The sequence below is a fragment of the Streptomyces vastus genome (assembly GCF_039532825.1).
In the GTDB taxonomy this organism is placed as follows: domain Bacteria; phylum Actinomycetota; class Actinomycetes; order Streptomycetales; family Streptomycetaceae; genus Streptomyces; species Streptomyces vastus.
On sequence record NZ_BAAASJ010000017.1, the window covers coordinates 115343 to 172624 of the forward strand.

Sequence of the window (57282 nt, forward strand, 5' to 3'; positions counted from 1 at the left end):
ACGAGGTCAGCGGCGAGTGCGGAGCCGTCGGACCGGCCGCGTCCCAGGCGCCGAAGAAGTCGTACGTCATCGGGTTGTACCAGTCGACGTACTGCGCGGCGCCCGCGTAGTCCGCCGCGTCGATCTTGCCCCCGCTGGTGGCGTCGGCCGGGATCGCCGCCGTGACCAGCGAGGAGCCGCCGAACTTCGCGCGCACCGCCGACATCAGCTTCCTGTACGCCTCCCTGCCGCTGGTGTCACAGGTAAGGCCGCACGCATTCGGGTACTCCCAGTCGATGTCGATCCCGTCGAAGACGTCCGCCCACTTGGAGTTCTCGACCAGGTCGTAGCAGGACTGGGCGAAGGCGGCCGGATTCCTGGCTGCCTCGGCGAAGCCGCCGGACCAGGTCCAACCGCCGAAGGACCAGAGGACCTTGAGATTCGGGTGCTTCTTCTTGAGCTCACGCAGCTGGTTGAAGGTGCCGCGCAAGGGCTGGTCCCAGGTGTCGGCGACGCCGTCGACGGACTCTGCCGCTGTGTACGTCCGTTCCGTCGCCGCGTAGGAGTCGCCCATGGCGCACTTGCCGCCGGTGACGTTGCCGAAAGCGTAGTTGATGTGGGTGAGCCTGGCCGCCGAGCCGGACGTCTCGATGTTCTTGACGAGGTACTGGCGCTGGTAGGTGCCCCACTCGGTGAAGTAGCCGACGACCTTCGAGCCGGCGGCGGCTTTCCTTGCCGATTTCCCTGCCGAGTCGGTTGCCTTGGCCTCTTGTGATGCCGTTGCGGGGCCCGCGCCGGCGAGCAGTCCGGCACCGAGGACGGCGCAGCACACGGCGGAGACGAAGGTCCGGAAGCGGGCTGGGGGACGTTGCGGTCTGAGCATCGGGACTCCTCGTGGGGAGGGGAGTGCGGGGGGAGTGGTGCCGGCCCTGCCGGGTGGCGCTCGGGCAGGACAGTACCGCTTGGCATGAACGCGTTCGGTGTTGGGGGAACAGTAGGAGGACTAGACCAGTGCGTCAATGGTTCGGACCAATCCGGATGTGTTCTAATTAACGACCGTTAACCGGTGACGCGCTGACGCGGATCGGGCATACTCACAGCGCACAGCCGCTGGTCAGCTCCTTCCGCGACCCGGGAGGACAGCATCGGCTGGGCACTGTGAGACCCGGTGGACCCACCGCATCCAAGGTCGGCGTCCGCCGAAGTGCCCGACAGGGAGGAGAGCGTCGCCATGCCCGACCGCGCCCCGCAGCCGGTGGACCGGCAACTGCCCACGGACGAGGCCCGGGATCTGATCTCGCTCGTCCGCGACATCGCACAGGGCGAGATCGCCCCGAAGGCGGCCGAGGAGGAAGACGCCGGGCACTTCCCGCGCGACGTCTTCACACTGCTCTCCGAGTCGGGCCTTCTCGGCCTTCCGTACGACTCCGAGTACGGCGGCGGTGACCAGCCGTACGAGGTCTACCTCCAGGTCCTCGAAGAGCTCGCCGCGGCCCGGATGACCGTAGGCCTCGGCGTCAGCGTGCACTCGCTGTCCTGCCACGCCCTCGCCCACTACGGCGCCAAGGAGCAACAGGTCGAGCATCTGCCGGCCATGCTCGGCGGCGGGCTCCTCGGGGCGTACTGCCTCTCCGAGCCGTCGTCGGGCTCCGATGCCGCCAGCATGCGTACGAAGGCCGTACGGGACGGGAACGACTGGGTTCTCACCGGCACCAAGGCCTGGATCACTCATGGTGGGATCGCCGACTTCTACACCGTGTTCGCGCGCAGCGGCGGTGAGGGGACGCGTGGCATCACGGCGTTCCTGGTTCCCGGTGACGCCGAGGGGCTGAGTGCGGCGGCGCCCGAGAAGAAGATGGGCATGAAGGGCTCGCCCACCGCCCAGGTGCACTTCGACGGGGTGCGGATCTCCGACGACCGGCGCCTGGGCGACGAGGGCCAGGGCTTCGCGATCGCCCTGTCCGCGCTCGACTCCGGACGGCTCGGCATCGCGGCCTGCGCGATCGGCGTGGCCCAGGCGGCGCTGGACGAGGCAGTCGCGTACGCCACCGGGCGCGAGCAGTTCGGGCGGCGGATCGCGGATTTCCAGGGCCTGCGCTTCATGCTCGCGGACATGGCGACACAGATCGAGGCGGGCCGGGCGCTCTATCTCGCGGCCGCCCGGCTGCGCGACGCGGGGCGGCCGTTCTCCAAGCAGGCGGCCATGGCGAAGCTGCTGTGCACGGACGCCGCGATGAAGGTCACCACGGACGCCGTCCAGGTGCTCGGCGGGTACGGCTACACCGCGGACTTCCCCGTCGAGCGCTACATGCGCGAGGCCAAGGTGCTGCAGATCGTCGAGGGCACCAATCAGATCCAGCGGATGGTCATCGCCCGTCACCTCGCTGGTCCCGAGTCGCGGTGAACAACCGCCCGTAGCCATATCCGTACATGGCTGAGGGCGCAACGAGCCGGGCCCACTCGGGGTCGTGACGCCCCGGCAGGGTCCGGCCGCGGTTGGCCCAAGTGCGCATCAGGGCGCGGTAGATGGGCGGATCCTGGGACTGCCGCACCGCTTGTGGTTTCTGTGCCTGCGGTGTCTTTGCCGGTGGCGTTTTGGCCTGCGGCGTCTTGGCCTGGGGCTTTTCAGGCTGCTGCTGTGTGCTCTGGGCTGCCGATTCCGCGGGTGCCGGAACGATAATCCTGCGGCGACGGCTCGTCTCTGCATAGGTGGAGGTCATACCGGGGCCAACGCGTCGAGGCCGGACAAGTCACCGGCCGCGGATTCGCCCGTGAGTTCACGCCGGAGCCCGTACGGGGGTCTATCGCGCCCCGTCAGGGGCGCTGGCCTGTGCCAACTGCGACTCCGCCACGCTGGGCTGCGTCAATGTGCGACTCCGTCGCGTGGGGCGCGACCAGCGTCCCTTTAGGGGCGCGGGGCTGTATCGATTTGAGGCTCCGCCGCGCGGGCGCGACCAGCCGCAACGAACCCGCAGCTTGGAAACTGCCTAACCCAGCGGAGCGCTTACGCGGCCTGGCGCCGACGCATCACCGGCACCCGGATGGGCCGTGAGCCGGGGCCGCCGACGTGCGAGAAGGGCTGGGTGCGCCAGTCGAGCCCCTGAGGGAGCGTCAACAGCAGGGCCATTTCCTGCTCCTGAGCCTCCATCGACTCGTCGGCGGGCCGGGCCTCGGCCGCGGCGCGGCCCGTACCGGCACAGACCGTGAGCCCGAACGGGTTCCACGGGGTGGCGCACAGCGCGTGCTCCGGCAGGACCTCCTCGTCCGCGAGGAGCGCGATGGGTTGCGCGCAGTCCGGGCAGATCACCCGGTACATCTCGAAGGTGTCGTACGCGTCGAACTCGTCCTCTGCCGGTTCAACACCCTCCGGCGCGGGCTCGACGACCGGCTGCTGCCGCTTGGGTGCGGTACGACCGGGGCGCTTCAAACTCTGCATAGATTTTCTCCCCCTCGGGTGGGCCGACAAGGCGCTGCGGCCTCGACCACAGCAAGCACTTCCCGTCCGGTCTCGGCGGTAATCACGAGAACATCACGGAACCTGTGACCATACTGTGGCGTTCGTCACATGCCGCCCGCAGGTGCCGGACGCGGTGCATTTGTCCCCGCACGGCTTGCCGGGTCGTCCCCATCAGATCACAAACCGGGTATGACCTGCGCCGCTGAGGTACCGGTGAGGATCAAGGGCCCTGTAGGTTCCTGCCATGGAGGAGCTCGACCGACAGATCGTGCAGCTGCTCGTCGAGGACGGGCGGATGAGCTACACCGACCTGGGCAAGGCCACCGGTCTGTCCACGTCGGCCGTACACCAGCGGGTGCGCCGCCTTGAGCAGCGCGGCGTGATCCGCGGCTATGCGGCGGTCGTCGACCCGGAGGCCGTGGGGCTGCCGCTGACGGCCTTCATCTCGGTGAAACCGTTCGACCCCAGCGCCCCGGACGACATCGCGGAACGCCTGGCCGGCGTCCCCGAGATCGAGGCCTGCCACAGCGTCGCGGGCGACGAGAACTACATCCTCAAGGTCCGCGTCTCGACCCCCCACGAGCTGGAGGAACTGCTCGCGCGCCTCCGCTCGCTGGCCGGAGTGTCGACGCGTACGACGGTGGTCCTCTCGACGCCGTACGAGGCACGGCCGCCCAAGATCTGAGGCCCGGAAGAGCCCCGGACGAGGGGTGCGGGCGTCGAGGGGCGAAACTGTTCTCCATGAGTGAGAGCACCGCCACCCCACGTACCGTGCTGCTGCGCGGCGGGGAAGTCCACAGCCCCGCCGACCCGTTCGCCACCGCGATGGTCGTGGAACGCGGGCAGGTTGCCTGGGTCGGCTCCGAGGGCGCGGCCGACGCGTTCGCGGACGGGGTCGACGAGGTGGTGGACCTCGAAGGCGCCCTGGTCACCCCGGCGTTCACCGACGCCCATGTGCACAGCACGGCCACCGGGCTCGCACTCAGCGGACTCGAACTGTCCGACGCGCCCTCCCTGGCGGCGGCCCTCGATCGCGTACGGGACTTCGCGGCGGCCCGCCCCGGCGACCGGGTCCTTCTCGGCCACGGCTGGGACGCCGCCCGCTGGCCCGAGCGGCGCCCGCCCCGGCGGGACGAGCTCGACGAGGCCACCGGCGGTCGCCCGCTCTACCTCAGCCGGATCGACGTGCACTCCGCCGTCGTGACCACGGCGCTGCTGGATCTGACGCCAGGGGTGCGGGAGAAGGCGGGCTTCGAGGCCGGGCAACCGCTCACCCGGGACGCACACCACGCCGCCCGCGCCGCGGCTCTGGGGGCCGTCACCCCCGCCCAGCGCACCGAGGCCCAGCGCACCGCGCTCGCCCACGCCGCCTCGCTCGGCATCGGCTCCGTCCACGAATGCGCGGGACCGGAGATCTCCTCCGAGGACGACTTCACCGGGCTGCTGCGGCTTGCCGCGGAGGAGACCGGGCCGAGGGTCGTCGGTTACTGGGCCGAGCAGGACGTCACCAAGGCCCGCTCCCTGGGCGCGCTCGGAGCCGCGGGCGACCTCTTCGTAGACGGCGCGCTCGGCTCGCACACGGCCTGCCTGCACCTGCCGTACGCGGACGCCGGCCACACCGGTACCTCCTACCTGGACGCCGCCGAGGTCGCCGCCCATGTAGTGGCCTGTACGGAGGCGGGGCTCCAGGCCGGCTTCCACGCCATCGGGGACGCCGCCGTGACCGCCGTGGTCGAGGGAGCGCGCGCTGCCGCCGAGAAGGTCGGCCGGGCCCGTGTCCGGGCGGCCCGGCACCGCGTCGAGCACGCCGAGATGCTCACTCCGGAGACCGTCGCGGGTTTCGCCGAACTCGGCCTCACCGCCTCCGTCCAGCCCGCCTTCGACGCGCTGTGGGGCGGTGAGGACGGCATGTACGCCGAGCGCCTGGGCGCCGAACGGGCCCGTAAGCTCAACCCGTTCGCGGCCCTTCTGCGTACCGGCGTGCCGCTCGCCTTCGGCTCCGACAGTCCCGTCACGCCGCTCGACCCGTGGGGCACCGTCCGTGCCGCGGCCTTCCATCGCACACCGGAACACCGGATCTCCGTACGCGCCGCCTTCACGGCCCATACGCGGGGCGGCTGGCGGGCGATCGGCCGGGACGAGGCGGGTGTCCTGGTGCCGGGCGCACCCGCCGACTATGCCGTGTGGCAGGCCGATGAACTGGTCGTCCAGGCCCCGGACGACCGGGTCGCCCGCTGGTCGACCGACCCCCGCTCCGGCACCCCCGGACTGCCCGACCTGACGCCCGGGACACCCCTTCCCGTCTGTCTGCGGACCGTCGTGGGCGGGCGCACCGTGTTTGTACGGCCGGAGGGGTGATGTGCCGGGGCGGCCCGGCACCGGTCTTCCACCAGGCACTCTGTCCTGCCACCTGCGTATCCTCCGCGCTGACCAGGCGGTTGAGCGAAAGTCCGCAGCTCGAACGGCTGTTGACAGCAAGCGGCGGGTGGCCGGTAGGTTCGGCCGGGTCCACCACCGGACGTCCGACCGCGGAGGTTCCGAGCAGCCCTCGAAGCGCCGCTGTGTCAGGGGTGGTGTGCCGCACCGGCGCACCACCACTGGGAGCCAGGCCCAGCGCTCGCGCCACGGGGGCGGGGGAACGTTCCGCCGGTCGGCAGGTGTGACCCGGGTGGGGCCCGGCGCTCAGTAGACAACGGCTCTAGGTCGACCCGCAGCCAGCGGGTCCCAGGTCGGCCCGAAGGGCGCCGGGCCCCGATCCGCAGTACCTTGCCCTTCTCAGGTCTCCCGGAGCCGCCACCCCCACCTCCGCGGGAGGGACGCTCGCTAGGGTGGAGCCCTTCGCACGGATGTCTTAAGGGGAAGCTGTGAACGACGGCGGTGGGCGACAGTTCGGTCCGCTCGGCACCACCTTGGTGATCATCCCCACCTACAACGAGGTGGAGAACATCAAGGCGATCGTCGGCCGGGTGCGGGCCGCCGTGCCCGCGGCGCACGTCCTGGTCGCCGACGACAACAGCCCCGACGGCACCGGCAAGCACGCCGACGAGCTGTCCGTCGAGGATGACCACGTCCATGTGCTGCACCGCAAGGGCAAGGAGGGCCTCGGCGCCGCCTACCTCGCGGGCTTCCGGTGGGGCCTTGAGCACGGTTACGGCGTACTGGTCGAGATGGACGCCGACGGTTCGCACCAGCCCGAGGAGCTGCCCCGGCTGCTCACCGCGCTCAAGGGCGCCGACCTGGTCCTCGGCTCCCGCTGGATGCCGGGTGGGCGGGTCGTGAACTGGCCCAAGTCCCGGGAGTTCATCTCCCGCGGCGGCAGCCTCTACTCGCGCGTCCTGCTCGACGTGCCGATCCGTGATGTCACCGGCGGCTATCGCGCGTTCCGCCGGGAGACCCTCGAAGGGATCGGCCTCTCGGACGTCGCCTCCCAGGGCTACTGCTTCCAGGTCGACCTGGCGCGCCGTGCCGTCAAGGCCGGCTACCACGTCGTCGAGGTTCCCATCACCTTCGTCGAACGGGAACTGGGCGACTCGAAGATGAGCCGCGACATCCTCGTGGAGGCACTGTGGCGGGTCACGACGTGGGGTGTGGGGGAGCGGGCAGGGCGGATCCTGGGACGTAAGTCGCCCTGATCCTCGGAGTCGCGGGCGGAGTTGATCGCCCCCTTATCCCGTACTGAGCACTGGCCAGGCACACTGGACGCATGACGACTGGCGCTCCGACTCCGACCTTCCCCGCGCGACCGCGGCGCTCTCGGCTGCGTACGTACCTGCCACTCGGTATCGCCGCATGGCTGGTCCTGGAGATCTGGCTGCTGACCATGGTGGCCGGCGCGGCGGGCGGCTGGGCCGTGTTTCTGCTGCTCGTGGCCGGATTCGTGCTGGGCTCCGTGGTCATCAAGCGAGCCGGACGCCGGGCCTTCCGGGCCCTGAGCGAGGCCCTTCAGCAGCAGCAGAGCGGGGTGCTGCCGCAGGGCGAGCGGGGCAGCGAGGGCAACGGTCTGGTGATGCTGGGCGGCCTGCTCCTGATGCTGCCGGGCCTGATGTCCGACGCGTTCGGCCTGGTCCTGCTGATCCCACCGGTCCAGAAGTCCCTGAGCCGCTACGCAGAGCGCACCTTCGAACACAAGATGCGCGAAGCCACCCCCGGCACCCTGGGCGACGCCTTCCAGCAGGCCCGCATGCACCGCCCCGACGGCAAGGTCGTACCGGGCGAAGTCATCCGCGATGACGAGCGCCGGGGCCCGGAGGGCGAGCCGGGACCGCGCCCGCCGCTGACGGGCTGAGGCCCGGGTTCTTCGCCCCCGCAGCCCCTACCCCGCTCTCGGCTTCGCTCGAGCGGGCGGACCCCATCATCCTTCTGGGGCTCCGCCAGGGGGCTCCGCCCTCTGGACCCCAGTCCTCAAACTCCCCGGCTACCTTCTCCAGCCGGCTCTGGGGGTGCCCCCGGACGGGCTGATCTTCAGCCCATCCGGCATTTGAGGACGAGCCCGCCAGGGCGATGGAGGTCTGGGGCGCAGCCCCAGGGACAGCAATCCACCACTCAGCCGCACCATCAGCACAACAGAACCGCGGGTGCCGTGCACCAAAGCACGGCACCCGCGGTCCCGGGTGCGCTCTCTATGCCGCCCAACCCCCGAAGGGGCTACGCGGACTTGCGGCTGTCCCGCGGATGTACCGCGATGTTCATGGCGCCGGATCGGAGAACGGCCAAGCGCTCCTCGAGGACCTCTTCGAGTTCCTCGCGTGTGCGCCGCTCCATCAGCATGTCCCAATGCGTGCGCGCGGGCTTGGCCTTCTTCTCTTCGGGGCCGTCGCCGTCCACGAGGAGTGCCTGGGCCCCGCAGACCTTGCACTCCCACTCCGGCGGGATCTCCGCCTCCACCGAGAAGGGCATCTCAAAGCGATGACCCTTCTCGCATGCGTACTCCACGGCCTGGCGCGGGGCCAGGTCGATGCCGCGGTCCGTCTCGTAGCTGGTCACCACGAGGCGCGTGCCGCGAAGAGCTCGCTCACTCATGAATCGTGCCTCCCGGGCTTGTCGCCCACAGGACAGGTGTCGCTGTCGTCGTCATCCGGTCAACGTCCGGTCGGCGGTAAAGATTCCCGTTGCGGGTCATGCGTCGCCGTCGTAGCCGCCCCTTGTTGTACCCACCAGCGCCCGGTTTGTCACATCTGAGACCAGATGTCACCCACCGTTTCGGCATCTTTGACGCGCAGTAACGGTACGCCTGGCAGGCCAAACGCGTACACTACCGGCCTTTGGTCCCAGGTGCTAAATCGGTGATGGCGGCAGGCCCTAGATCCGGTCCGGCACCGGGTTGCCCGCATCCCGCACGGCCTCGCGCACCGCGACCCGCGCGAGCAGCAGAAATCCGATGACGAAGAAGGCCACGAGCGAGACGATGGCGTCCCTATAGCTTCCGGTCAGCTGGTATGTGAGACCGAACACAAGCGGGCCCAGCCAGCTCATGCCGCGGTCGCTCATCTCGTACGCCGAGAAGTATTCGGCCTCCTTGCCCGGCGGCACCAGATGCGAGAACAGCGAGCGGGACAGCGCCTGGCTCCCGCCGAGTACGAGTCCGATGCCGGCGGCGAGCACGAAGAACCACGCGGACGAGCCCGCGGGCAGGAACCAACCCGCCCCGATCGTCACCGTCCACGCCACGAGCGAGCCGAGAATCGTGCGCTTCGCACCGTACGCGCACGCGAGCCGGCCCATGCCGAGGGCGCCGGCCACGGCCAGCAGCTGGACGAGCAGTACCGCGACGATGAGGGTCGACTGGCCGAGTCCCAGCTCTTCGGAGCCGTACACGGATGCCTGTGAGATGACCGTCTGGATGCCGTCGTTGTAGACGAGATAAGCCAGCAGAAAGGCGAGTGTCCGGGGCTTGCGCCGCATCTCCCGCACGGTGGCGGCCAGTTGACGCCAACCGTGCGCGGACGTCCCCTTCGGGGTCGTCGCAGGGCGGTCGCGCAGCCGCTTCAGCGGTACGAGTGTGAAAGCGCCCCACCAGATGCCCGCGGAGGCCAGACAGATGCGTACCGCCGTCGCCTCGGAGAGGCCGAAGCTGTCATGGGCCGTGAACAGCACCAGGTTCGCCACCAGGACCAGTGCGCCCGCGGCGTAACCGAAGGCCCAGCCCCTGGACGAGACGGCGTCGCGCTCCTCGGGCGGGGCGATCTGCGGCAGATAGGAGTTGTAGAGCACCATCGAGACGGCCACCGAGGCATTGGCCACGATCAGCAGGAAGCCGCCCAGCAGATAGCGGTCGCCGTCCAGGAAGAACATGCCGGTGGTGGCAGCGGCGCCCACATAGGCGGCGGTCGCGAGCAGCGGCTTCTTGCGGCCGCTACGGTCGGCCGCCGCGCCCGCCAGCGGCATCACGAAGATCGACAGGATCACGGACGCGGACACGGAGTACGCGAAGAAGGAACCCGCGCGGACCGGAATCCCCAGGGGGTGCACAAAGCCGTCCGGGTCCGCCGCCGACTCGGCGACCGACGTCAGGTAGGGGCCGAGGAACACCGTCAGGACACTCGTCGAATAGACGGAGCAGGCCCAGTCGTAGAAGTACCAGCCGTGTTGTTCGCGGCGCCGCCCGGCCGCGTCGTCGGCCGCCTCCGTCCGCACGGTGTCGGTGCCCACCCGTGCCCTCGCTTCCCCGTCACAGTCCCCGTAGGCGGACGTGGCGGGATGCGCCGGGCCCGTCAGACCCAGGTGCCGCGGTCCTTGAGGACCCCGCGCAGCGTCTCGATGTGATCGGTCATGATGCCATCGACTCCGAGGTCCAGGAGACGGTGCATCCGCTCGGGCTCGTTGACGGTCCACACGTGGACGTGCAGACCGCGCGCGTGTGCGGCACGTACGAAGCGGTGGTCGACCACAGGGACCCCCGACTGAGACTCGGGCACCTGCGCGCAGACCGCCGAACGGCGCAGCGCCGCGGGGACGCCCCACGACCGCAGGCGCAGCCCCAGGACACCCCGTGTGCCGTACGAGGTCGCCAGCCGCGGCCCGGCCAGTCGCTGGGCGCGGGACACGCGCGCCTCGGAGAAGGAGCCGACGCAGACGCGGTCCCAGGCGTTGGTTCGGGCGATCAGGTCGAGCAGCGGGTTCAGGGCGGGCTCCGCCTTGATGTCGACGTTCCAGCGGACGTCGGGGAACGTTTCCAGAAGCTCCTCGAAGAGGGGCACCGGCTCGGCACCGGCCACGCGCGCGTGCCGTACGTGATCCCAGGGGAGGTCCGCTATCCGGCCCGCTCCGTCGGTCATCCGGTCCAGCGTCGCGTCGTGGAAGGCGACGAGCCGGCCGTCGGCAGTGGCGTGTACATCGGTTTCGATGTACCGGTAACCCGCCTCGACCGCGCGCCGGAACTGGGCCACGGTGTTCTCCAGTCCGTCCGCCGCCCCGCCCCGGTGGGCGAAGGCGATCGGGCCGGGATGGTCGAGGTAGGGATGGCGTATCCGGGTGGTCACCCGCGCAGTATCGCCCCCTCCGGTTGACCCGCGGCAACGACGGAGCTGCCGTCTGCCGAGGGAACGGCGAACAACCGCAGCAACAGCCGGGCGATGGTGGTAGTGGCCTGACCCATGACACCCTGTGGCTTGGCAGGACATGCCATCCATGGCCAATTCGGGGAAGGTGGACTGAGGATCATGGCGCAGTGGACTTCGGCGGTCGGGGCCGCGCAGCTGGCTCGGCTGCTCAACTCCCAGCAGGAGCGCCCTGCCGGTCCCGGTACGCGGCGCCCGCCCGCCTATCGCGCACTTGCCGACGGCATCCGGCTGCTCGTGCTCGAAGGACGCGTCCCCGTTGCCGCGCGGCTCCCCGCCGAGCGCGAACTGGCCCTCTCCGTGTCCGTCAGCCGCACCACCGTGGCCGCCGCCTATGAGGCGCTGCGCAGCGAGGGGTTCCTGGAGTCCCGCCGGGGAGCGGGGAGTTGGACCGCCGTACCGGCCGGCAATCCGCTGCCCGCACGGGGCCTGGAACCGCTGCCGCCCGATGCGCTCGGCTCCATGATCGACCTCGGCACTGCGTCCCTGCCGGCGCCCGAGCCCTGGCTCACCCGTGCCGTCCAGGGCGCCCTGGAGGAACTGCCGCCGTACGCCCACACGCACGGCGACTATCCGGCGGGGCTGCCCGCGCTGCGCACGACGCTCGCCGAGCGCTACACCGCACGCGGCATTCCCACGATGCCCGAGCAGATCATGGTGACCACCGGCGCCATGGGAGCCATCGACGCCATCTGCCACCTCTTTGCCGGGCGAGGCGAACGCATCGCCGTCGAGTCGCCCAGTTACGCCAACATCCTCCAGCTGATGCGGGAGGCGGGAGCCCGCCTCGTGCCGGTCGCCATGGCCGAGGGGCTCACGGGCTGGGACACGGACCGCTGGCGGCAGGTACTGCGCGACGCGGCGCCCCGGCTCGCGTACGTCGTCGCGGACTTCCACAACCCGACGGGCGCGCTTGCCGACGAGGACCAGCGGCGGCGGCTCGTCGACGCCGCGCGGTCGGCGGGCACCGTGCTGGTCGTGGACGAGACCATGAGCGAGCTGCATCTGGACGACGGGCTCGAACTACCGCGCCCCGTCTGCGGTTTCGACCCGGCCGGGTCGACGGTCATCACGGTCGGCTCGGCCAGCAAGGCCTTCTGGGCCGGTATGCGGATCGGCTGGGTGCGGGCGGCGCCCGAGGTGATCCGCAGCCTGGTCGTGGCACGCGCGTACGCCGATCTGGGCACCCCCGTCCTGGAACAGCTGGCCGTGAACTGGCTGCTGAGCACCGGGGGTTGGGAGCAGGCCGTGGACGTGCGCCGCGGCCAGGCCCGCGAGAACCGCGACGCGCTCGTGGCCGCCGTACGCCGTGAGCTGCCCAGCTGGGAGTTCGAGGTCCCGCACGGCGGGCTCACGCTGTGGGTGCGTACCGGCGGGCTGTCGGGCTCACGTGTGGCCGAGGCCGGTGAGCGGGTGGGCGTACGGGTGCCGTCGGGGCCGCGCTTCGGAGTGGACGGAGCCTTCGAGGGCTATGTGCGGCTGCCGTTCACCGTCGGCGGCGCGGTGGCCGATGAGGCCGCGGCGCGTCTGGCCGCGGCGGCCCGACTGGTGGAGACGGGAGTGAACGGGGCGACGGAGACACCGCGCACCTTCGTGGCGTGACGCTGCGCGTCGGACGTCTCCGTCGTCTGACCCCGAGCGTCCGGGTGTCTCGTGGCGCGGCCCCGCGTGTGCAGTCCTCTCGGGGCGTGACCCCGCGCGTCCAGCTCTCTCGGGGCGCGGATCCGTGCGACCGGACATCCGGGCCGCCGCTGCGGCCGGTCAGCCTTCCGCCGCGACCTTCGCGACCGCGTCGAGGCCCGTTCGGTCTTCCGCCGTGACGTCCGTGACGTCGGCGGGCTCCCCGTCTGCCGGGGCGATGCGCTCCGGCAGAAGGCTCAGGACCGCCTGGCGGTGGGCCTCACTCGTCGCCTCGTCGTACGGGTCCGGGGTCGCCGGGACCTGGAGACGGTGCACCGGACCCGTGCCCAGCCGGGCGTAACCGCGGCCGGCGGGCATGTCCGCGGTCACTGTGGTGGGCGGACGCGTCCCGAGCACAGCTTCGAGCTGTGCGGCAGAAGCCGTGCCGAGTGCGACACGCGCGCGCGTGTGCTGACGTACCGGGTCGCTGAGGCACTCCATGCCGTCGAACTGCTCGGCCACCACCACCGTCACACCGGCCGCGCGCCCGTGCCGCAACGGCACCTGGAGAAGGGACTGCGGGTCCCTGCGCCCGTCGGCCGCCGCCAGCTGCCCGAGCACCGTCGGGCGGTCCAGGAAGAGCCAGAGCGGACGCCGCGTGTCGTCCGGCGGGGGCTGGCCCGCCTGACGGGCCCGGTTCATGGTGATGAGGCGTCGCTCCGTCTCGTGCGCCGCCCACTCCAGACCGGCCAGGGCGCCCGTCAGATCGCACTCGACGGCCAGTACGCCGGCCCGGCCCGCGAGGCACGCGTACTCGCCCGTGCCGCCGCCCTCGACGATCAGCACGTCACTGTGTCGGAGGGTCTGCAGAGCGATCGACCTCAGAAGGGTCGTCGTGCCACTCCCGGGACCGCCGACGGCGAGAAGGTGCGGCTCGGTCGAGCGCAAGCCCGTGCGCCATACGACCGGCGGAACGTCGCGCCTGTCCGTACCGGCCGTGACGGGAAGCGTGCGCTGGACGCCCGCCGGGTCGGTGAAGCCGAGCACGGTCTCGCCCGGAGCCGTGACGAAGTGCTGGGCGGCGATGTCGACGGGAAGCGGCGGCAGAGCCGTGACGGTGAGCTGATTGCCCTCCTCGTCCCACTCGAAGCGGTACTCCCGGCCACGGCCCGACTTGGTGTGCAGCAACTGCTCGATACGCGCGCGGGAGGCCGCCTCCCCGTCCGTGAAGTACGCCGGGTAGCGGATCGTCAGCTGGGAGACGCGGCCGGTGCCGTCGAACGCGTACGAGACGAAGGCCTTCGCCCAGTCCCCGCCGTGGGTGAACAGGGGAGCGGGGTCCTCGGGGACCGAGAAGTAGGGGACGAGCGCCTCGTAGAGCGACTGCAGGCGCTTGGCCTGCGCCTCGTCGGGGCCCGTCGGCCGGGACGCGGTGCGGTCCCGGCCGTGCCAGGCGGCAGCCGCCATGAGGGTGATGGTGGCGAGCAGCGGCCCGAAGGGCAGGAAGGCGACGACCAGCACGATCGAGGCCAGCAGGAACAGCAGCGGCCCTCGCCGGTCCTTGGGGGTGCCGGACCATCTGTGCCGCCCTGCCGCCGCCAGCCGGCCCAGTCCACGGGTGATCGTGATCAGCGGGTGGAGAACGTCGTTGGCATTCTCGGCGGCCGACCGGGCCAGCTCCCGGCCGCGGACGATCCGGTCGTTGCCGTTGCTGAGAATGCGGGGGAGAGGGCGCCGGGCCACTGCTGTCTCCTGACGATGCGCGCGGAGGGGAGGGCGTCAGAACTTGATTCCGCCGAGGAGGCTGGCCAGGCTCTCGCCGCCCGCCTTGATGCTCGGGGCGACGGCCGTGCTCGCCAGATAGAACCCGAACAGCGCGCACACCAGCATGTGCGAGGCCTTGAGGCCGTCCTTGCGGAAGAAGAGAAAGACGATGATGCCGAGCAGGACGACACCTGAGATGGACAGGATCATGATGGTTCTCCTGGTCGATTGGGACGTCGATGGGGACAGTCACCATGAGTACTTCCAGGCTCACAGCATGTATCCATAGGACAAAAGGCGCAACTAGGTGAATTTCCCCTCGTTTCGCCCTGATGGTCCTGGTCAACCGGCCACTCGGGCACCAGCGGTCGCCCGCCTGCTGCGAGGTGATCTTTGCCTCGGTCGGGCCCGGTCATGTGCCCGCCGAAGCCAGTACGCTGGCGATTCACTCGTACGGCCGCACCGCTCGTGGTCGTACGGACCCGAAGTACCCGAGTTCGCGCAGCGAGAGGTGGTCCGGCCGATGAGCGAAGCCCCTGACCCCGAGGTAGTGGAGCTGGCGACCAGGATGTTCGATCTGGCGCGCCGGGGTGAGACCGAGGCGCTCGTCGCGTATGTCGACGCGGGCGTGCCGGCCAACCTCACCAACGACCGCGGCGACTCGCTCGTGATGCTCGCCGCCTATCACGGTCACGCGGAAGCGGTGCGCGCCCTCCTGGAGCGCGGCGCCGAGGCCGACCGCGTCAACGACCGGGGCCAGACACCGCTCGCCGGAGCGGTTTTCAAAGGCGAGGACGCGGTGGTCCGGGTCCTCCTGGACGCCGGCGCAGACCCCTCCGCGGGCACGCCGTCCGCTGTGGACACGGCCCGGATGTTCGGCAAGGCCGAGTTGCTCGGCCTTTTCGGAGTGAACTGAAGCACCCGCCCTGACCAGGCGCAACAACGATTTTGGGGGAGGCGGTACCCAGCCGCCGGAAATGCGGTCGCGGTAGCGAGAACCGCTGGGTCATCATGACGTCGTGATTCACGGACGCGATGGCTGGGCAGGTGTTGCCGCACCGCGCGGGCCGTGATGCGGCCCCTACGGGCACCGACGAGAGGCAGAGGAAGATGGTCTACAGCAAGCAAGAAACGACGGGCGTCCCGACGTGTTGTCACGCGACCAGGTAAAGCACGATCCCCGGTTGCGCCGACGCTTGATGTGAGGCTGTTTCCCATGTTCGATCCGGTCATAGCGCCCAGCGGTACGCTGCTCGGCCTGCTCCAGAGGGGCCGCGGCGACGGCACGCTGCACGCGCTCACCGCACCGCGCCCCGAGGCGCTCGCCGCGCTCAACGCGTGTGTGCTGCACGACCCCCGCCACGACTGGCAGGTGGAGAACCGCTCCCTGTTCTACGCCCGTCTCTATCTCGACCTGAACGGCGAGCTCGACGAGATCGAGGCCCACCTCTTCGACGCCGAGGACATCCTCGACACGGACGAGTCACGCACGGGCCTCGCGCTCGCCGTGCTCGGGCATCTCGCCTCGTACGGCAGGCGGGACGCGCTCGAACTGCTGCGGCGGTACGCCGCCCGCGGCAGTAATTGGGCCTGGGCCCTGGACGAACTGGCACTGCGCGACGACGACGCCGGACTGCGCGCCCTCGCTGCGCCGGTCCTCGCGCGCTTCCCGGCAGACCCCGAGGGCGAGGCCGAACTCGCCGCCGCCGTGCGCGACGCCTTCGAACCCCGGCCCTGGCGGCTGTGGGCCGAGGACTCCCGCACATCCATCGCCACACGCGTGCGTGCCGCCCAAGAAGCAGGCTCCTTCGACCGCTGGCAGCGGCAGATGCAATCCTCCGGGCCCCGTCCGGGGTGGAGTGTTCGGGCCGTCTTCGAATGGGCACAGCAGGGCGTCGAACGCGGAGCAGCGCTCCATGTCCCGGCCGCCCGCTGCCTCACCGCCGTCGCAGGGCCCGACGACCGTCCCGAGATCATCGACGCGGCCCGGCACGGCGACGACGGCGCGCGCTGCACGGCCCTGCGCTATCTCGCCGACAGCCACGATCCCGACGTACTGGACCTGATCGAGGCCGCTCAGACCGCCGGCTCGCGACTCGTCGTGGACGCCGCCGTGGACGCCTTCGAGCGGATGCGCAGCGTCGCCGCCGTGGAGCGGGCGCGACGGTGGGCGCACCGGCCCGACGCGCTCGGTCAGGCTGCGGGACGCGTGCTCGCCTGTCGGGGCGGTGCACAGGACCGCGAGCTGGTGCTGGCCGCCCTGCGCGAGGCCGTACGGGGAGACGGGCCGGACGCGCCGACCTTGTGCACCCTCGTCGACGGCGCCGGACGGCTCGGTATCGCGTGTGCCGCCCCCGTGCTGCGCCATGTCTACCGTGAGACGGCCTCGTCGCATCTGCGCGGGCGCACGGCCCGCGCGCTGGCCGCCACCGATCCGTCCTTTCCCGCCGGGTTCGCCGTCGAGTGCCTCTGGGACTGTGAGGAGACGACCCGGGAAGTCGCCGCCCGGCACGCCGAGACCGGTGACGCCAGGGTGGTCGACCAGCTCCGGCGGCTCGCCGCCGATCCCGCCGAGGAGGCCGAGGTGCAGACAGCGGTCCGAAGCAGAATCGGCCCGGACACGACTGCCGTGTGAAGGCCCGCGCGTCCACAGTGTGAGACCGGGCATCTCCGCGGCGTGGGGCGGGATGCGACCGTGGTGTGAGCGTGTTGTCGCCCGCCCGTAGCCCGTTGGTACGAGCCTGGATGCCGGGGCGTGACCGGGTCGTGATCCGGGGGCGCACGCAGCGCAACGCTCATGGGACGTTCCCTCTCCGGAAAGATCCACGTTGACGCGGCCACGTCCAGCACGACGACAACACGGGTATGCGTGTCGTCATCGTGACCGAGTCCTTTCCCCCCGACGTGAACGGCGTGGCCCACTGCGCGCTCCAGACCGCCCGACACCTCGTCGACCGCGGTCACGACCCCCTCGTCGTCGCCCCGGCCACCGCCGCCGGCAACGGGCCCGACGCCCTCGCGCCGTGCCCCGTCGTCCGAATCCCCTCCCTACCGCTCCCCGGCTACCCCCAGGTCCGTGTCGCCCTCCCCAGCCGACGCGTCGCCGCCGCGATCACCGAACACCGTGCCGACCTCGTCCACCTGGCCAGCCCCTTCGTCCTCGGCGTGCGCGGCATGGCGGCCGCCACCCGGCTCGGCATCCCCGCCGTGGCCATCTACCAGACCGACCTCGCCGGATACGCCCGTACCTATGTGCACGCGGGCGAGGCGGCTGCCTGGCGGCGCATCCGCTCCGTCCACGCCGCCGCCGACCGGACGCTCGCCCCGTCCAGCGCCGCTCTGCACGACCTGGAGGCGCACGGTGTGCCCCGGGTGCGACTGTGGCCGCGCGGCGTGGACACCGTCCGGTTCCGCCCGGAACACCGGGACGACGCACTCCGCCGTGAACTCGCGCCGAACGGCGAGCTGATCGTCGGCTACGTCGGCCGGCTCGCCCCCGAGAAGCAGGTCGAACTCCTCGCCGGGGCCTGCGGCCTGGACGGCGTACGCGTCGTGGTCGTTGGCGACGGCCCGAGCCAGACGAGTCTGACCGGGGCACTTCCCGGAGCCGTTTTCCTGGGCCGTCGCACCGGTGACGAACTCGCCCGGATCTTCGCCTCGTTGGACGTCTTCGTGCACACCGGACCGTTCGAGACCTTCTGCCAGACCGTGCAGGAGGCGATGGCCAGCGGCATCCCCGTGGTCGCCCCCGCCGCGGGCGGACCGCTCGACCTGGTGGCCCACGGGCGCACCGGACTGCTCGTCCCGCCGCGCGACGAGGACGCCGTACGCGACGCCGTGGCGGCGTTCGCCGCCGATCCCGCGCTGCGGGCCGCGTACGGCGCCGAGGCGCGCCGTACCGTCGAGGGCCGCACATGGGTGGCCGTCGGCGACCAGCTCATCGGGCACTACGCCGACGTGCTCACCGGAAGGGCGGTGGTGGCGGCATGAGCGAGTCGCTGCGGATCGTCCGGCTGGCCAACTTCGTCGCCCCCGCCTCTGGCGGCCTGCGGACCGCGCTGCGGGAGCTGGGCGCCGGTTACCGGGACGCCGGGCACGAGCCCGTGCTGATCGTGCCCGGTGAGCGCGCCACGGACCGCGAGACCGAGCAGGGCCGGGTGATCACCCTGCCCGGACCGCTGCTGCCCGGGACCGGCGGCTACCGCGTGCTCACCGACAAGAAGCGTGTGGCCGCCCTCCTGGAGGAGCTCGCGCCCGACCGGCTCGAGGTCTCCGACCGTACGACGCTGCGCTGGACCGGCGTGTGGGCGCGGCGCGCCCGGGTGCCCGCCGTGATGGTGTCCCACGAGACCGCCGACGGCGTCCTGCGCACCTGGGGCCTGTCCGAAGGCATGGCCCGGCGGGCCTCCGACGCCCTCAACATCCGTACCGCGCACCACTATTCACGCGTGGTATGCACCACGGAGTTCGCGGAGCGCGAGTTCGTCCGCATCGGCGCCCGCAATGTCGTACGCGCCCCGCTGGGCGTCGACCTGGAGGGCCGGCACCCCTCGCTGCGGGACCCGGGGCTGCGCGCCCGGCACGCGCGCGTGGACGAGACCTTGCTGGTGATGTGCTCCCGGCTGTCCGTCGAGAAGCGGCCCGGCACCGCGCTGGACGCCCTGGAGGCACTGCTGCGCCGTGGGCAGCGCGCGGTGCTCGTTGTCGCCGGTGAGGGGCCGCTGCGGGCCCGGCTCGAACAGCGGGCGCGCGAGCGGCGGTTGCCGGTCACCTTCCTCGGGCACGTGGGCGACCGCGCGCTCCTGGGCGGTCTGCAGGCCTCCGCCGACGTATGTCTGGCCCCCGGGCCCGCCGAGACCTTCGGGCTCGCGGCCTTGGAGGCGATGGCCTGTGGTACGCCCGTCGTCGCCAGCGCCTCCTCCGCGCTCCCGGAGGTCATCGGCTCCGCCGGAGCCACCGCCGCCGACAACGGAGAGTCGTTCGCGGACAAGGTACGGCTGCTGCTGGACCGTCCCGAGAGCGAGCGCCGGGAGGCGGCACGCGCGCGTGCCGCCTGTTTCGGCTGGCCGGCCGCCGTGGAGGCGTTCCTCACGGCGCACGACGCGGCCGTACGGGTCGACCGGCCGTCGTCAAAGGCGGGCACCTCCTCCGCGCGAAGGGCTCGGGAGGGCGTGGCATGAGACCCCTGCGGTTCGTGGCACTCGGGGACTCCCTCACGGAGGGAGTGGGCGATCCCGTCGGTGAAGGGTGGCGTGGCTGGGCCGCGCTGCTCGCCGACGGGCTCGCCCCTGCCGACGCTCCCGCGCAGTTCGTCAACTTCGCGGTCAGCGGCGCCCAGACGCGTGACGTCCTGGAGCGTCAGACCCCTGCCGCGCTGGCCGTACGGCCGGACGTCGCCTCGGTCGTCATCGGAGTCAACGACACCCTGAGGTGCACCTTCGACATCCACGCGGTGGCCGCGCGGCTCGACGAGGTGTACGCGGCGTTCACGCGGCAGGGGGCGGTGCTGCTCACCGCCTGCCTGCCCGACCCCGGCGCGATGCTCGGGCTGCCCGGGTCGCTGGCCCGGCCGCTCGCACGGCGCCAGCGGGCCGTGAACACGGTGGTGCACGCGCTCTCGGAGCGGTACGGCGCCGTCCATCTGCACGCCGCGGAAGGGGCGTGGCTCACGGACCGCGCCATGTGGAGCGCGGACCGGTTGCATCCGGGCGAGCGGGGGCACCGGCAACTCGCCGTACGCTTCCACGCGCTGCTCGCGGAGGCGGGCATCGCGACGGGGTGTGCGCCTGCTTCGAAGCCCGAGTTCCCCGCGCCCACACGCTCGGCGAGCCTGTGGTGGCTGGCCACCGCCGGCACCGGCTGGGTGGCCCGCCGCTGCACCGACCTCCTGCCCCAACTCCTCACCCTCGCCGCCGACGAGATCCGTCACCGCGCCCGCGGCACGAGCGCTCGGCTCGACCTGAGCGCGTCGCATGCGGTGGCGTCCGCGCTGGCGGCGTTGTCGGTCACGGAGCAGCCCGATGCGGCGTAAGCCCGGTCAACGGCGCCGCACGGCCACGAACCGCACCGGCGTGCCCGGCGCGGCCTGGGCCGCGCCGGGGAGGTCCGTGGCCCGGACGACGGCGATGACCGGGTAGCCGCCGGTGGTCGGGTGATCGGCCAGGAACACCACGGGCCTGCCGTCCGGGGGCACCTGGATCGCGCCGAGGACCATGCCCTCGCTGGGGAGTTCGCCGGGGCGCGCCCGCTCCAGGGCGGGCCCTTCCGTGCGCAGGCCGATGCGGTTGCTCGCCGAGGAGACCCGGTACGTATGCGTCGTAAGGGTGCGTACGGCCGTTGCCGTGAACCAGTCGTCGCTGGGGCCGAGGGTCACTCGGAGCGGGACGCGACCACGCCGGAGTCGGCGAGGCGCACGGAGCGTTCCACAACGGCTCCGGGGTCGGTGATCACGGCGCCGTCCTGACTGCGCGGCACGAGCGTGCCCTCGTCCGTGTAGGCGCGGTCAGCGAACGCCTCGGTGACGACCGGGAGTCCGGCCTTCTCCGCCACTTCGAGGAAGCGCGATCCGGGCAGCCCGAGCACGTGGAGCGTGGCGTCCGCCAGGAGCACCCCGTCGACCACGGCCCGGGCCTGCTCCTCGTCGTGCACGACACGGTTGTAGAACGCGCCGTGCGGTTTGACGTAGGCCACGCGCGCGCCCGCCGCGCGCGTGAAGACCTCCAAGGCGCCGATCTGGTACGCCACTTCGGCCGCCAGCTCGTCGGGCGGCACATCCATCGCGCGCCTCCCGAAGCCCGCCAGGTCGCGGTAGGAGACCTGGGCGCCGATCCGTACGCCGCGCTCGGCCGCCAGCTCGCACACCCGCCGCATGGTGGCCGCGTCCCCGGCGTGGAAGCCGCAGGCCACATTGGCGCTCGTGACGAAGGACAGCAGCTGTTCGTCGTCGGTCAGGCGCCGGCGGCCGAAGCCCTCGCCCAGGTCGGCGTTGAGATCGATCGAGGTCATGGAGATGTCGATTCCTCCTGTCAGGCCACGCGGTACTGCTCGTCGCGGGCGTCGGTGATGAACATCTGTCCCGGTGCGTGGGTGATCGCGAACGGCGGGCGCGAGGCCATCACCGCGGCCTGCGGCGTCACCCCGCAGGCCCAGAACACCGGAATGTCGCCGGGGCCGGCGTCCACAGGATCGCCGAAGTCGGGGCGCGTCAGGTCCTCGATGCCGAGCCCGGCCGGTTCGCCGCAATGGACCGGGCTGCCGTGCACCGCGGGCAGCAGACTGCTCTCCCGGATCGCCGCGGCCAGGTGCTCGGGCGGGACCGGGCGCATCGACACCACCATGGGGCCGTGCAGCCGCCCCGCGGGACGGCACTGACGGCTCGTCACGTACATGGAGACGTTGCGTCCCTGTTCGAGGTGGCGCAGCGGCACACCGGCCTCGGTCAGCGCCCACTCGAAGGTGAAGCTGCACCCGATGAGGAACGACACGAGATCGTCGCGCCAGTGGGCCAGCACGTCCGTGGGTTCGTCGGCCAACTCGCCGTGCTCCCAGACTCGGTAGCGCGGCAGATCGGTGCGCAGGTCGGCGCCCGGGGCGAGGACGGTGGTCCAGGAGCCGGCGTCGGTGACGTCGAGGGCCGGGCAGGGCTTCGGGTTGCGCTGGCAGAACAGCAGCATCTCGTACGCCCAGTCGGCGGGCACCGAGATCAGGTTCGCCTGGGTGTGTCCCGCCGCGCAGCCCGCCGTGGGGCCGGACAGGCCCGAACGGAAGTGGGTGCGCGCCTGGTTGGGGCTCCACGCGAGCGCGTGCTCGTCGAGCACGTTCTGGTGCCGGAGTTGAGTGTGGTTCACAGGATCTCCTTCCCCCGCGTCTCGGGCAGCCCCAACAGGGCCAGCGCCGCGAGACCGTAGCCGATCGCGCCGAAGACCAGCGCACCGCCGACACCCCAGCTGTCGGCCATGTACCCGACGCAGGTCGGGAAGACGGCGCCCACGGCGCGGCCGGTGTTGTACGTGAAGCCCTGCCCCGTGCCGCGCACCGCCGTCGGGTACAGCTCACTCAGGAACGAACCGAAGCCGCTGAAAATCGCCGACATACAGAAGCCGAGCGGGAAACCGAGCACAAGGAGAAGGGTGTTGGCACCGGTGGGGATGTTCGCGTAGACCAGGATGCAGAGCGCCGAGAGCACCGCGAAGAGCCAGATGTTGCGCCTGCGGCCCAGCTTGTCGGTGAGATAACCACCGGTCAGATAGCCGAGGAAGGCTCCGCTGATCAGGAACGCGAGATAGCCGCCGGTGCCGACGACGGACAGTTCGCGCTCCGTCTTCAGGTACGTGGGCACCCAGGTGGCGAGTGTGTAGTAGCCGCCCTGGACACCGGTGGAGAGCAGGACCGCGAAGATCGTCGTCCGGAGCAGTCCGGGTGATTCGGCCGTGCCCGGTTTGAAGATGGCCTTGAACGAGCCCTTCTCGGTGCTCTGCTCACGGCGTTCGGTCGCCTGGGGGGCGTCCTTCACCTGTCGGCGCACCCAGATGACGAGCAGGGCGGGCAGCGCGCCGGTCCAGAACATCACCCGCCAGGCGATGTCGTCGTCCATGAACTCGAAGACCAGCGTGTAGACGATCACGGCGAGTCCCCAGCCGACGGCCCAGGAACTCTGGATCGCGCCGAGCGTGCGCCCCCGGTGCTTCGGGCTCGCGTACTCGGCGACCAGGATCGCGCCGACCGCCCACTCGCCGCCGAAACCGAGCCCCTGAAGGGCACGGAACACCAGCAGGGTCTCGTAGTTGGGTGCGAAGCCGCTGGCCACGGTGAAGACCGCGTACGTGATCACTGTGATCATCAAGGCCTTGACGCGCCCGATCCGGTCCGCAAGCACCCCCGCGATGGCGCCGCCGATCGCGGAGACGACCAGCGTGACGGTCGTGAGGAGCCCGGTCTGGCCGCTGTTGAGGCCGAAGTACGCGGCCAGGACGACCATGCTCAGCGGCAGCGTGAAGTAGTCGTACGAGTCGAGGGCATAGCCGCCGAACGCGCCGCCGAAGGCGCGGCGGCCTCGCGGGCCCAGGGCCCGCAGCCAGGCGAAGGCGCCCTCGTCGGCGGGGGGTTCGCCCGGACCGGTGCCGGCGTCGGCGGGCCGGGCCTGTGGTGGAGGGGTCGTGCTCATGGTGCACCTCGCAGTTGAGGACGGAGGGTGCTTCAGGACTGATGAGCCGTGCCGTGCGGGCATGCCGAGGTACGGAACCGGCGTGCGAAAGCCGTCGGCGCCGGGACGAGCGGTCGGCGCCATTTCCAGCAAGGTAGAGTATTGTTGAACGATCCCTCAATACCTATGTTGTTTCGTTCTTGTATCTACGGTTGAATCCGGATGTGGCCGAACTGAACGGACTGGCGGACGATCGAGCACTACTGGGACGAACCAGCACTGCGGAGCGGGTCTCGGACATCCTCAGGAGCCGGATCGCCGAGGGGTTCTTCCCGCCCGGCACGCGGCTGTCCGAGGACAGCATCGGCGGCGCCCTCGGCGTCTCGCGCAACACGCTGCGCGAGTCGTTCCGGCTGCTCACGCACGAACGGCTGCTGGTGCACGAGCTCAACCGGGGCGTGTTCGTACGGATCCCGACCGTCGAGGACGTCGAGGACATCTACCGCACCCGGAGCCTCGTCGAGTGCGCCGTCGTCCGCGGCCTCGGCAAGCCGCCGTACGCCGTGGACGGTCTTGCCCGAGTCGTCGCCGACGGGCAGCGGGCGACGGTCGAGAAGGACTGGAAAGCCCTGGGCACGTCCAACATCCGCTTCCACCGGGAGCTGGTGGCGCTCGCCGGAAGCGCCCGCACCGACGAGCTGATGCGCAGGGTCTTCGCCGAACTCCGGCTCGCTTTCCACCTGGTGGACGACCCACGACGGCTGCACGAGCCGTACCTCGCCCGCAACGGCCAGATCCTCAAGGCCCTCCAGGACGGCGGCCGGGACGAGGCGGAGCAACTGCTCGCGACCTACCTCGTCGATTCGCGCAGCCGGGTCGTGGAGGTCTATGGGCGACGGGTGGAGGAGAAGAAGCTCGGGTGACGCGGGGGCCCTTCTTGGGCGTTTGGGGCGTTGTCAGACCCAGGACCTAGTCTTTGCATCGTGACTTCGCCTGCAACGACGGACAGCGTTCCGCCCCAGCTCAGCGCGGGGCCGCGCCCCGCACCGGGCCCGGCCGCCGACGAGGGGCTGGCGCGGCGCCTGCGCGCGCTCGCCTGCACCGCACCCCTGCACGACCTCGATGTACGCAAGGCGAACCTCGCGGGTGAGTACTCCGTGTACGGCATGGCCGAGGTGGCCCTCGCCGCCATCGACCTCGTCACACTGAACATGGACTTCGACACGGGCGCCGACCACGACCAGATCGTGGCCAGGCTCATCCCGCGCATCGCCGCTCAGGCCCCGCGCCGCCCCGTCGCCGAACACGAGCGCGTGGCCCGCTGGGTCCTGGAGAACCTGATCAACGTCGGCAGCGTCGACCGCGGCTTCCGGGCCGTATACGGCACGTTCACACCCGACGGCTCCTATGTGCGCCGCGATTACGACTTCAAGCTGATCGAGGAGGTGCCCGGCTACGGCGGAAGCGTGTATCTCCGCACGACGGACGAGGCGGTCAACGTCCTCGTGGGCGCCCTCGACACGGACGTCACCAGCGCGCAGATCGCCGCCGAGGTCAAGCTGGAGGTGCTGATCAGCCGCGGCAGGCTCGCCGACGCACAGCTCGCCGCCGAGCAGGCCCGCTATCGGACCGTGCAGTACTCCGAGACGCTCCGCAGAGCCCTGGACGCGACACGGCGCAACGTCCGCGCGGTGGACTGGCTGCAGGCCGTCCCCGACATGATCGCCGAGGCACTCGACCACGTGGCCGACCGCTATCGCCACGAGAACGCGATCCTCACCAACATCCGCAAGGCGCGCGACGAGTCCGAGGACCCCGAGCACAAGCGCCGTGCCGCCGAGCTCGTCGACATCGTCAAGGACTGCATCCGCCGTCATACGCAGTTGCAGTCCCGGCTCCTGGAGGCCGGCCCGCTGTTCCGCGCCGAGCAGGACCGACAGGCCTTCGCCGCGCCCATGGCGACGTCGGGGATAGATCTGTACGGGCACCTTGTCGCGCCGGTGCTGCCCCTGCCCGTCGAGCAGGCGCTGCGCGTGACGGACGCGTTCTTCGCGCGCGGTACGGGGCTGCGCACTCCCGTGTCCGTACGGGTCGGGGATCTGGTCGACATTCTGCTGACGCCGCCCATGGAGCGGGAGCATCTGGGGGCGGAGATGCCGGAGCCGGATCTGATCGCCACGCCGGATGACAGCCGGTTCAGCGAGGAGCAGTTGGCTGCCGCCATGGAGCTGCTGGATCTGCCTGCGGATGCGCCGCGGCGGCTGTCCGGGATCCTTGACGACGCCCGGCGTCAGGATCCTGAACTGCCTTACCTCGTCGCGCTGTTGGCCGTCCACGCGGCAAGTCCGCCGGTGGGGACCGCCTGTCGCCAGGGTGAGGAGAAGCTGTTGTTCGCCGTGGACGACGGGATGGAGCTGGACGATCCCGAGTTCGGCGGGGCCGATTTGATCGTGGGTACGGCGACGCTCCGCTTGGAGGGCCGATGAACTGCGGGTCGTTCTTTGGCTGCAGGCCGTCGGTGGCTTGTCGCGCCCGCGATGAGGTCCCCCCGGCTCGAGCGAAGCCGAGAGTGGGGGAGGAGCCGCATGATCACGCCCCGCGCCCCTGGAGGGGCGTTCGCCCACACCCCGACAATCAGATCCCCAAGGAGCCTCAGCCGTGACCGAGCACGTCGAGTGGAGTGAGCCGGAAGCCATCGCCGTGCCGGCGTCCGCCGCTGTCACTCCCGCCGACGCCGCCGACGCGGCCCGGCTCGTCGCCTTCGGGCTGCAGCCCAAGCTGCAGCCCGCCCGCGACCAGGAGTACGCCGAGCTGTTGCGGCGGTATCGGGAAGACCCGGCGTTCGCCCGGCTCGCCGATGCCGTTGCCGCGGGGCTCGGGCTGGTCGTGCTGGAGGTGTCGACGCGCGCGGGGATGGCGGTGACCGCGGCCGAGGACTCGGTGTTCGCCGTGCGTATGGGGGACTACGCACGGCGGGCGTCCGCGGACGCAGGGGACAGGTTCCTGCACGGGCTCGCGCATCTCGCCGTCGCCGCGATGGCGTTTCCGCGGCCCGAGGATCTCGCCGACGACGGGTACATCGGGCGGGTTTCGGTCAATGGAGTGGACGCCTTCGTACGGCAGGCCTGCCGCCGCCTGGAGGAGCGGGCCGAGGAACAGGGGGACAACACCGACCCGGCCACCGACGCGCCCGGCCTCGAGGCCGCCTGGCGGATCTGGGCCAGACGCAGCGCGGCCGGGGCGACCAAGGACGCACGCCGCCTTGCAGGTTCGACCACCGGCATCGTCGGCAAGGCCGTCGCGTTCCTCACCGACTCCGGGTTTCTTCAGCGCACCGGGGACGACGGCGGAGGGACATACCGCACGACCGCCCGCTACCAGCTCCAGGTGCGCGACATGGCGGGCAGCGCCGCCATGGCCGAGCTGCTCGAGCTGGGCATCGTGCCGGTCACCGACGGCACCGCGACCCTGCTGCCCGCCGAGGACACCGACGACCTGGAGCTGGCGGCCGACGCGGGGCTGCCGTTCCACTCCTGACCTCGACGATTCCCGACCACGACCACTCCCGGCTCCGATCCCGGCTCCGACCGCCCCCGAACCTGATCCCTCCCGACCGCGACTGAGCCCAACTCCCTTCCGAACACGTCCGACTACGTCCGATTACGAGAGTCCGCCGCCATGTACGAGCTGTCCCGGGTCCGCCTCTACTCCATCGGGCCGGCCGGTGCGCGCTACGCCGACACCGTGCTGGACCTGCGGGGTGTCGGCGAGCCCGTGCCCGACCCCGCGCCCACTCAGGCGGAGTTCTTCGAGGAGGAGCCGACCGGGCCGCCGCGCCGTCCCGCGCCCGCGGGTGTGCTCTTCCTCGAGAACGGCGGCGGCAAGTCCGTACTGCTCAAGCTGATCTTCTCGGTGATGCTGCCGGGGCACCGGAACACGCTGGGCGGGGCCAGTTCGGGTGTGCTGCGGAAGTTTCTGCTCGCCGACGACTGCGGGCATGTGGCGCTGGAGTGGCAGCACACGCTGACCGGTGAGTGCGTCGTGGTCGGCAAGGTGAGCGAGTGGCGCGGGCGTCAAGTGTCCAACGATCCGCGGAAGTTCGCGGAGGCGTGGTACTCGTTCCGGCCCGGGCCGGGGCTGAGCCTCGACAATCTGCCGGTCGCCGAGGCCACCGCCGTACGGCCGCACGTCGAGGGCGTGTCCGGGGCGCAGGGGCGGCGGCGCACGATGAAGGGTTTCCGGGACGCGATCACGGAGGCGGGGAAGGCGTACCCGCATCTGGAGGTGCACTGGGAGGAGATCCACGACCGCTGGAACGAACACCTCGGGGATATCGGTCTGGATCCCGAACTCTTCCGCTACCAGCGGGAGATGAACGCCGACGAGGGTGAGGCAGCCGGCCTCTTCGCGGTCAAGAAGGACTCCGACTTCACCGACCTGCTGCTGCGCGCGGTCACCGACACCCGGGACACCGACGGGCTCGCGGACCTGGTCGGCGGGTTCGGCAACAAGCTGGGGCGTCGCGCCGAGCTGATCGCCGAGCGGGAGTTCACGGCGGGGTCCGTGGAACTGCTCGGGCGGATCGTGGAGGCGGCCGAGACCCGTTCGCGTGCGCGGGACATCCACACGGCCGCCGAGCGGCGTACGCGCACGCTGGCCCGGCGGCTGACCGCGCGCGCCGTGCGGGAGCGGGCACGGGCCGCCGATCTCGCCCAGCGGGTCACCGCCGCCGCGCACACGGTCACCGAAGCCGAGGGGGCTCGCTCCGAGAGCGCGCTGATCGCGGCCGAGCTCGCCTACCGGCACGCCTCCTTGGCGCTCGCCGGCGCCGAGAAGGCAGCGGCGGCGCAGAAGCGCGAGCTCGCCGACGCGCGCACGCTGCACTCCGCCTGGCAGGCCGCCGAGGCGGTGCTGCGCCACCGGGCCGCTGCGGACCGCTCGGCGCGCGTGGCCGCCGCGATCCGCGAGGCCGAGCGGGATGCCGCGCCCGCGCTCGCCGCGCGCGCGAAGGCCGCCGTCGACCTCGTCCGCGCGCTGCACGCCGCGGCCGAAGGAGCCGAAACGGTCGCCAACGAGGAAGAGGAGCGCTCCGCCGCGCTCCAACAGACCGGCGAGGCCGCCCACCGCGACTCCACGGCCGCCGCCACCGAGGCGCAGCGCGCCCGCAGTGAGGCCGGTCACCTGCGGCAGCGGCTCGGCGAGGTCGAGCAGGAGACCGCCGAGGCGGTACGCGCCGGCTGGCTCGACGACACCGCCCCCGACGCCGACCCCGCGCGCGCGGCCCTGGCGGCCAGCGACGCCGAGAAGTCCGCCGTCGCCGCCTGGGACACCGCACGCGAGGCGTCCCGCCGCGCTTCGGAACACGCCCGAGAGTCCGCAGCCACCGAGTCCCGCGCCGAACTCACGGCGGCCCGCGCTTCGGACGCGGCGACGGCCGCCGAGCGTGCGTACGACGCTGAGCGGCGCACCGCCGAAGCCCTGGCGGAGGAGGAACGGCTGGCCGAACTGCTGAGCCTGCCGGGGGCAGCTGTCGCGGGCCCGGGCCGCGGTGGGGTGCCGATGCCCCGAGCGGCGGCGGACGGCTCCGGAGAGCCCGCGCAGGGTGTGGCTTCCGCGCAGGGGCCGGCCGGCGGCGCGGGTGTGCCCGGCGTCAGCCGGGATGCGGGGGCTGCCCACGGCCGGAGTACCGCCGCGCGACAGATGGCCGAAGGCGCCCTCAGTGCCGAGGAATTGGACCGTTACGCCGACGAACTGCGGGAGTTGCTCGACGACGGGGTCGCCTCCGCCGAGCGGCAGCTCTTCGAGTTGCGGACCGCGGCGGCCGATGACGCGCGGATTCTCGGCGCCCTCGGTGACGGCGGGCTGCTCCCACCGGGGCCGGACGTCGTGGCCACCGTGGAGTACCTGGGGGAGCGTGGTATCCCCGCGCTACCCGGCTGGCGCTATCTCGCGCAGGCCGTCGACCCCGTCGACCACGCACGCGTGCTGACCGCCCGGCCCGAGCTGGTGGACGGCGTCATCATCACGGATCCGGAAACCCACGCACGCGCACGCGAAGCCCTCGCCGATGCCGCGCTGCTGCCCCGGTCCGCCGTGGCCGTCGGTACGGCCTCCGCGCTGCTCGCACCGACGCCGGCCCACGAAGCGGGCGACGGCGGCCGTAGCGACGTATTCCTCGTACCGCCGAACCCGGCCATGCACGACGAGCACGCCGCCGACGAGGAACGGCAGGCGTTGCGCACGCGCGCGACCGAACGGGACGAGGAGATCCGGGAGTTGGCGGCCCGGCTGGCCAAGGACCGTGAGCTGGCGGCGCGCCTCGCCTCCTGGCGGGCCGGGTGCCCGGCAGGCCGGCTCGCCGAACTGGCCGCGGCGGCCCGCGATGCGCGAGCATTCGCCGAGGAGGCCGAGGCCGAATTGGCCGAGGCGCGCACGGTGCGGGCCGAGGCCGACGAGGCCGCGTCCGACGCGGCCCGGGTACGGGACGAGCGCCAGGACGCCGCACAGCGGGCCCGACGCGCCGCCGACGCGCTCGCCGGCCTCGCCTTCCGGCTGCGCGAGCGGGCCGGCTGGCAGGCCAGACTGCGCGAACTCGCCGACGAGGCTGCCGAGTCGGAGGCCCGCGCACAGTCCTGCCTGGAGCGGGCCCGAGCCGCCGACGAGGACCGGCGCGCCGCCCAGCGCGCCGCCGACGACGCCCGCCGCACGGCCCGCACCCTGCGCGCCGAACGCGCGGAGATCGCGGGCGTCCCCGACGACGTACAGGAGGACGCGGCGACGGAGGGCGAGGGCGCTCCCCAGGCAGGCGCAGCAGGAGACACACCAGCAGACTCGTCAGGCGACAAGGCCCCCGGTCGCGCCCAACCCAAGCCGTCCCTCCCCGCCCTCCGCGAGGCCTACCGCGCCGCGTCGCAGCTCTACGAGAAGGTCGGCGTCGGTGCCGATCTGCGGGCCGAGCAGGCGCGGGCCGAGAGCGACGAGAGCGCCGCGCTCGCCGAGCTGGACCGGCTCAGCAACAAGGTGCGTACACGCGCGGCCCAGCTTCTGGAGTCCACGGACGGTTCCGACGGGCCGTCCCGGCAGGCCGCTGCCGCCCGGGCCGAGGAACTCGTCCAGCTGCTGGAGACCCGCATGTCGACCGCGAGCGAGCAGCTCGGACGGTTGCGCGGCGAGGCAGAGCGGCACGCGCCCGAGGACGGCGGGGCCCACACCGAGCTGCCTGAGGAGCTTGTCCCGCGAGACGCCGAGCATGCGCAGAGCCTGCTGCGTACCGCCACGTCCGAACTCGCCTCCCGCACCGAGGCGTTGAGCCAGGCGCGCGAGGTCCACGCCGAACTGCTCGACGCCCACCGAGCCGCCGAGGACGCGGCCGGCGGCTTCGACGAGACGGCCGCCCTTCTACGGGACCTCCTGCGCGAGCACACGACGGACGAGGAGCAGGAGGAGCCCGAGCCGTACCCGGGCACCCTCGAAGAGGCCCGGCAGTCCGCCGCCGAGATCCGCCGCTCCCTCCGGGGCTGCGCCGCCGACCTCTCCGCCGCCGAGTCAGCCGTACGCGACGCCAGCGACGTACTCGTACGGCATGCCAACTCGACGCGTTACGAGCAGGTCCGCACCCCCGCCCGGCAGCAGATCCGCGAGCTGCCCGCCGCCGCGCTGCCCGAGCACGCCCAGAAGTGGGCGGACGCCTTCGCACCTCGACTCCGGGTCCTCACCGACGAGCTGGCGCAGCTGGAGCGCAACCGGGACTCGATCGTGGACCGGCTGCGAGGGCTGGTGGAGTCGGCGCTGGCCACACTCCGGTCTGCCCAGCGGCTGTCCCGTCTCCCTGAAGGGCTCGGCGAGTGGTCCGGGCAGGAGTTCCTGCGCATCCGCTTCGAGGAGCCCGACCAGGCCACGCTCACCGAGCGGCTCGGCGAGGTCATCGACGAGGCGACGCGAGCGGCCGTGAAGAAGAACTCCGACCTTCGCCGCGACGGCATGACGCTGCTCCTGCGCGGCGTCGGTGCGGCACTCCAGCCGAGGGGCGTCGCCGTCGAGATCCTCAAGCCGGACGCCGTACTGCGCGCCGAGCGCGTCCCCGTCGGGCAGATGGGCGATGTGTTCTCCGGCGGCCAGCTGCTCACCGCCGCCATCGCCCTGTACTGCACGATGGCCGCCCTCCGCTCGAACGACCGGGGCCGCGACAAGCACCGTCACGCCGGCACGCTGTTCCTCGACAACCCCATCGGCCGCGCCAACGCCACGTACCTGCTGGAGCTGCAGAGGGCGGTCTCGGACGCGCTGGGCGTCCAACTCCTCTACACCACCGGCCTGTTCGACACGACCGCGCTGGCGGAGTTCCCGCTGGTGATCCGGCTGCGGAACGACGCCGACCTCAGGGCGGGCCTGAAGTACATCAGCGTCGAGGAACACCTCCGGCCGGGACTGCCACAGCAGCCTCCGGCCGGCGAGGGGGAGTCGGTACACAGCGAGATCACGGCGACACGGATGTACAAGAGGCCGGCGGCCGGCGCCCCTTAAGGGGCGCGGGGCGGTATTGATTTGCAGCTCGGCCGCGTGGGCGCGATCAACCACAAAGGACCCGCAGCTCGGACGCCCGCTCCTGGCGCCGTGCCTTGCGGCGCTCACGTCGCAGGACACGCGCCGTGCTGCTCGGCGTCCTGTCCGCTCCTTGGCGCGCTGGGTTTGACCGTGATCACGTAATAACGGTGGTCCTGGTCCTCCGCGACCGAGGGCAGCTTCGCGAAGCCCCCGCTGCCGTCGTCGGTGAACCCCCTTGACCCCGTCGCCGGACTCGGCGCCGTGGCCCACGTAGTTCCGGGCGGCGTATCAGCCGGCGAACTCCGGGAGTACATCGGTGAGACCGTGCGCCCCGTGCCCTGCTTCCGGTCCGACCAGTACGGTGCGCGCCGGTTCGCGGGGCGGTGGCTCGCCACTGACACCGTCCGCACCGCGGAGGGCTCGATCATCGGCGGCGCGCCGGACGAAGGCGGCTTCCTCGCGAGGTGCGAGCGCGACGGCCGCACAACGGCGGTGCTCTCCGTGGACCGCCCGCGCCCCTTCATCGGCCAGGCGCGAACTGGCGCGCGGTGGAGGCGGCAGTCGCCTCCCGATGAGCCGGCCTTGAGTTCCGGACCAGCTCACCGGGAGCTCATCAGGAGTGCGACAACTGCCCCGCGCCGCCCCGACGGCGTATCCGCTCCTTGGCGCGCTCGGACGCCCGCTCCTGGCGCCGTGCCTTGCGGCGCTCACGTCGCAGGGCACGCGCCGTGCTGCTCGGCGTCGACACCACGCCGTTCCGCTGCATCCACACCTGTCGGGTCACCCACACGTCCAGCGCGCCCCATGTGGCAACCACCGTGCTCGCCACGCTGCTCAGGACCATGGGGAACGCGAGCCAGGAACCGGCCAGCGTGCACAGGAAGGCCACCATCGCCTGGATCAGCGTGATGGCGATGATGATGACGGCCCGCACCGCGGACGTACGCACCGGATCGGGCAGCCGTAGTCTGCGCGCGGGCTCCTCGACCCACAACGGCCGGTAGTACGCCCGCTCTTCCTCCTGTTGCTCCTCCTGCGCCGGAATGTCGCGATCCGGCGCCTCTGCCTGGGCGTCCCGCTCCGCCACCGCCGTTGCCCCGACGCTCGGATGGGGCGCCTCGTGCCGCTCTGCCGTGCCCATCAACTTGTCACTCCCCACCGCCCAGCAGCCCCTCGCTTCGGTGTCACGAGACATCAACATCCCACGGCTGCCCGGCTTGCGCCGTTTTATGCCACCCGGGTGCGGCATGCGGCGCCTGAGCCGATTCCGTCCCCAACTCCCATACAGACAGACGATCGACGCACGCCGAAGATTCCCAACGAGAGGAAAATTTCAGCCAACTGGCCAAGCCCCCTGAGAGGTTGGCGTTCGGTGTTCTGTGCCGGAATCGGGGAGGCAATCTCCCCCAATGAACGGACAACTGCGGATGTCTTGTTCCTGTCGCGTCGGCGAAACGGAAGGGGTCCGTCCGGACAGGCCTTCGAGTTCCCTGTGTGTCGGTAGTAGGCTCACGCCGTTTGTTGACGCACATGTGTACCCCCATCCGGAGGGGGTCGAGCTGGGGGAGGCCATGCGCTTTCGCGGGAAGTCCATCCGCCGGAAGATCGTGGCGCTGCTCATCGTGCCGCTGGTGTCCTTGACGGCGATCTGGGGCTTCGCCACGGTACTCACCGGGCGCGAGGCAGGCCGACTGCTCGACGCTTCGTCCGTGGTGGAGAAGGTCACCTATCCCACTGAGGACACCGTCCGCGTCCTGCAGCAGGAACGCCGTCAGACCCTCGTCTATCTCGCCGACCCTCGCGCCTCCGACGGTCTCGCCGCACTCCGTCACAGCCGGGCGGCCACCGACGACGCCATCGCCGAGATCCGCAGGAACGCCGAGAACTCCGACGTACGCGACGCGGTGAGCGAGGGCACCGGCGGCCGGCTGACGGCCATGCTGGACTCCCTGGACGACATCGACTCTCTGCGCCGCAGCGTCGAAGAGGGCACACTCACCCGGGCCCGGGCCCTGGAGCGCTACAACAACCTCGTCCAGCCCTGCTATGTCGTGCTCGAAAACCTCCATGTGGTCGACGACGTGGAGATGGACAAGCAGGCCCGCGCCCTCGTCGACATTGCCTTCGCGCGCGAACTGCTGTCCCGAGAGGACGCCCTGCTCGGCTCGGCGTTGGTCGTCGGCACGCTCTCCTCCGACGAGATCCGCGACATCTCCGACCTCGTGGCCCAGCGCGAGCTGATGTACGACAGCAACCTGCCGCTGCTCCCTTCCGGGGAGCGCGAGCGCTACGAGCGCTTCTGGAGGAACACCGCCGCTCCGCTGCGGGTGGCCGAACAGGCCGTCATCTCCTCCGAGTCCGGCAAGCCCCGTGGCGTCACCGCGAAGAGCTGGGACACCGAGGCCGGCCACGTCCTCGACGAGCTGGGCACCCTCAACGACGAGGCGAGCGACCGCTACCAGGACCGCGTCAACCCGATCGCCGTCGACGTCATCGTCAGGGCGGCCATCGCCGGCGTCCTCGGCCTGATCGCCCTGCTGGTCTCGCTCTTCCTGTCCGTACGCATCGGCCGCGGCCTCATCCGCGACCTGCGCGGGCTGCGCCTGGAGGCCCACGAGGCATCCGGAGTGCGGCTGCCCAGCGTGATGCGCCGGCTCTCCGCGGGCGAACAGGTCGACGTGGAGACCGAGGTGCCGCGTCTGGAGTACGACAAGAACGAGATCGGCGAGGTCGGCCAGGCACTCAACACCCTCCAGCGCGCCGCGGTCGAGGCCGCCGTCAAGCAGGCCGAACTGCGCGACGGCGTCTCCGAGGTCTTTGTGAACCTCGCCCGCCGCAGCCAGGTCCTGCTGCACAAGCAGCTCACCCTGCTCGACAGCATGGAGCGCAGGACCGAGGACACCGACGAACTCGCCGATCTCTTCCGCCTCGACCATCTGACCACTCGCATGCGCCGCCACGCCGAAGGCCTGGTGATCCTCTCCGGCGCGGCCCCCTCCCGGCAGTGGCGCAAGCCCATCCAGCTGATGGATGTCGTCCGCGCCGCCGTCGCCGAGGTCGAGGACTACGAACGTATCGAGGTACGCCGACTGCCCCGTATGGCCGTCACCGGTCCCGCGGTCGCCGACCTCACCCACCTCGTGGCCGAACTCCTCGAGAACGCCACGGTGTTCTCGCCCCCGCACACCGCGGTCCAGGTGCTCGGCGAACGCGTCGCCAACGGCTTCACGCTGGAGATCCACGACCGCGGTCTGGGTATGGCCCCGGAAGCGCTCCTCGACGCCAACCTGCGGCTCGCCGAGACCCCGGAGTTCGAGCTGTCGGACACCGACCGACTCGGGCTCTTCGTGGTCAGCCGCCTCGCCCAGCGGCAGAACGTACGCGTCTCCTTGCAGCCGTCCCCGTACGGCGGGACGACCGCCGTGGTGTTCATCCCCGACGCGTTGCTCACGGAGGACGTGCCCGACACCAACGGCGTGGGCTTCCGGCTCGACCGGGCGCTCCAGCCGAAGGAGAGCGACGACAACCGCAAGGCTGCGCTCTCCCAGGTGCCAGTCCAGCTTCCAGGCCTGCCGGCCTCCATTCTGGGCGGTCCCATCGAGCTGGAGTCTCCCGTCGATCTCGACGCCCTCGACGACTTCCCGGGCGGCCTCGATGACGAGGACAGTGAGCGTGGCGGCATCTTCCGCCCGCGCCGCTCCATCGCCGGAGTCCCCGTGGAGCAGCACCAGCAGGCACGCGAGGCCCCGGGCGAGTCGGCTCGCCCCGGCGATGGCGACCACCCCGGCGAACCCGTACCGCTCCCGCGCCGCAGGGCCCCGAAACTCGTCAGCTCCCACGGCCGCCCCGTCACCCAGACGAAGCCATGGCGCGCGGAGCCGTCTGAACGCGCGGACGCCGAGGAGCCGACGCAAGCGGCGGAATCGGCCGAGGAGGCGCCCGGACGACCGGGCGCACTGGAGGAGCTGCCGAAGCGGACGCGCGCCGCCAAAGCCGATCGGCTGCCGCCGCGTCGGGAACCGGCGGATCCGCTTCCCACCCGCCGGGGCGAGCCTGGTGCCCTGCCCGATGCGGGCACCGAGCCGGCGGACGGTGGGGCCGGGCTCGGCCGGACACCGGACCACGGCGCCGAGATCGACAAGATCCCGGACCGTGACACCGAGCCCTCGGGCAGCACCCGGCCGGCCGGCCGCGGCCCTGAACCGGGAGGCCGCCGCCTCGATCCCGGTGAGGCGTCCACCCGCGGACCCGAACGCACCGAAGCCTCGGCCCGAGGCGGTGAGCCCGCCGAAGCCCCGCCCCTCCCCAAGCGGGCGTCGAGTCGCGGCACCGCGACGGGCGGCGGCCGCACCGGCACCCCGCCCTCGGGCGGCGGCACCGGCCCGCTGCCCCGACGCGTACGGCAGGCCAATCTGGCCCCGCAGCTGAAGGACGGACCCGACCGGCGCGCCGAGCGCGATCCGACCCGCGCCGGGAACGGCGCGGAGGCCACCGAGCGTGACGCCGACCAGGTACGCAACCGCATGGCCTCGCTCCAGCGCGGCTGGCAGCGCGGCCGTGAGGAGAACGCCGCGGGCGACGGGGCCCAGGGCGGCACAGCACAAGGAACGACTAAGGGGGACGGTCGATGACCGCACCGAAGGACGCCGGCCACATCAGGACCAACAAGGTGTCCGGCGAACTCAACTGGCTCCTCGACGACCTGGTGGACCGTGTCGCCAGCATCCGCAAGGCACTCGTGCTCTCCAGCGACGGTCTGCCCACCGGGGTCTCCGAGGACCTGACCAGGGAGGACAGCGAGCACCTCGCCGCCGTCGCCTCCGGATTCCACAGCCTCGCCAAGGGCGTCGGCCGCCACTTCGAGGCGGGCAGTGTCCGGCAGACGATCGTCGAGCTCGACGACGCGTTCCTGTTCGTCACGGCCGCCGGCGACGGCAGCTGTCTCGCCGTCCTCTCGGACGCCGACTCGGATGTCGGGCAGGTCGCGTACGAGATGACGCTGCTGGTCAAGAGGGTCGGCGCACATCTGGCACAGGCTCCGCGCACCGATCTGCCCGCAGGCGGGTAGTGGGATGGCATGAGCGCAGACGGTCAGGGGATGTCCCACTGGTTCGACGACGAGGCCGGACCGGTGGTCCGTCCGTATGCCATGACACGCGGCCGCACCACCAGCGCGGCCCAGCACCGCCTCGACCTGATCGCGGTGGTCGTGACAGAACCGCATGCCGACGAGCCGGGGGCGGCCCAGACACTGTCCCCGGAGCACGAGGACATCGTCGGACTCTGTCGCGACGCCCCGCAGTCGGTCGCCGAACTCGCCGCCGAACTCGACCTCCCCATCGGGGTGGTACGTGTCCTCATAGGAGATCTCGTGGCTGACGAAATGGTCCATGTGACGCGTCCGGTACCCCCCGCCGAACTGCCGGACGAGAGTATTCTGCGCGACGTGATCAATGGGCTCCGGGCGCTCTGAACAGCGCGGAAGCGGGAAACAGACGTGACAGGCTGGCAGTTCTGGGTCGACCGAGGCGGCACCTTCACCGACATCGTCGCGCGTCGCCCCGACGGCCGCCTGCTCACGCACAAGCTCCTCTCCGACAACCCGGCGCGGTACGCCGACGCCGCCGTCGCGGGCGTACGGGAACTCCTCCGCGACGACGGCCCCGTCGACGCCGTCCGCATGGGCACCACCGTCGCCACGAACGCCCTTCTGGAGCGCAAGGGCGAGCGCACCCTCCTCGTCGTCACCCGCGGATTCCGGGACGCGCTGCGCATCGCCTACCAGAACCGCCCGCGGATCTTCGCGCGAGCGATCGAACTGCCCGAGCTGCTCTACGAACGGGTCGTCGAGGTCGACGAGCGCATCGCCGCCGACGGAACCGTCCTGCGCGCCCCTGATCTGGACGCCCTCGCCGGGCCGCTCCAGGAGGCGTACGACGACGGAATCCACGCCGTGGCCGTCGTCTGCATGCACAGCCACCTCCATCCCGTCCACGAGCGGGCCATCGGCGAACTGGCCGCCCGTATCGGCTTCCCGCAGATCTCGCTGTCCAGCGAGGTCAGCCCCCTGATGAAGCTCGTCCCGCGTGGCGACACAGCCGTCGTCGACGCCTACCTCTCGCCCGTGCTGCGCCGCTACGTCCAGCACGTCGCCGATGAACTGCGGGGCGTGCGGCTGATGTTCATGCAGTCCAACGGAGGACTCGCCGAGGCCGGACAGTTCCGCGGCAAGGACGCCATCCTGTCCGGGCCCGCCGGCGGCATCGTCGGCATGGCGCGGATGTCGCAGCTCGCCGGCTTCGACCGAGTCATCGGTTTCGACATGGGTGGCACCTCCACGGACGTCTCGCACTTCGCGGGCGAGTACGAACGTGTCTTCACCACCCAGATCGCCGGCGTCCGGCTGCGCGCGCCCATGCTGGACATCCACACCGTCGCGGCGGGCGGCGGCTCCGTGCTCCACTTCGACGGCTCCCGCTACCGCGTAGGGCCGGACTCGGCGGGCGCGGACCCGGGGCCCGCCTGCTACCGGAACGGCGGCCCGCTCACCGTCACCGACGCCAATGTGGCCCTCGGCCGCATCCAACCCGACCACTTTCCCAGGGTCTTCGGCCCAGGCGGCGACCAGCCGCTCGACAACACGCTGGTCCGCGACCGGTTCGCCGCCCTCGCGCACGAGATCCGGGAAACCACCGGCGACGACCGTACCCCAGAGCAGGTCGCTGAGGGATACCTCCAGATCGCCGTCGCCAACATCGCCAACGCCGTCAAGCGGATCTCGGTGCAGAAGGGCCACGACGTCACCCGGTACGCGCTCACCACCTTCGGCGGCGCGGGCGGCCAGCACGCCTGCATGGTCGCCGACTCGCTCGGCATCCGCACCGTCCTCGTGCCACCCATGGCCGGTGTGCTCTCCGCGCTCGGCATCGGGCTCGCCGACACGACAGCCATGCGCGAACAGTCCGTCGAGGCGCCCCTGGAGGCGTCCTCGATGCCCGGTGTCCTGAAGACCGCGGACGACCTGGAGGGAGCTGCCCGCGCCGAACTCCTCGCCGAGGACGTGCCCGAGGACCGCATCCGGGTCACCCGCCGGGCCCAGCTGCGCTATGACGGCACGGACACGGCACTCGTCGTCGAGCTCACCGAGCCCGACACCATGACCCGCACCTTCGAAGACCGCCATCGCGCCACCTACTCCTTCACCCTCGACCGTCCGGTCGTCGTCGAAGCCCTCTCCGTGGAAGCCACCGGCCTCACCGACCCCCCCGATCTCTCCGCCCTCGCCACCCCCTACTCCACCCCCGCCGCCCCCGAGACCGTCAGCCTCCACACCGGCGGCGCCTGGCGCGACGTACCCCTGCACCGTCGCGAGGAACTGCCCCCCGGCGAAACCGTCACCGGCCCCGCGATCATCACCGAGGCCAGCGCGACGACCGTCGTCGACGACGGCTGGCAGGCGGCCATGACCGACGACGGGCATCTGATCATGGAACGCGCGGCGATCACAGAGAGTTCCGATCTCGGTACGGAAGCCGACCCGGTTCTCCTCGAGGTCTTCAACAACCTCTTCATGTCGATCGCCGAGCAGATGGGCGCCCGCCTGGAGTCCACCGCCCAGTCGGTCAACATCAAGGAGCGCCTGGACTTCTCCTGCGCGCTCTTCGACCCCGAAGGCAACCTGGTCGCCAACGCCCCCCACATCCCTGTGCACTTGGGATCGATGGGCACCAGCGTCAAGGAGGTCATCCGCCGCCGCGGCTCGGGGATGCGCCCCGGAGACGCGTACGCCGTCAATGATCCGTACCACGGTGGCACCCACCTCCCCGACGTCACGGTGGTCACTCCGGTCTTCGACACGGAGGGTGACCGGATCCTCTTCTACGTCGCCTCGCGCGGCCACCACGCCGAGATCGGCGGCATCGCCCCCGGCTCGATGCCCGCGAACAGCCGCGTCATCGAGGAGGAGGGCGTCCTCTTCGACAACTGGCTGCTCGTGGAAGGCGGCCGTCTCCGCGAGGCGGAGACACGACGGCTCCTCACCGAGGCGCCCTACCCCTCGCGCAACCCGAAGACCAACCTCGCCGACCTGCGTGCCCAGATCGCCGCCAACCGGAAGGGCGTCGACGAAGTCGCCCGCATGATCGAGAACTTCGGCCTCGACGTCGTCCAGGCGTACATGAAGCACGTCCAGGACAACGCCGAGGAATCCGTACGCCGCGTCATCGACGCCCTTGAAGACGGCGAGTTCACCTACGAGACCGACTCCGGCGCCGTCATCCGGGTGCGCATCTCCGTAGACCGCGAAAAACGCTCCGCCACCGTCGACTTCACCGGTACGTCGCCGCAGCTCGGCACCAACTTCAACGCACCCTTCTCGGTGGTCAACGCCGCGGTCCTGTACGTCTTCCGCACTCTCGTCGCCGACGACATCCCGCTCAACGACGGCTGTCTGCGCCCCCTGGACATCATCGTGCCCCCTGGCTCGATGCTCGCTCCCGAACCCCCGGCCGCCGTGGTCGCCGGTAACGTCGAGACCTCGCAGGCCATCACGGGTGCCCTCTACGGAGCCCTCGGAGTGCAGGCGGAGGGCTCCGGCACCATGAACAACGTCACCTTCGGCAACGAACGCCACCAGTACTACGAGACCGTGGCCTCGGGATCCGGCGCCGGCGAAGGTTTCCCCGGCGCATCCGTTGTCCAGACACACATGACCAACTCGCGGCTCACGGACCCCGAAGTGCTCGAGTGGCGACTGCCCGTCCAACTCGACGAGTTCGCCGTGCGACGGGGCAGCGGCGGGGCCGGACGGTGGCGCGGCGGGGACGGCGCCGTACGCCGCATCCGGTTCCACGAGCCCATGACCGTCTCCACGCTCTCCCAGCACCGTAGAGTCCCGCCCTACGGCATGGCGGGCGGCGAGCCCGGAGCTCTGGGCGCCAACCGCGTGGAGCGCGCGGACGGTACGGTCACCGAACTCGGCGGAAGCGACGCGGCGGACGTCGGCCCCGGCGACGTACTGGTCATCGAAACCCCTGGGGGCGGCGGATACGGTCCACCCCGCGCCCCATCCCCGTACGACACCACTGAAGCAGGAGAAGAGAACGATGATCTTCGGGCGTTCTGAGCGCGGCAAGGCCCCCGTCGAGCCCGTCACGCTCAAGATCCTCGTGGCGGGCGGCTTCGGCGTGGGCAAGACGACAATGGTCGGCGCGGTCAGCGAGATCAAGCCGCTGCGGACCGAGGAAGTGCTCACCGAGGCCGGCCGCCCGGTCGACGACACCAGCGGTGTGGAGGGCAAGCACACCACCACGGTCGCCATGGACTTCGGCCGCATCACACTCCGCGAGGACCTGGTCCTGTACCTCTTCGGGACGCCGGGACAGGACCGCTTCTGGTTCCTGTGGGACGAGCTCTCCACCGGTGCCCTGGGGGCTGTGGTTCTCGCCGACACCCGCCGCCTGGAGGACTGCTTCGCCGCGGTCGACTACTTCGAGCGGCGCTCCATACCGTTTGTGGTGGGCGTCAACTGCTTCGAGGGCGCCGCCCGTTACCCCACCGAAGACGTCCGCCAGGCCCTCGACCTCGACCCCGATGTGCCCGTCGTGCTGTGCGACGCGCGCGACCGGGAGTCCGTCAAGGAGGTCCTCATCGGCGTCGTCCAGCACGCCATGGCGTACGCGGCCGAGCGCCGCCAGACCGTCACCACCTGAAGCGCTCGCTCGCCACCCCGACCGCCACGCGTACGGCCCGTACCCCGCCGACTGGGGTACGGGCCGTAGTCTCAGCGGACTTGCCGAGTTCCGGTGCTGTACCGCGCCCCTTCAGGGGCGCGGGGCCGTATCGATTTGCGGCTCCGCCGCGATGGGGGTCCCCCCTCTCGAGCGCAGCCGAGAGGGGGGAGCGACCAGCCACGACGGGCCCGCCGTTTCGCAACCGCACTTCCCGCGGAGCGCTTAGCTGGGACCGTCCTCGTGCCAGCCGAAGCTCTTCTCCACCGCCTTGCGCCAGTTGTGGTATTCGCGGTCGCGTACCGACTCCTCCATCGACGGGGTCCACTCGACGTCCTTCTGCCAGTGCGACTTCAGCGTGTCGAGGTCGTTCCACACACCGGTCGCGAGGCCCGCCGCGTAAGCGGCGCCCAGGCAGGTCGTCTCGGAGACCTTCGGGCGGATCACCGGTACCCCGAGCACATCCGCCTGGTGCTGCATCAGGAGGTTGTTCTTGGTCATGCCGCCGTCCACCTTCAGGGTCGTGATGTGCACCCCGGAGTCCTGGTACATGGCGTCGACGACCTCCCGGGTCTGCCAGCTCGTCGCTTCGAGCACCGCGCGCGCGAGGTGCCCCTTCGTGACGTACCGCGTGAGACCGGTGACGACCCCGCGCGCGTCGGAGCGCCAGTAGGGCGCGAACAGGCCGGAGAACGCGGGCACGATGTACGCCCCGCCGTTGTCGTCGACGCTCGCCGCCAGCGTCTCGATCTCGTCCGCCGTACGGATGATGCCGAGCTGGTCGCGGAACCACTGCACCAGGGCGCCGGTGATCGCGATCGACCCCTCCAGGCAGTACACGGGCGCCTCGGAGCCGATCTTGTAGCCCATGGTGGTGAGCAGCCCGCTCTTCGAGGGGACCGGCCGGTTCCCGGTGTTGAGCAGCAGGAAACTGCCGGTGCCGTATGTGTTCTTGGCCGTGCCCACGTCGTAACAGGCCTGCCCGAAGACCGCCGCCTGCTGGTCGCCGAGCGCCGAGGCGACCGGCACCCCGCCGAGTTGGCCCACAGCGGTCCCGTACACCTCGGCGGAGGACTTGATCTCCGGAAGCATCGCTTCCGGGACGTTCATCGCGGAGAGGATCGAGGCGTCCCACTGAAGGGTCTCGAGGTTCATCAGCATGGTGCGCCCGGCGTTGGTCACGTCGGTGACGTGACGGCCGCCGTCCGTGCCACCGGTGAGGTTCCAGATCAGCCAGGAGTCGATCGTGCCGAAGGCGATCTCGCCCCGCTCGGCGCGGGCCCGCAGCCCCGGCACGTTGTCCAGCAGCCAGGCCGCCTTCGGCCCAGAAAAGTAGCTGGCCAGCGGCAGGCCGGTCTGCTCGCGGAAGCGGTCCTGCCCGTCAGAGCCGCCCAGCTCGTTGCAGAGCGCGGAGGTACGGGTGTCCTGCCAGACGATGGCGTTGTGCACGGGCTTGCCCGTGGCGCGGTCCCAAAGGACCGTCGTCTCCCGTTGGTTGGTGATCCCCAGGGCGCTGAGCTGGTCGGCGCGGAGACCGGCCTTCGCGATCGCCCCCGCCACCACGGCCTGCACCTTCGACCAGATCTCGGTGGCGTCGTGCTCCACCCAGCCCGGCTTCGGGAAGATCTGACGGTGCTCGCGCTGGTCGACGGCGACGATCGCGCCGGCTTCGTTGAAGATGATGCAGCGGCTCGAAGTGGTGCCCTGGTCGATTGCGGCGACGAACTTGTCTGTCATGACGTCCCCTTCGTCGGATTCTTCAGAAGGCTGCGTTGAAGATGAGCCCCGAGAGCGCCCCGCCGATCAGCGGCCCCACCACCGGGACCCACGCGTAACCCCAGTCCGAGGTGCCCTTGTTGGGTATCGGGAGCAGGGCGTGAGTGATGCGCGGGCCCAGGTCACGGGCTGGATTGATGGCGTATCCGGTGGGACCGCCGAGCGACAGGCCGATGCCGACCACCAGGAAGGAGACGATCAGAATCGCGGTGCCGGACTCGCCGAGACCCTTGGTCAGGCCGAAGGCCAGGATCGGCAGAACCAGGGCGATGGTGGCGATGATCTCGGTGATGAGGTTCGCCATGGGATTGCGGATCGCGGGTGCCGTGGAGAAGATCCCGAGCGTCGGTTGCGCCTTCTTCTCCTCGGCATTGGCCTGGAACTGGGCGAGGTAGACCAGCCAGCACAGAACCGCGCCGAGGATCGCGCCGATCATCTGTCCGGCGACGTAGAGGTGGACCTTGTCCCAGTTCCCGGTGTCGATGGCGATGCCGAGTGTCACCGCCGGGTTGAGATGCCCGCCGGACAGCGGTGCCGCGGTGTACGCCCCGGCCATCACACCGAAGCCCCAGCCGAACGCGATGACGACCCAGCCCGCGTCCTTCGCTTTGGAGTCGTTCAGTACAACGGCGGCGACGACTCCGGCGCCGAAGAGAATCAGAATCGCTGTGCCGATGATCTCACCGACGAAGATGTCTCCATTGCTCATGGCGGCTCCTAGGCCCTCGCCCGGGGCGATCGGCCCCGGTCCACCGTGCAGGGTGCGTTCCCATGGCTACTTCAGCCGAAGGCAGGGAGGGTCCCGAGCCCCGCCCGGCGTCCGTGACGAGCGTGCCGTGGCAGCCGAATCGCCCATGGGGGATGACCCGTTGGCGCAGGCGAGGGCCCGCGCGGCGCAGTGCGTGGATACGCCGGAATGCGGCGACGCCGACTGACATCCGGAAGTGTTCACCGGAGGTCAAGGACCGTCAAGGTCGCGGACGGCAATGGTTCTGGCCCACGAAGATGCTTGAACCGGGACGGCCGCGTTCCGCAACCGCTGTGCGGAGGTCCCCCACTCTCGGCTTCGCTCGAGCCGGGGTGGACCCCATCGCGACGGAGCCGCGTACGTCACTGCCCCGCGCCTCTTACGAGGCGCGATACCGCACCGGACTTCACGAAGGCCGCTCAGACCGCTCAGCCCAGGCTCGGCCCGCCCGCCCCGCATCCCGCCTGCGCGGGCGCCGCCCCCGAGCCCCGGCGGATCTCGTGGCCGGGCAGGCCGGCGTGGCCCAGCACCCAGCTTGCGCCCCGCAGGGACTTCGCGGCCTGTTTGAGCGGCGCCAGACACGCGGCCGCCTGACGGTGGTCGGTCACGCTTCCCGGGGCGCACAGCACCGTGGCCAGGGACAGCGTGACGGCGAGACCACCGGCCGACCACGGCGTGTCCAGCACCGACATGGCCAGCGGATCGAGCCCCTCCGGATCCGTCAGTACGAGGAAGTCGTCACCGCCGATGTGCCCCACGCGCGTGGCCCCGTACGCCGCCGCCTGCAGCGCCCGCCCCACCGCGCGGATCAGCTCGTCGCCCGCCGCGAACCCCGCACCGTCGTTGACCTGCTTGAAGCCGTCGACATCCAACCAGCTCAGCGCGAAGATCCGCCCGTCCGCAACCCGCCGGTCCACCTCTGTGGTGATCGCGTCTGAACCGGGCAGCCGCGTCAGCGGGTTCAGCCCGGCCGCCTCCTCGACGCGGCTCTCGGCCAGCGCCCGTACCAGATCGGCCAGTCGTACGACTCCCACGCACCGCCCGAGCCGGTCGACGACCGCGACGTCGTCGGAGGTACGGTCTCGGTCCCCGTCCGCCACCACGTCGAGGACCTCCCACGCGGTCGCGTCCACACCGACCGTACGCGGCGGATCGCCGAGCTTGGCGGCCGGCCGGTCGGCGTACAGCGCATGCCCGTAGCGGCCCGACAGCGACAGCAGAAACCGGGAACGGTGCACCGACCTCACCGGAACCCCGGCCGCGTCCACGAGCAGTACCCCGGACACCTCCGGCGACCCGGTCAGCAGCGCCCGCACCTGCCCCGCCGACGCGCCTGCGGGCAACAGCGCCGCAGGGCGTACGAACTGCCGCACCGACGGCCCGTACGGAGGCGTCGCCGCCGTGGCGTGGGAGAGCGCCGGAACGTATACGTCCGCTGCCGGACGGCGTGCCGGGGGACCGAACAGATCGCCCTGCGCCAGCTGCGCGCCCGCCGACAGGGCCGCCGCACACTGCTGTTCGGTTTCGACGCCCTCGATCGACAGCAGCGCGCCGAGCTGCTCGCACAGAGTCCGCATCGCCCGCACGACCGCGGGCCGCGTCAGCAGGGAAGCATCGAGCTTGACCAGGTCGGGCGCGAGATCCGCGAGCACCCGAAGAGGTACGTCGCCGTCGCCGATGCCGTCCGCGCAGACCCGGAAGCCCTCGCCGCGCAGCGCCGTGACCGCTTCGATGAGCGCCCGGTGCGGCACGTGGGTGAAGGGCGGGCCGACGTCGACCGTCACTTCCCACGGCATGCGCCCGGCCTCGCGCACGGTCTCCCGCAGCGCGGCGAGTCCCCCGAGGTCGGCGAGGGTGCCCGCGAACACGTTGACGTGGAGCGGGAGCAGCGTCTCCTGACGGGCGGCCGACCGGATCGCCAACGCGGCCAGCCGGCCGTCGAGTTCGGGATCGCGGCGGGCCTGTGCGAGGACGTCACCGGCCTCCGGGCGGGCGAGTATCTCCAGCGCCGCGACCCCTCCCGTCGTCAGGTTGACGATCGGCTGGAAGGCGAAGCGGAGAGTATCCGTCCAGGAGCGCACGAAAGCATGATGACGCTTCCGGCATGCGCTCAAGCCCAGTTCACGAGCTGTTCACGCAGGATTCCGGACCGATCACTCAGCGTACGGAATGCCACTTCAGCTCCCCGTACGGGCACCCTGCCCTCACCGGACGGCTATCACCGACGACCCGTGGCCGAACAGCCCCTGGTTCGCGGTGATCCCCACCCGTGCGCCCGCCACTTGCCGTGCGCCCGCCGAACCGCGCAACTGCCAGGTGAGCTCGCAGACTTGGGCGATGGCCTGCGCCGGAACGGCCTCTCCGAAAGAGGCGAGTCCGCCGCTGGCGTTCACGGGTATTCGACCGCCGGGCGCCGTCGCGCCCTCCTGCAGCAGCTTGGCCGCCTCGCCCTCGCCGCACAGCCCCAGGTCCTCGTACCACTGCAACTCCAGGGCCGTGGACAGGTCGTAGACCTCGGCGAGTGACAGGTCCTCCGGTCCGATGCCGGCCTCCTCGTACGCCGCCCGCGCGATCGACGCGCGGAACGTCTCGGCCGGCGGCTCCACCGCGACCGCGGAGTCCGTGGCGATGTCCGGCAGATCGAGCACCGTGTTGGGGAACCGCGGTGTCACCGTGGACACCGCGCGGATCCGCACCGGATCCGCGGCTCCATGGCGCCGCGCGAACTCCATGCTGGACAGCACGAGCGCCGCGGCCCCGTCCGAGGTGGCGCAGATGTCGAGCAGCCGCAGCGGATCGGCGACGACGGCCGAGGCGGCGACCTCCTCGGCGGTGACCCGCTTGCGGTACCGCGCGTTCGGATTCAGCGCTCCCAGGGCGGCGTTCTTCACCTTGACCTGTGCGAAGTCCTCCAACGTGTCCCCGTGCACGGTCATCCGCCGCCGCGCGTACAGTCCGAAGTACGCCGGATTCGTCGCTCCCAGGACCCGGAAGCGCAGCCAGTCCGGATCGTCGGGCCGGTTCCCGCCGGCCGGCCGGAAAAACCCCTTCGGAGCCGCGTCCGCACCCACCACCAGGACCACGTCGGCGAGACCCGAAAGGATCTGCGCCCGAGCCGTGTTGACGGCCTGGGCCCCCGACGCACACGCCGCGTACACACTCGCCACCCGGGCGCCCTGCCAGCCCAGCGCCTTCGCGAACGTCGCCCCCGCCACGTACCCCGGATAGCCGCCACGGACCGTGTCCGCGCCGACGATCGAGCCGACGTCCCGCCAGTCGACCTCCGCGTCGGCCAGTGCCGCGCGCGCCGCCGCCACCCCGTACTCGACGAAACCGCGTCCCCATTTGCCCCAGGGGTGCATGCCCGCGCCGAGCACCGCCACCTCACCCGTCATGCCCCCACCCCCGTCGGCCGCCAGTGCCACGTCATCCAGGTCGTCTCCGCGTCCTCGTTCAGCACGCCCGGGACGACCTCCACCTCCATGCCCACCGTCAGATCGGCGACGGTGACCCCGGGAACCGTCTGTCCGAGCACCACGATCCGCTCGGATTCCAGCTCCACAGCGATCAACGCGTAGGGCTGCCATTCGAGTTCCGGGTCGGACACATACGGTGACGGTGGCCGATACCTGCTGTCGGTGTACGACCAGACGCGGCCTCGCCGGGACAGCGGGACCTCGGCCAGCTCACCGCCTGGGCAACCCGGGTTGCGGCAGAAGGCGTCCTCACGGGGGAAGAACACAGATGCACAGGCCGAGCAGCGTGTGCCCAGAAGTCGGAAGTCGTCTCCCTCGCCGGTGAACCAGCCGGGGACCACGGGTGTGCGGGTGCGGGACAAGATCCCTCCAGTGCTATGTATCTGACGGTTCGTCAGAAGTTTGGCACGGGGCGCGCCGCTTGGGCAGGGCGTCAGCGGACAGGTCCCTGCGTCAAGGCGGAGGGCCGGAAGGTCGCGCGGTACTGACGAGAACCGCGCGGGCCCTCCTGGGCGTCGGTGTATCGGTAGGGGCGGCCGGGGCCCACGGGGGTGGTTCCGGCCGTCTCTCGTCTCCTCACATGGAGACGGCCCTCCGGAGGCGCCCATGTGATGATCGGCTACAGTCCCCGGCGTGTCCCCGTCACAGAACCCGCCCGCCGACTCCGCGCCGGACTCCCACTGTTCGAGCTGCGGCGCGCCCTACGGAGAGGGCGTCTCCGGCTGGCCCCGCACCTGCGCCTCCTGTGGCGCCCTGGCCTACCGCAATCCGCTGCCCGTCGCGGTTGCCCTTCAGCCCGTGTACGACACCAAGGGCACCGCCCTGGTCGTCATCACCCGGGCCATCGCCCCCGCGCGCGGGGGCATCGCTCTGCCCGGAGGGTTCATCGACCACCGGGAGGACTGGCGGCACGCCGTCGTCCGCGAGCTCAACGAAGAAACGGGCATCGAGGCGGCGAGCCGCGACGTACGGCTCGCCGACGCGATGAGCTCTGCCGACGGCCACCTCCTGCTCTTCGGCCTGCTTCCGGAGCGCCCGGCAGCCACACTGCCGCGGCCTTCCGCGACGGACGAGACCGAGGGCTGGCACTTCCTCCGCACAGCCACCGAACTCGCCTTCCCGCTGCACACAGTGGCGGTGCGGGCGTTCTTCGAGGGCCGGTACGTGTGACCGTCGTCCAGGGCGCCTAAAGCACCGCTCAGGAGTGCGTCACAGGGCCCCCAGCCCGCGGACCCGCACAGGGCGTGACGGTTCGCTCGGGCCGTCCTCCCCGTTCCGCTCGACGACCACGCGTTTTCCTTCCCAGCGCGTCACATACCGCTCGATCTCAGGCTCGTCCCATCCGTCACCCGTGTCCGGCACCACAAGCCCGCCTCCGGTATGTCCAGGGGCGGGCGCCCACGCCTCCAGCTCCAGACCGCCGTCGGTGCCGCGTACGGGCACGACGGCACCCGCGCGCACGAGCACCGGAATCCGTGACAACGGGGCATCGAGGAGCACCTGAGCGGGTCCCTCGTAGCACTCCTCGGTCACCGTGTCGTACCAGCACCCCCGCGGCAACTGCACCGCACGCCGGTCCGTTCCCGGGTCCAGCACCGGCGCCACCAGGAGGCAGTCGCCGAGCAGGAAGGTGTCGTCGCAGTCGCGCAGCGCTCTGTCCTCGGGCGCGCCCCACCACACCGGCCGCACATACGGCGCCCCCGTACGGTGCGCCAGATGCGCCAGCGTCACGAAGTACGGCAGCAGCCGTCGCCGTTCGACGAGCGCCACGCGCGCGTGACCGAGGATCTCGTCGCCGAACTCCCACGGCTCCCTGCGCCCGGCCCGCAGACTCGCATGGGTACGGAACAGCGGAAGATACGCGCCGAGTTGGAACCAGCGCAGATACAGCTCGGGCGACGGACTGCCGTCGAACCCGCCCACATCAGGGCCCGAATAAGGCACCCCGCACAGCCCGAGCCCCACGACCAGAGACAACGACGCCCGCAGCCCTGGCCAGCCCGTGGCCACGTCCCCGGACCAGGTCCCTCCGTAGCGCTGCATTCCGGCCCAACCGGAGCGCGAGAACATGAACGGCCTCTCCCCGGGCCTCAGTTCACGCAGCCCTTCGTAGCCGGCCCGCGCCATACAGAGCGCGTACACGTTGTGCGCCTCACGATGGTCGCCGCCGCGTCCCTCCAGGTCGTGCTGTGCCGAACGGGGCAGGGTGTTCTCCCCGAAGGCCGTGAAGGACACCGGCTCGTTCATGTCATGCCAGAAGCCCGCGAAACCCTGCGCCAGCCGCTCTTCGTAGAGCTCGCCCCACCACTGGCGCACCCGCGCGCGCGTGAAGTCCGGATACACCGACTCGCCGGGCCAGACCACACCGCGCACCGGCCTCCTCGCGGAATCCCCCACGAAGGCGTCCACCGCGGACCCGCTGTCGTACACAGCGTTACCCGGTTCGGCCTTGACCGCCGGATCCACGATCGACACCAGTCGGATCCCGTCCCGGCGCAGCTCCTTGGCGAGCATCGGAAGCTTCGGGAAGCGCTCCCGGTCGACCGTGAACACCTGGTGCGCGTCGAAGTGGTCGATGTCCAGATGAACCGCGTCCAGCGGCAGACGGCGCTCCAGATAGCCGGCGACGATCCGCCGCACCTCCTGCTCGCTGCCGAAGCCCCACCGCGCGTGATGGTGTCCCAGCGCCCACATGGGCGGCAGCGCGGCGGCCCCGGTGAGCGATGTCCAGGTGCGCAGCACGCGAGCGGGGGTGCCCACCATCACCCAGCAGCGCAGCGGCCCGCCGTCCATCCGCAGCTCGCTCGTCCCGGCCCGATCGTGCCCGGATCCCGCACCCTCCTCGCCCTCGCGCAAGGTCACGGTGCCGTCCCACGTGCTGTCGTGGAACACGAGATGCGTGGCGGCGTCGGCCACCACCATCTGCACCGGCATGGTGATGTACAGCGGGTCGTCGCCTGGACCGAAGGAGAGGCCGGGATCGGTGTTCCACATCCGGTACGTGCCGTCGCGCAGCCGCGGTCCCGACGCGCGCCCTCCCAGGCCGAAGAACCGCGCGTCCGCGGCCACTTCGGACCGCTGCATCCACCGCGCCGGACCCCCGCCGACCGGTTCCCACCACCGGGGCGGCAGATCGCGGCGCAGAGTCACCCCGCCCGGCGTACGTACCTCCACGGCGCCGTTCCGCGACACGACGACCGTCACGCGCTCGGACACCACCCGCCAGGCGCCGTCCTTCTCCGGCTCCAGAACCGCCCGCGGGTCCGGCTTGGGAGAGTGGCCCGCGAGCGCGTACGACGGCTCGGGTCCGGCCCCGTCCCAGCCCCAGAAGACGGCTCCGTTCACGGCGACGGTGATGCGCAGCTCCGACCGGGTGAACCGGACCAGTCCGCCGCCGGGCCCCGGTGCCACGTCCACGACCGGCCCGGGCACCCGCGCCCGCTCGGCACCACGGGGCGCTAGCCCGGAGGCGTCGGCGCGCCTCCTGCGCCACGCGGCCCGCACGGTTCGCCACCCCTGGGCCGCCCCCGTCGAACCGACCGCCTTCACCGAGCGCACCAGGTCACGACCGTCCATGCTGATCAGCCTGCCATTGACCTGTCCACATGTGTGAGTCGTTCAACTGCCGTTCACCCACGACGGGACCACATCTTCACGACCCGGACCATCCGTGGCGAGCCCTGGTGCAGAAGTCGATCACATGGCATCGTCCGTGTCAGCCGCGTGACGCGCACACCCCAGCCCGTGCGTGATACACGCATACGACGCGCACAGTCCGGGAGCCGCCCATGTCCTCAGCGAACCCCTCACCGCTCTGGCAACCCGACCGGGAACGCATCGCCCGGGCACAGATCACCAAGTTCCAGGCCTGGGCGGCCGAGCATCACGGAGCCCCGGCCGAAGGCGGCTACGCGGCCCTGCACCGCTGGTCCGTGGACGAACTGGACACTTTCTGGAAGGCCGTCACCGACTGGTTCGACGTACGGTTTTCGACCCCCTGCGCGCGCGTGCTCGGCGACCGCTCCATGCCGGGCGCCCAGTGGTTCCCCGGGGCCACGCTCAACTACGCAGAGCACGCCCTGCGCGCGGCCGAGGCCCGCGCCGACGCCCCGGCCCTCCTCCACGTCGACGAAACCCACGAACCGCGCCCGGTCAGCTGGTCCGAACTGCGCCGCCAGGTCGGATCCCTTGCAGCCGAACTGCGCACCCTCGGCGTCCGCCCCGGAGACCGCGTCAGCGGCTACCTCCCGAACATTCCGCAGGCTGTCGTCGCACTCCTCGCCACGGCCGCCGTGGGTGGCGTCTGGACGTCCTGCGCGCCCGACTTCGGCGCCCGCAGCGTCCTCGACCGCTTCCAGCAGGTCGAACCGGTCGTCCTGTTCACCGTCGACGGCTACCGCTACGGCGGCAAGGAGCACGACCGCCGCGACACCGTCGCCGAGCTGCGCCGCGAACTGCCCACGCTGCGCGCCGTGGTCCATGTCCCGCTGCTCGGCACCGAGGCTCCCGAAGGCGCCCTGGAGTGGTCCGCGCTGACCTCCGCGGACGTGGAGCCCGTCTTCGAAGCGGTCCCCTTCGACCATCCCCTGTGGGTGCTCTACTCCTCCGGCACCACCGGCCTCCCGAAGGCCATCGTCCAGTCCCAGGGCGGCATCCTCGTCGAGCACCTCAAACAGCTCGGCCTGCACTGCGACATGGGCCCCGAGGACCGCTTCTTCTGGTACACCTCCACCGGCTGGATGATGTGGAACTTCCTCGTCTCCGGCCTCCTGACGGGCACCACGATCGTTCTGTACGACGGAAGCCCCGGCTACCCCGGCACGGACGCCCAGTGGCGCATCGCCGAACGCACAGGAGCCACGCTCTTCGGCACCTCGGCCGCGTACGTCATGGCCTGCCGCAAGGCGGACGTGCACCCCTCCCGCGACTTCGACCTCTCCCGTGTACAGTGCGTCGCCACCACCGGCTCGCCCCTGCCACCCGACGGGTTCCGCTGGCTGCACGACGAGTTCGCGGAGAGCGGGGCTGACCTGTGGATCGCCTCCGTCAGCGGCGGCACCGACGTCTGCTCCTGCTTCGCAGGCTGCGTACCCACGCTCCCTGTGTACATCGGCGAACTCCAGGCACCGTGCCTCGGCACCGACCTCCAGTCCTGGGACCTCAGCGGCAAACCCCTGACCGACGAAGTCGGCGAGCTGGTCGTCACCAACCCGATGCCGTCCATGCCCATCCGCTTCTGGAACGACCCCGACGGCAGCCGCTACCACGACAGTTACTTCGACGTGTACCCCGGAGCCTGGCGCCACGGAGACTGGATCACCGTCACCTCACGCGGCTCAGTGATCATCCACGGCCGCTCGGACTCCACGCTCAACCGCCAGGGCGTCCGCATGGGTTCGGCCGACATCTACGAAGCCGTCGAACGCCTCCCCGAGATCCGCGAGTCGCTGGTCATCGGCGTCGAACAGCCCGACGGCGGATACTGGATGCCCCTGTTCGTCCACCTCGCGCCGGGCGCCGTACTCGACGAAGCACTCCTCGGACGCATCAAGCAGACCATCCGCGAACAACTCTCGCCCCGCCACGTCCCCGACGAGGTCATCGAGGTGCCCGGCATTCCGCACACCCTCACCGGCAAGCGCATCGAGGTCCCGGTCAAGCGCCTGCTCCAAGGCGTTCCCCTCGAAAAGGCCGTCAACGTGGGCTCGGTGGACAGTGTGGAGCTGCTGCGCTTCTACCAGGATTTGGCCCGCAAGCGCACCTGATCAGGGCGCTGACCAGCGTATTTGTCGCCACGAACGCGTGCGTGGACCCCTCGCAGGGCGGCCGTTGTCAGTGCCGCCGATTACGGTGAGTGAGCATTGATCGACTGCACTCAGGGGGAAACAATGGCCCACATCCAGCACCACAGCATGCGGCGCGTACTGCGCCGCGAAATCGCCGGCACCATCGGCCTGCTGACCGACGAACAGGACTTCACGGCGATGCGGCGCTATCGCACGTTCAGCTTCGCCGACCACGCGAGCTACCTCCAGCAGGTGGAAGCCCTGCTCAGGACACTCGCCTCCCAGGGCGGCCACACCACAGTGGCACTCTTCGACCCCGAAGAGTATGCGGAGTTCTGTGCCGAGCACGGCCTGGAACCCGACGCCCCGACCAGCCGCACCCGCTTCACAGCAGAGCTCGCCTCGACGGGCGCCACCCTCCCGTACGAGGGACAGCCCCTCGCCGAGCTCGTCCCGAACCTGGTCGACGAGGCCGTCCGACAAGCCACTTGGGAGTACGCGACCACGCTCCTGTCCCGCATCGGGAACTGCGCGTCGTGCGGCGAGGACATCGGTCGTGCGGCCTTCATCCGAGCCTCTGACCTGCTCGTGCGCATCCTCGAAAGCACAGGCCCCGGCGAGCGCCACCTCGTGTGCAGTGTCTCGACCTCGCCAGAAACACTCCTCGCCGTCCTCCATGCCGACGACGACGAGGAGGGCACACCCCAGCTCGACGAGGCCGAGGCCCTCGAATTCACCACCGTAATGGCCGTCGGCATCGCCACCCAGAGCGCCGGAGGCCTCGTCATGCGCACCAGCACCCCTGGCAGGACCGACCGCGTCTTCGGCTGGCGCCTGCGCGGCGAAGGCCTGGAACCGCTGACCGCCGGAGAGGTCTTCGACGCCTACTGCACCGACATCGAATCCGGCGACCTCGTCTCCCCGGAGTCGGGCGTCGACTACTGCGTGCCACCGGACCTGGGGGACGGCCCTACTACAGCGCACACGCACTGAACGCGCGAGGGATGCCCCACCTCAGCCGGGGCACCCCTCGATCACCGCTGGGTCTACGGCGCGGTCCGACCTACTCGCCGGACAACACCGCCTGAGCCGCCTTGCGCGCCTCTTCGGCGCTGTCCGAGGCACGCGCCGCCGCTGCGGCACGCTCGCACTGCGCCAGCGTGTACTTGGCCAGCGTCGCCCGGACGTACGGAATCGACGCCGCACCCATAGAAAGGGAGGTGACCCCCAGACCGGTCAGCACACACGCGAGCAGCGGGTCCGACGCGGCCTCGCCGCAGACACCACAGCTCTTGCCCTCGGCCTTCGCCGCCTCGGCGGACAGCGCAACCAGGTCGAGCAGCGCGGGCTGCCACGGGTCCTGAAGACGGGACACCGCGCCCACCTGACGGTCGGCGGCGAAGGTGTACTGCGCGAGATCGTTGGTCCCCAGCGACAGGAACTCGACCTCCTGCAGGATCGACCGCGCCCGCAGAGCGGCCGACGGAATCTCGACCATGGCACCGAACTTCGCCTGCAGCCCGGCCTCACGGCACGCATCCGCGAACGCCTTGGCGTCGATACGGTCCGCGACCATCGGCGCCATCACCTCGAGATAGACCGGCAGCCCCTCGGAAGCCTTCGCGAGCGCCGTCAGCTGCGTACGCAGCACCTCCGGGTGATCGAGCAGCGTCCGCAGACCACGCACGCCCAGTGCCGGGTTCGGCTCGTCGGCCGGCGTCAGGAAGTCGAGCGGCTTGTCGGCGCCCGCATCGAGCACACGCACCACAACCCGACCCTCAGGGAAGGCCTCAAGGACCTTGCGGTACGCCTCTATCTGCTTGCTCTCCGACGGCGCATTCTTGCTGTCGTCAAGGAAGAGGAACTCGGTACGGAACAGACCGACACCCTCCGCACCGGCCGCTACCGCCGCCGGCACATCCGCGGGACCACCGACATTGGCCAGCAGCGGCACCTTGTGCCCGTCCGAGGTGGCTCCGGGGCCGGTCGACGCGGCAAGCGCCGCCTTGCGCTCGGCGGCCGCCGCTTCCATGGCGGCCTTCTTCTCGGCATTCGGGTTCACGAAGATCTCACCGGTGCTGCCGTTCACCGCGATCATCGTTCCCTCGGCGAGCTCACCCGCTCCCGGCAACGCGACCACGGCGGGCACACCGAGCGCCCGCGCCAGAATCGCACTGTGGCTGGTGGGCCCGCCCTCCTCGGTGACGAAACCGAGAACCAGCGCCGGATCCAGCAGGGCAGTGTCAGCAGGCGCAAGGTCACGAGCAATAAGGACGTACGGCTCGTCACTGTCCGGGACGCCCGGCATCGGAACACCGAGCAGACGGGCGACGATACGGTTCCGCACGTCGTCGAGGTCCGCCACACGACCGGCCAGGTACTCACCAGCACCCGCAAGCAGAGCGCGATACGCCGCGAACGCGTCATACACCGCACGTTCCGCCGTGCTCCCGACAGCGATTCGCCGCTCGACATCGGCCATGAGTTCCGGGTCCTCAGCCATCATGGCCTGGGCCTCGAGCACCGCCTGGGCTTCGCCGCCCGCCAGATTGCCGCGCGCCATCAGATCAGCGGCCACGGCTTCCACGGCCTTACGGGCGCGCCCCTGTTCGCGCTCCGCGTCCTCCGCCGGAATCTGCTTGGCAGGCGGCTCGAGAACCGCCGTCCCCATGTGCCGAACCTCGCCGATCGCCACACCGTGGCTCACGCCGACCCCTCGCAGCGTTGTCTCCATGTCACCTGTCTCCTATAGAGCGGCGGGTCCCGCCACCGCGGTGGTCGTCCTGCCTGTCGTTCATGACAGCACCAAGTCAGTGCCAGCTGAAGAGAGCGTCGCCAGCCTTCACGTCGCCGTCAATGTTGAGGTCGGAGAGGGACTCGGCCGCAGCTTCGAGCGCCACGATGGGGCACACCGGGGACTTGCCGGCCGCCTCGACGGCAACCGGGTTCCAGCGGACCATGGCCTGACCGCGTTGTACGGTGTCACCCTTGTTGATCAGCAGCTCGAAGCCTTCGCCATTCAACTGGACAGTGTCGATACCGAGGTGCGTGAGCACACCGTGGCCCTGCTCGTCGACTACGACGAAGGCGTGCGGATGCAGCGAGACAACAACGCCGTCGATGGGGGCGACGGCCTCGGAGGGCTCACGCACGGGGTCGATCGCAGTGCCGGGCCCAACCATCGCTCCGCAGAAGACGGGATCAGGTACGGCTACGAGCCCGATGGCACGTCCTGCAAGCGGGGACGTCACGATGGTCATGGGGAGCCTCCCAGGGGTGGAGATTCATATGGGCCGTCACTGCCTGTACCGGACGGCGCGCTGTTGAGCAGCGTAAGTCATGAGAAGTCCCGGTCCGCCGGAGAGGTCCTGGTTGGCGACCGTAGGGCACAGCACAAACCATTTGCGCCCGCTCCGGAGCCCGCTGTAGAGTCGTACACCTGCCTGAGGCGGGCGACGTGACCAAGCGTCGTTGCCTGGCAGCACCCAAACTTGGCAGATCCTATCTCGGGGCCTGGTTCTGCATGTCCGCAGTACCATGGTCAGAGAGACGGTAGAACCCTGATAGAGTTTGGAAACACCGAAGGGAAGCGCCCGGAGGAAAGCCACGAGATCTGGGATCTCGGGTGAGTACAAAGGAAGCGTCCGTTCCTTGAGAACTCAACAGCGTGCCAAAAATCAACGCCAGATATGTTGATACCCCGTCT

41 protein-coding genes and 3 pseudogenes (1 of these 44 running past the window's edge) are annotated in these 57282 nt (G+C 70.9%); 23 read left to right on the plus strand and 21 right to left on the minus strand.

Annotated elements, in window-relative coordinates; genetic code table 11:
* Positions 1-862, minus strand: the 5' portion of a protein-coding gene (locus ABD357_RS06700; protein WP_344388161.1) for a glycoside hydrolase family 18 protein. Its footprint begins 404 nt before the window's first position; the window shows 862 of its 1266 coding nt (coding positions 1-862); it begins with the start codon at positions 860-862; its stop codon lies off the left edge, out of view.
* Positions 863-1210: 348 nt separating this feature from the next.
* On the opposite strand from ABD357_RS06700, the gene ABD357_RS06705 reads away from it, so the two are divergent.
* Entirely contained in the window at positions 1211-2383 is a 1173-nt protein-coding gene (locus ABD357_RS06705) for an acyl-CoA dehydrogenase family protein (RefSeq protein ID WP_344388162.1), read from the plus strand.
* Between the two features lie 600 nt (positions 2384-2983).
* Here the strand turns inward: ABD357_RS06705 and ABD357_RS06715 are convergent.
* On the minus strand, positions 2984-3415 hold the full coding sequence (locus tag ABD357_RS06715; protein ID WP_344388164.1) for a hypothetical protein: 432 nt from the start codon (positions 3413-3415) through the stop codon (positions 2984-2986).
* Positions 3416-3680: 265 nt separating this feature from the next.
* Here ABD357_RS06715 and ABD357_RS06720 point away from each other — a divergent pair, with 265 nt between their 5' ends.
* The 4 genes from ABD357_RS06720 to fxsA all read left to right on the plus strand — a co-directional run bounded on the left by ABD357_RS06720 (position 3681) and on the right by fxsA (position 7721).
* Positions 3681-4121 carry an Lrp/AsnC family transcriptional regulator gene (locus ABD357_RS06720; protein WP_030343745.1) on the plus strand — a complete coding sequence of 147 codons (441 nt, stop codon included), beginning with the start codon at positions 3681-3683 and terminating at the stop codon, positions 4119-4121.
* Between the two features lie 56 nt (positions 4122-4177).
* Complete coding sequence (locus ABD357_RS06725) at positions 4178-5794, plus strand: amidohydrolase (RefSeq protein ID WP_344388166.1); 1617 nt, start codon at positions 4178-4180, stop codon at positions 5792-5794.
* Between the two features lie 506 nt (positions 5795-6300).
* The gene (locus ABD357_RS06730; RefSeq protein WP_344388167.1) at positions 6301-7068 is read left to right on the plus strand and encodes a polyprenol monophosphomannose synthase; all 768 of its coding nucleotides are present in this window, start codon (positions 6301-6303) and stop codon (positions 7066-7068) included.
* A gap of 71 nt (positions 7069-7139) precedes the next feature.
* Complete coding sequence (fxsA, locus tag ABD357_RS06735) at positions 7140-7721, plus strand: FxsA family membrane protein (RefSeq protein WP_344388168.1); 582 nt, start codon at positions 7140-7142, stop codon at positions 7719-7721.
* Between the two features lie 359 nt (positions 7722-8080).
* Here the strand turns inward: fxsA and ABD357_RS06740 are convergent, their stop codons facing one another.
* From ABD357_RS06740 to ABD357_RS44995, 4 genes and pseudogenes are all read right to left on the minus strand, one after another.
* Positions 8081-8455 (minus strand): RNA polymerase-binding protein RbpA, encoded by a 375-nt coding sequence (locus ABD357_RS06740; RefSeq protein ID WP_003977404.1) that lies wholly within the window; start codon positions 8453-8455, stop codon positions 8081-8083.
* 279 nt (positions 8456-8734) lie between these two features.
* Positions 8735-10084, minus strand: a complete 1350-nt coding sequence (locus ABD357_RS06745) for an MFS transporter (protein ID WP_344388169.1) — start codon at positions 10082-10084, stop codon at positions 8735-8737.
* Between the two features lie 62 nt (positions 10085-10146).
* The gene (locus ABD357_RS06750) at positions 10147-10914 is read right to left on the minus strand and encodes a glycerophosphodiester phosphodiesterase family protein (RefSeq protein ID WP_344388170.1); all 768 of its coding nucleotides are present in this window, start codon (positions 10912-10914) and stop codon (positions 10147-10149) included.
* A pseudogene (locus tag ABD357_RS44995) lies at positions 10911-11009 on the minus strand (membrane protein YczE); the annotation flags it as partial. The pseudogene ABD357_RS44995 and the gene ABD357_RS06750, both read right to left, overlap by 4 nt.
* 85 nt (positions 11010-11094) lie before the next feature.
* On the opposite strand from ABD357_RS44995, the gene ABD357_RS06755 reads away from it, so the two are divergent.
* Positions 11095-12594, plus strand: coding sequence for an SCO1417 family PLP biosynthesis transcription factor (locus ABD357_RS06755; protein ID WP_344388172.1), 1500 nt, complete (start codon positions 11095-11097; stop codon positions 12592-12594).
* Between the two features lie 159 nt (positions 12595-12753).
* Here the strand turns inward: ABD357_RS06755 and ABD357_RS06760 are convergent, their stop codons facing one another.
* Both ABD357_RS06760 and ABD357_RS06765 read right to left on the minus strand, forming a co-directional pair.
* Positions 12754-14355 (minus strand): hypothetical protein, encoded by a 1602-nt coding sequence (locus ABD357_RS06760; protein WP_344388174.1) that lies wholly within the window; start codon positions 14353-14355, stop codon positions 12754-12756.
* Positions 14356-14391: 36 nt separating this feature from the next.
* Positions 14392-14586: a hypothetical protein gene (locus tag ABD357_RS06765; protein WP_344388177.1), complete on the minus strand. Its 195-nt coding sequence runs from the start codon at positions 14584-14586 to the stop codon at positions 14392-14394.
* Between the two features lie 313 nt (positions 14587-14899).
* Between ABD357_RS06765 and ABD357_RS06770 the strand changes: the two genes are divergently transcribed.
* The 5 genes from ABD357_RS06770 (at position 14900) to ABD357_RS06790 (ending at position 20407) form a co-directional block, all read left to right on the plus strand.
* Entirely contained in the window at positions 14900-15292 is a 393-nt protein-coding gene (locus ABD357_RS06770) for an ankyrin repeat domain-containing protein (protein ID WP_344388179.1), read from the plus strand.
* Between the two features lie 300 nt (positions 15293-15592).
* A complete protein-coding gene (locus ABD357_RS06775) occupies positions 15593-17011 on the plus strand; it encodes a HEAT repeat domain-containing protein (RefSeq protein ID WP_344388181.1) in 1419 nt (472 codons plus the stop codon).
* A 230-nt stretch (positions 17012-17241) separates the two neighbouring features.
* Complete coding sequence (locus tag ABD357_RS06780; protein ID WP_344388184.1) at positions 17242-18366, plus strand: glycosyltransferase family 4 protein; 1125 nt, start codon at positions 17242-17244, stop codon at positions 18364-18366.
* On the plus strand, positions 18363-19556 hold the full coding sequence (locus ABD357_RS06785; RefSeq protein WP_344388187.1) for a glycosyltransferase: 1194 nt from the start codon (positions 18363-18365) through the stop codon (positions 19554-19556). Before ABD357_RS06780 ends, ABD357_RS06785 begins: the two co-directional genes overlap by 4 nt.
* Complete coding sequence (locus ABD357_RS06790) at positions 19553-20407, plus strand: SGNH/GDSL hydrolase family protein (RefSeq protein WP_344388188.1); 855 nt, start codon at positions 19553-19555, stop codon at positions 20405-20407. The genes ABD357_RS06785 and ABD357_RS06790 overlap by 4 nt, the downstream gene beginning before the upstream one ends.
* 6 nt (positions 20408-20413) lie before the next feature.
* Here the strand turns inward: ABD357_RS06790 and ABD357_RS06795 are convergent.
* From ABD357_RS06795 to ABD357_RS06810, 4 genes and pseudogenes are all read right to left on the minus strand, one after another.
* Positions 20414-20755 (minus strand): annotated as a pseudogene (locus ABD357_RS06795) (5-oxoprolinase subunit C family protein); the annotation flags it as partial.
* Positions 20752-21381: pseudogene (locus ABD357_RS06800) on the minus strand (LamB/YcsF family protein); the annotation flags it as partial. The pseudogenes ABD357_RS06795 and ABD357_RS06800, both read right to left, overlap by 4 nt.
* Before the next feature lie 20 nt (positions 21382-21401).
* Positions 21402-22223: a putative hydro-lyase gene (locus ABD357_RS06805; RefSeq protein ID WP_344388193.1), complete on the minus strand. Its 822-nt coding sequence runs from the start codon at positions 22221-22223 to the stop codon at positions 21402-21404.
* The gene (locus ABD357_RS06810) at positions 22220-23539 is read right to left on the minus strand and encodes an MFS transporter (protein ID WP_344388195.1); all 1320 of its coding nucleotides are present in this window, start codon (positions 23537-23539) and stop codon (positions 22220-22222) included. The genes ABD357_RS06805 and ABD357_RS06810 overlap by 4 nt, the downstream gene beginning before the upstream one ends.
* A gap of 203 nt (positions 23540-23742) precedes the next feature.
* Here ABD357_RS06810 and ABD357_RS06815 point away from each other — a divergent pair, with 203 nt between their 5' ends.
* From ABD357_RS06815 to ABD357_RS06830, 4 genes are all read left to right on the plus strand, one after another.
* Positions 23743-24441, plus strand: a complete 699-nt coding sequence (locus ABD357_RS06815) for a GntR family transcriptional regulator (RefSeq protein WP_344388196.1) — start codon at positions 23743-23745, stop codon at positions 24439-24441.
* Between the two features lie 60 nt (positions 24442-24501).
* Entirely contained in the window at positions 24502-26004 is a 1503-nt protein-coding gene (locus tag ABD357_RS06820) for a hypothetical protein (protein ID WP_344388198.1), read from the plus strand.
* Between the two features lie 172 nt (positions 26005-26176).
* On the plus strand, positions 26177-27055 hold the full coding sequence (locus ABD357_RS06825) for a hypothetical protein (protein ID WP_344388199.1): 879 nt from the start codon (positions 26177-26179) through the stop codon (positions 27053-27055).
* Positions 27056-27196: 141 nt separating this feature from the next.
* Positions 27197-32041, plus strand: a complete 4845-nt coding sequence (locus tag ABD357_RS06830; RefSeq protein ID WP_344388202.1) for a hypothetical protein — start codon at positions 27197-27199, stop codon at positions 32039-32041.
* A gap of 634 nt (positions 32042-32675) precedes the next feature.
* Here the strand turns inward: ABD357_RS06830 and ABD357_RS06840 are convergent.
* Positions 32676-33203 (minus strand): hypothetical protein, encoded by a 528-nt coding sequence (locus ABD357_RS06840; protein WP_344388203.1) that lies wholly within the window; start codon positions 33201-33203, stop codon positions 32676-32678.
* A 430-nt stretch (positions 33204-33633) separates the two neighbouring features.
* Between ABD357_RS06840 and ABD357_RS06845 the strand changes: the two genes are divergently transcribed.
* The 5 genes from ABD357_RS06845 to ABD357_RS06865 are packed head-to-tail and all read left to right on the plus strand — an operon-like array spanning position 33634 to position 41772.
* Positions 33634-36693 (plus strand): nitrate- and nitrite sensing domain-containing protein, encoded by a 3060-nt coding sequence (locus ABD357_RS06845; RefSeq protein WP_344388204.1) that lies wholly within the window; start codon positions 33634-33636, stop codon positions 36691-36693.
* The gene (locus ABD357_RS06850; protein ID WP_033321872.1) at positions 36690-37130 is read left to right on the plus strand and encodes a roadblock/LC7 domain-containing protein; all 441 of its coding nucleotides are present in this window, start codon (positions 36690-36692) and stop codon (positions 37128-37130) included. Before ABD357_RS06845 ends, ABD357_RS06850 begins: the two co-directional genes overlap by 4 nt.
* Before the next feature lie 9 nt (positions 37131-37139).
* Positions 37140-37535 (plus strand): DUF742 domain-containing protein, encoded by a 396-nt coding sequence (locus ABD357_RS06855; protein WP_344388206.1) that lies wholly within the window; start codon positions 37140-37142, stop codon positions 37533-37535.
* A gap of 24 nt (positions 37536-37559) precedes the next feature.
* Positions 37560-41186 carry a hydantoinase B/oxoprolinase family protein gene (locus ABD357_RS06860; RefSeq protein WP_344388207.1) on the plus strand — a complete coding sequence of 1209 codons (3627 nt, stop codon included), beginning with the start codon at positions 37560-37562 and terminating at the stop codon, positions 41184-41186.
* Entirely contained in the window at positions 41167-41772 is a 606-nt protein-coding gene (locus tag ABD357_RS06865) for a GTP-binding protein (protein ID WP_344388209.1), read from the plus strand. The genes ABD357_RS06860 and ABD357_RS06865 overlap by 20 nt, the downstream gene beginning before the upstream one ends.
* A 243-nt stretch (positions 41773-42015) precedes the next feature.
* On the opposite strand, the gene glpK is transcribed toward ABD357_RS06865, so the two are convergent.
* The 5 genes from glpK to ABD357_RS06890 all read right to left on the minus strand — a co-directional run bounded on the left by glpK (position 42016) and on the right by ABD357_RS06890 (position 48131).
* A complete protein-coding gene (gene glpK, locus ABD357_RS06870) occupies positions 42016-43527 on the minus strand; it encodes a glycerol kinase GlpK (RefSeq protein WP_344388211.1) in 1512 nt (503 codons plus the stop codon).
* 22 nt (positions 43528-43549) lie between these two features.
* On the minus strand, positions 43550-44275 hold the full coding sequence (locus tag ABD357_RS06875) for an MIP/aquaporin family protein (RefSeq protein ID WP_344388212.1): 726 nt from the start codon (positions 44273-44275) through the stop codon (positions 43550-43552).
* A gap of 467 nt (positions 44276-44742) precedes the next feature.
* Entirely contained in the window at positions 44743-46395 is a 1653-nt protein-coding gene (locus ABD357_RS06880; RefSeq protein WP_344388214.1) for an EAL domain-containing protein, read from the minus strand.
* A gap of 123 nt (positions 46396-46518) precedes the next feature.
* On the minus strand, positions 46519-47709 hold the full coding sequence (locus tag ABD357_RS06885) for a lipid-transfer protein (RefSeq protein WP_344388215.1): 1191 nt from the start codon (positions 47707-47709) through the stop codon (positions 46519-46521).
* Positions 47706-48131: a Zn-ribbon domain-containing OB-fold protein gene (locus ABD357_RS06890; protein WP_344388236.1), complete on the minus strand. Its 426-nt coding sequence runs from the start codon at positions 48129-48131 to the stop codon at positions 47706-47708. Before ABD357_RS06890 ends, ABD357_RS06885 begins: the two co-directional genes overlap by 4 nt.
* 292 nt (positions 48132-48423) lie before the next feature.
* Here ABD357_RS06890 and ABD357_RS06895 point away from each other — a divergent pair, with 292 nt between their 5' ends.
* Complete coding sequence (locus ABD357_RS06895) at positions 48424-48960, plus strand: NUDIX domain-containing protein (protein WP_344388217.1); 537 nt, start codon at positions 48424-48426, stop codon at positions 48958-48960.
* Between the two features lie 39 nt (positions 48961-48999).
* On the opposite strand, the gene ABD357_RS06900 is transcribed toward ABD357_RS06895, so the two are convergent.
* Positions 49000-51366 (minus strand): glycoside hydrolase family 31 protein, encoded by a 2367-nt coding sequence (locus ABD357_RS06900; RefSeq protein WP_344388218.1) that lies wholly within the window; start codon positions 51364-51366, stop codon positions 49000-49002.
* Between the two features lie 212 nt (positions 51367-51578).
* Between ABD357_RS06900 and ABD357_RS06905 the strand changes: the two genes are divergently transcribed.
* Entirely contained in the window at positions 51579-53555 is a 1977-nt protein-coding gene (locus tag ABD357_RS06905; RefSeq protein WP_344388220.1) for an acetoacetate--CoA ligase, read from the plus strand.
* A gap of 123 nt (positions 53556-53678) precedes the next feature.
* Positions 53679-54569 carry a hypothetical protein gene (locus ABD357_RS06910; protein WP_344388222.1) on the plus strand — a complete coding sequence of 297 codons (891 nt, stop codon included), beginning with the start codon at positions 53679-53681 and terminating at the stop codon, positions 54567-54569.
* A gap of 70 nt (positions 54570-54639) precedes the next feature.
* On the opposite strand, the gene ptsP is transcribed toward ABD357_RS06910, so the two are convergent.
* The gene (ptsP, locus tag ABD357_RS06915; RefSeq protein ID WP_344388224.1) at positions 54640-56310 is read right to left on the minus strand and encodes a phosphoenolpyruvate--protein phosphotransferase; all 1671 of its coding nucleotides are present in this window, start codon (positions 56308-56310) and stop codon (positions 54640-54642) included.
* A gap of 76 nt (positions 56311-56386) precedes the next feature.
* Positions 56387-56836: a PTS sugar transporter subunit IIA gene (locus ABD357_RS06920; protein WP_344388226.1), complete on the minus strand. Its 450-nt coding sequence runs from the start codon at positions 56834-56836 to the stop codon at positions 56387-56389.
* Positions 56837-57282: the final 446 nt, after the last annotated feature.

Excerpts from the sequence above, each read along its gene's own strand:
- ABD357_RS06775 (WP_344388181.1), top strand. The coding sequence starts at position 15,593 with ATGTTCGATCCGGTCATAGCGCCCAGCGGTACGCTGCTCGGCCTGCTC.
- ABD357_RS06900 (WP_344388218.1), bottom strand. The coding sequence starts at position 51,366 with ATGGACGGTCGTGACCTGGTGCGCTCGGTGAAGGCGGTCGGTTCGACG.
- ABD357_RS06705 (WP_344388162.1), top strand. The coding sequence starts at position 1,211 with ATGCCCGACCGCGCCCCGCAGCCGGTGGACCGGCAACTGCCCACGGAC.
- ABD357_RS06905 (WP_344388220.1), top strand. The coding sequence starts at position 51,579 with ATGTCCTCAGCGAACCCCTCACCGCTCTGGCAACCCGACCGGGAACGC.
- ABD357_RS06770 (WP_344388179.1), top strand. The coding sequence starts at position 14,900 with ATGAGCGAAGCCCCTGACCCCGAGGTAGTGGAGCTGGCGACCAGGATG.
- ABD357_RS06840 (WP_344388203.1), bottom strand. The coding sequence starts at position 33,203 with ATGGGCACGGCAGAGCGGCACGAGGCGCCCCATCCGAGCGTCGGGGCA.
- ABD357_RS06765 (WP_344388177.1), bottom strand. The coding sequence starts at position 14,586 with ATGATCCTGTCCATCTCAGGTGTCGTCCTGCTCGGCATCATCGTCTTT.
- ptsP (WP_344388224.1), bottom strand. The coding sequence starts at position 56,310 with ATGGAGACAACGCTGCGAGGGGTCGGCGTGAGCCACGGTGTGGCGATC.
- ABD357_RS06850 (WP_033321872.1), top strand. The coding sequence starts at position 36,690 with ATGACCGCACCGAAGGACGCCGGCCACATCAGGACCAACAAGGTGTCC.
- glpK (WP_344388211.1), bottom strand. The coding sequence starts at position 43,527 with ATGACAGACAAGTTCGTCGCCGCAATCGACCAGGGCACCACTTCGAGC.
- ABD357_RS06720 (WP_030343745.1), top strand. The coding sequence starts at position 3,681 with ATGGAGGAGCTCGACCGACAGATCGTGCAGCTGCTCGTCGAGGACGGG.
- ABD357_RS06715 (WP_344388164.1), bottom strand. The coding sequence starts at position 3,415 with ATGCAGAGTTTGAAGCGCCCCGGTCGTACCGCACCCAAGCGGCAGCAG.
- ABD357_RS06780 (WP_344388184.1), top strand. The coding sequence starts at position 17,242 with ATGCGTGTCGTCATCGTGACCGAGTCCTTTCCCCCCGACGTGAACGGC.
- ABD357_RS06755 (WP_344388172.1), top strand. The coding sequence starts at position 11,095 with ATGGCGCAGTGGACTTCGGCGGTCGGGGCCGCGCAGCTGGCTCGGCTG.
- ABD357_RS06810 (WP_344388195.1), bottom strand. The coding sequence starts at position 23,539 with ATGAGCACGACCCCTCCACCACAGGCCCGGCCCGCCGACGCCGGCACC.
- ABD357_RS06875 (WP_344388212.1), bottom strand. The coding sequence starts at position 44,275 with ATGAGCAATGGAGACATCTTCGTCGGTGAGATCATCGGCACAGCGATT.
- ABD357_RS06740 (WP_003977404.1), bottom strand. The coding sequence starts at position 8,455 with ATGAGTGAGCGAGCTCTTCGCGGCACGCGCCTCGTGGTGACCAGCTAC.
- ABD357_RS06865 (WP_344388209.1), top strand. The coding sequence starts at position 41,167 with ATGATCTTCGGGCGTTCTGAGCGCGGCAAGGCCCCCGTCGAGCCCGTC.
- ABD357_RS06790 (WP_344388188.1), top strand. The coding sequence starts at position 19,553 with ATGAGACCCCTGCGGTTCGTGGCACTCGGGGACTCCCTCACGGAGGGA.
- ABD357_RS06920 (WP_344388226.1), bottom strand. The coding sequence starts at position 56,836 with ATGACCATCGTGACGTCCCCGCTTGCAGGACGTGCCATCGGGCTCGTA.
- ABD357_RS06830 (WP_344388202.1), top strand. The coding sequence starts at position 27,197 with ATGTACGAGCTGTCCCGGGTCCGCCTCTACTCCATCGGGCCGGCCGGT.
- ABD357_RS06885 (WP_344388215.1), bottom strand. The coding sequence starts at position 47,709 with ATGACGGGTGAGGTGGCGGTGCTCGGCGCGGGCATGCACCCCTGGGGC.
- fxsA (WP_344388168.1), top strand. The coding sequence starts at position 7,140 with ATGACGACTGGCGCTCCGACTCCGACCTTCCCCGCGCGACCGCGGCGC.
- ABD357_RS06910 (WP_344388222.1), top strand. The coding sequence starts at position 53,679 with ATGGCCCACATCCAGCACCACAGCATGCGGCGCGTACTGCGCCGCGAA.
- ABD357_RS06845 (WP_344388204.1), top strand. The coding sequence starts at position 33,634 with ATGCGCTTTCGCGGGAAGTCCATCCGCCGGAAGATCGTGGCGCTGCTC.
- ABD357_RS06855 (WP_344388206.1), top strand. The coding sequence starts at position 37,140 with ATGAGCGCAGACGGTCAGGGGATGTCCCACTGGTTCGACGACGAGGCC.
- ABD357_RS06725 (WP_344388166.1), top strand. The coding sequence starts at position 4,178 with ATGAGTGAGAGCACCGCCACCCCACGTACCGTGCTGCTGCGCGGCGGG.
- ABD357_RS06785 (WP_344388187.1), top strand. The coding sequence starts at position 18,363 with ATGAGCGAGTCGCTGCGGATCGTCCGGCTGGCCAACTTCGTCGCCCCC.